General features: G+C 41.4%; 56 protein-coding genes (1 of these 56 running past the window's edge). 24 read left to right on the top strand and 32 right to left on the bottom strand.

Annotated elements, in window-relative coordinates; all coding sequences use genetic code 11:
• The first annotated feature begins 294 nt into the window (after positions 1-294).
• Entirely contained in the window at positions 295-834 is a 540-nt protein-coding gene (locus tag HC725_RS11550; protein WP_190331975.1) for a gamma carbonic anhydrase family protein, read from the top strand.
• Between the two features lie 11 nt (positions 835-845).
• Here HC725_RS11550 and HC725_RS11555 read toward each other — a convergent pair whose 3' ends face one another.
• The 4 genes from HC725_RS11555 to HC725_RS11570 are packed head-to-tail and all read right to left on the bottom strand — an operon-like array spanning position 846 to position 3447.
• Positions 846-1106: a DUF1488 domain-containing protein gene (locus HC725_RS11555; RefSeq protein WP_190331976.1), complete on the bottom strand. Its 261-nt coding sequence runs from the start codon at positions 1104-1106 to the stop codon at positions 846-848.
• Between the two features lie 27 nt (positions 1107-1133).
• Complete coding sequence (gene aroE / locus HC725_RS11560) at positions 1134-1961, bottom strand: shikimate dehydrogenase (RefSeq protein ID WP_190331977.1); 828 nt, start codon at positions 1959-1961, stop codon at positions 1134-1136.
• A 27-nt stretch (positions 1962-1988) separates the two neighbouring features.
• Positions 1989-2888 (bottom strand): oxygen-dependent coproporphyrinogen oxidase, encoded by a 900-nt coding sequence (gene hemF, locus HC725_RS11565; protein ID WP_190331978.1) that lies wholly within the window; start codon positions 2886-2888, stop codon positions 1989-1991.
• A gap of 1 nt (position 2889) precedes the next feature.
• Positions 2890-3447, bottom strand: a complete 558-nt coding sequence (locus HC725_RS11570) for a Sua5/YciO/YrdC/YwlC family protein (protein ID WP_190331979.1) — start codon at positions 3445-3447, stop codon at positions 2890-2892.
• 199 nt (positions 3448-3646) lie between these two features.
• On the opposite strand from HC725_RS11570, the gene purE reads away from it, so the two are divergent.
• Positions 3647-4132 (top strand): 5-(carboxyamino)imidazole ribonucleotide mutase, encoded by a 486-nt coding sequence (purE, locus tag HC725_RS11575; protein WP_190331980.1) that lies wholly within the window; start codon positions 3647-3649, stop codon positions 4130-4132.
• A gap of 4 nt (positions 4133-4136) precedes the next feature.
• A complete protein-coding gene (locus tag HC725_RS11580; protein WP_190331981.1) occupies positions 4137-5273 on the top strand; it encodes a 5-(carboxyamino)imidazole ribonucleotide synthase in 1137 nt (378 codons plus the stop codon).
• Positions 5274-5357: 84 nt separating this feature from the next.
• Here the strand turns inward: HC725_RS11580 and HC725_RS11585 are convergent, their stop codons facing one another.
• The 4 genes from HC725_RS11585 to HC725_RS11600 are packed head-to-tail and all read right to left on the bottom strand — an operon-like array spanning position 5358 to position 8763.
• Entirely contained in the window at positions 5358-5963 is a 606-nt protein-coding gene (locus HC725_RS11585; RefSeq protein ID WP_190331982.1) for a DNA topoisomerase family protein, read from the bottom strand.
• Positions 5963-6433: a DUF494 family protein gene (locus HC725_RS11590; protein ID WP_190331983.1), complete on the bottom strand. Its 471-nt coding sequence runs from the start codon at positions 6431-6433 to the stop codon at positions 5963-5965. Before HC725_RS11590 ends, HC725_RS11585 begins: the two co-directional genes overlap by 1 nt.
• Positions 6434-6457: 24 nt before the next feature.
• Complete coding sequence (gene dprA, locus HC725_RS11595; protein WP_190331984.1) at positions 6458-7621, bottom strand: DNA-processing protein DprA; 1164 nt, start codon at positions 7619-7621, stop codon at positions 6458-6460.
• Positions 7621-8763 carry a LysM peptidoglycan-binding domain-containing protein gene (locus HC725_RS11600; protein WP_190331985.1) on the bottom strand — a complete coding sequence of 381 codons (1143 nt, stop codon included), beginning with the start codon at positions 8761-8763 and terminating at the stop codon, positions 7621-7623. The genes dprA and HC725_RS11600 overlap by 1 nt, the downstream gene beginning before the upstream one ends.
• Before the next feature lie 131 nt (positions 8764-8894).
• Here HC725_RS11600 and def point away from each other — a divergent pair, with 131 nt between their 5' ends.
• From def to HC725_RS11625, 5 genes are all read left to right on the top strand, one after another.
• Entirely contained in the window at positions 8895-9410 is a 516-nt protein-coding gene (def, locus tag HC725_RS11605) for a peptide deformylase (RefSeq protein ID WP_238928494.1), read from the top strand.
• A 79-nt stretch (positions 9411-9489) separates the two neighbouring features.
• Complete coding sequence (gene fmt, locus HC725_RS11610) at positions 9490-10452, top strand: methionyl-tRNA formyltransferase (protein WP_190331986.1); 963 nt, start codon at positions 9490-9492, stop codon at positions 10450-10452.
• Positions 10453-10548: 96 nt separating this feature from the next.
• Entirely contained in the window at positions 10549-11826 is a 1278-nt protein-coding gene (gene rsmB, locus HC725_RS11615) for a 16S rRNA (cytosine(967)-C(5))-methyltransferase RsmB (protein ID WP_190332072.1), read from the top strand.
• 137 nt (positions 11827-11963) lie between these two features.
• The gene (trkA, locus tag HC725_RS11620) at positions 11964-13340 is read left to right on the top strand and encodes a Trk system potassium transporter TrkA (protein ID WP_190331987.1); all 1377 of its coding nucleotides are present in this window, start codon (positions 11964-11966) and stop codon (positions 13338-13340) included.
• 18 nt (positions 13341-13358) lie between these two features.
• Positions 13359-14804 (top strand): TrkH family potassium uptake protein, encoded by a 1446-nt coding sequence (locus tag HC725_RS11625; RefSeq protein ID WP_190331988.1) that lies wholly within the window; start codon positions 13359-13361, stop codon positions 14802-14804.
• Positions 14805-14921: 117 nt separating this feature from the next.
• Here the strand turns inward: HC725_RS11625 and trhA are convergent, their stop codons facing one another.
• Both trhA and HC725_RS11635 read right to left on the bottom strand, forming a co-directional pair.
• Positions 14922-15578 carry a PAQR family membrane homeostasis protein TrhA gene (gene trhA, locus HC725_RS11630; protein WP_190331989.1) on the bottom strand — a complete coding sequence of 219 codons (657 nt, stop codon included), beginning with the start codon at positions 15576-15578 and terminating at the stop codon, positions 14922-14924.
• Between the two features lie 136 nt (positions 15579-15714).
• Positions 15715-16500 (bottom strand): sporulation protein, encoded by a 786-nt coding sequence (locus tag HC725_RS11635; protein ID WP_190331990.1) that lies wholly within the window; start codon positions 16498-16500, stop codon positions 15715-15717.
• Positions 16501-16984: 484 nt separating this feature from the next.
• On the opposite strand from HC725_RS11635, the gene HC725_RS11640 reads away from it, so the two are divergent.
• The 4 genes from HC725_RS11640 (at position 16985) to HC725_RS11655 (ending at position 20614) form a co-directional block, all read left to right on the top strand.
• Entirely contained in the window at positions 16985-17251 is a 267-nt protein-coding gene (locus HC725_RS11640) for a YihD family protein (protein ID WP_190331991.1), read from the top strand.
• A gap of 260 nt (positions 17252-17511) precedes the next feature.
• Positions 17512-18897: a cytochrome c oxidase accessory protein CcoG gene (ccoG, locus tag HC725_RS11645; protein WP_190332073.1), complete on the top strand. Its 1386-nt coding sequence runs from the start codon at positions 17512-17514 to the stop codon at positions 18895-18897.
• 63 nt (positions 18898-18960) lie between these two features.
• Positions 18961-19968 (top strand): serine/threonine protein kinase, encoded by a 1008-nt coding sequence (locus tag HC725_RS11650; RefSeq protein ID WP_190331992.1) that lies wholly within the window; start codon positions 18961-18963, stop codon positions 19966-19968.
• A gap of 46 nt (positions 19969-20014) precedes the next feature.
• A complete protein-coding gene (locus HC725_RS11655; protein ID WP_190331993.1) occupies positions 20015-20614 on the top strand; it encodes a thiol:disulfide interchange protein DsbA/DsbL in 600 nt (199 codons plus the stop codon).
• A 97-nt stretch (positions 20615-20711) separates the two neighbouring features.
• Here HC725_RS11655 and HC725_RS11660 read toward each other — a convergent pair whose 3' ends face one another.
• On the bottom strand, positions 20712-22238 hold the full coding sequence (locus tag HC725_RS11660) for a YifB family Mg chelatase-like AAA ATPase (protein WP_190331994.1): 1527 nt from the start codon (positions 22236-22238) through the stop codon (positions 20712-20714).
• Between the two features lie 449 nt (positions 22239-22687).
• Here HC725_RS11660 and ilvG point away from each other — a divergent pair, with 449 nt between their 5' ends.
• The 5 genes from ilvG to ilvA all read left to right on the top strand — a co-directional run bounded on the left by ilvG (position 22688) and on the right by ilvA (position 29058).
• Positions 22688-24334: an acetolactate synthase 2 catalytic subunit gene (gene ilvG / locus HC725_RS11665; RefSeq protein ID WP_190331995.1), complete on the top strand. Its 1647-nt coding sequence runs from the start codon at positions 22688-22690 to the stop codon at positions 24332-24334.
• Complete coding sequence (gene ilvM / locus HC725_RS11670) at positions 24334-24588, top strand: acetolactate synthase 2 small subunit (protein ID WP_190331996.1); 255 nt, start codon at positions 24334-24336, stop codon at positions 24586-24588. Before ilvG ends, ilvM begins: the two co-directional genes overlap by 1 nt.
• Before the next feature lie 32 nt (positions 24589-24620).
• A complete protein-coding gene (locus HC725_RS11675) occupies positions 24621-25559 on the top strand; it encodes a branched-chain amino acid transaminase (protein WP_190331997.1) in 939 nt (312 codons plus the stop codon).
• A gap of 99 nt (positions 25560-25658) precedes the next feature.
• Positions 25659-27500 carry a dihydroxy-acid dehydratase gene (gene ilvD / locus HC725_RS11680; RefSeq protein WP_190331998.1) on the top strand — a complete coding sequence of 614 codons (1842 nt, stop codon included), beginning with the start codon at positions 25659-25661 and terminating at the stop codon, positions 27498-27500.
• Between the two features lie 4 nt (positions 27501-27504).
• A complete protein-coding gene (gene ilvA, locus HC725_RS11685) occupies positions 27505-29058 on the top strand; it encodes a threonine ammonia-lyase, biosynthetic (RefSeq protein ID WP_190331999.1) in 1554 nt (517 codons plus the stop codon).
• An 89-nt stretch (positions 29059-29147) separates the two neighbouring features.
• On the opposite strand, the gene punR is transcribed toward ilvA, so the two are convergent.
• Positions 29148-30047, bottom strand: coding sequence for a DNA-binding transcriptional activator PunR (punR, locus tag HC725_RS11690; RefSeq protein WP_190332000.1), 900 nt, complete (start codon positions 30045-30047; stop codon positions 29148-29150).
• Between the two features lie 119 nt (positions 30048-30166).
• On the opposite strand from punR, the gene punC reads away from it, so the two are divergent.
• Entirely contained in the window at positions 30167-31357 is a 1191-nt protein-coding gene (gene punC / locus HC725_RS11695) for a purine nucleoside transporter PunC (protein WP_190332001.1), read from the top strand.
• A gap of 111 nt (positions 31358-31468) precedes the next feature.
• Here punC and glmU read toward each other — a convergent pair whose 3' ends face one another.
• The 20 genes from glmU to rpmH form a co-directional block, all read right to left on the bottom strand.
• Positions 31469-32827 carry a bifunctional UDP-N-acetylglucosamine diphosphorylase/glucosamine-1-phosphate N-acetyltransferase GlmU gene (gene glmU / locus HC725_RS11700; RefSeq protein WP_190332002.1) on the bottom strand — a complete coding sequence of 453 codons (1359 nt, stop codon included), beginning with the start codon at positions 32825-32827 and terminating at the stop codon, positions 31469-31471.
• Between the two features lie 226 nt (positions 32828-33053).
• Entirely contained in the window at positions 33054-33473 is a 420-nt protein-coding gene (locus tag HC725_RS11705) for a F0F1 ATP synthase subunit epsilon (protein WP_190332003.1), read from the bottom strand.
• Between the two features lie 60 nt (positions 33474-33533).
• Positions 33534-34937: a F0F1 ATP synthase subunit beta gene (gene atpD / locus HC725_RS11710; protein ID WP_190332004.1), complete on the bottom strand. Its 1404-nt coding sequence runs from the start codon at positions 34935-34937 to the stop codon at positions 33534-33536.
• A 52-nt stretch (positions 34938-34989) separates the two neighbouring features.
• Positions 34990-35856, bottom strand: coding sequence for a F0F1 ATP synthase subunit gamma (gene atpG, locus HC725_RS11715; protein ID WP_190332005.1), 867 nt, complete (start codon positions 35854-35856; stop codon positions 34990-34992).
• Between the two features lie 127 nt (positions 35857-35983).
• Positions 35984-37525, bottom strand: a complete 1542-nt coding sequence (atpA, locus tag HC725_RS11720) for a F0F1 ATP synthase subunit alpha (RefSeq protein WP_190332006.1) — start codon at positions 37523-37525, stop codon at positions 35984-35986.
• 13 nt (positions 37526-37538) lie between these two features.
• Positions 37539-38069 carry a F0F1 ATP synthase subunit delta gene (gene atpH, locus HC725_RS11725; RefSeq protein WP_190332007.1) on the bottom strand — a complete coding sequence of 177 codons (531 nt, stop codon included), beginning with the start codon at positions 38067-38069 and terminating at the stop codon, positions 37539-37541.
• Positions 38070-38084: 15 nt separating this feature from the next.
• Entirely contained in the window at positions 38085-38555 is a 471-nt protein-coding gene (gene atpF, locus HC725_RS11730; RefSeq protein ID WP_190332008.1) for a F0F1 ATP synthase subunit B, read from the bottom strand.
• A gap of 55 nt (positions 38556-38610) precedes the next feature.
• Entirely contained in the window at positions 38611-38853 is a 243-nt protein-coding gene (gene atpE, locus HC725_RS11735; protein ID WP_017024253.1) for a F0F1 ATP synthase subunit C, read from the bottom strand.
• A 45-nt stretch (positions 38854-38898) separates the two neighbouring features.
• The gene (gene atpB / locus HC725_RS11740) at positions 38899-39705 is read right to left on the bottom strand and encodes a F0F1 ATP synthase subunit A (protein WP_190332009.1); all 807 of its coding nucleotides are present in this window, start codon (positions 39703-39705) and stop codon (positions 38899-38901) included.
• Positions 39706-39717: 12 nt separating this feature from the next.
• Entirely contained in the window at positions 39718-40065 is a 348-nt protein-coding gene (locus HC725_RS11745) for an ATP synthase subunit I (RefSeq protein WP_190332010.1), read from the bottom strand.
• Positions 40066-40215: 150 nt separating this feature from the next.
• Complete coding sequence (locus HC725_RS11750) at positions 40216-41100, bottom strand: ParB/RepB/Spo0J family partition protein (protein ID WP_190332011.1); 885 nt, start codon at positions 41098-41100, stop codon at positions 40216-40218.
• Between the two features lie 43 nt (positions 41101-41143).
• Positions 41144-41926 (bottom strand): AAA family ATPase, encoded by a 783-nt coding sequence (locus HC725_RS11755; protein ID WP_190332012.1) that lies wholly within the window; start codon positions 41924-41926, stop codon positions 41144-41146.
• A gap of 10 nt (positions 41927-41936) precedes the next feature.
• Positions 41937-42590 carry a 16S rRNA (guanine(527)-N(7))-methyltransferase RsmG gene (gene rsmG / locus HC725_RS11760; RefSeq protein ID WP_190332013.1) on the bottom strand — a complete coding sequence of 218 codons (654 nt, stop codon included), beginning with the start codon at positions 42588-42590 and terminating at the stop codon, positions 41937-41939.
• On the bottom strand, positions 42587-44482 hold the full coding sequence (gene mnmG, locus HC725_RS11765) for a tRNA uridine-5-carboxymethylaminomethyl(34) synthesis enzyme MnmG (protein ID WP_190332014.1): 1896 nt from the start codon (positions 44480-44482) through the stop codon (positions 42587-42589). The genes rsmG and mnmG overlap by 4 nt, the downstream gene beginning before the upstream one ends.
• A 498-nt stretch (positions 44483-44980) precedes the next feature.
• A complete protein-coding gene (mioC, locus tag HC725_RS11770; RefSeq protein WP_190332015.1) occupies positions 44981-45418 on the bottom strand; it encodes an FMN-binding protein MioC in 438 nt (145 codons plus the stop codon).
• A gap of 172 nt (positions 45419-45590) precedes the next feature.
• Positions 45591-46952, bottom strand: a complete 1362-nt coding sequence (gene mnmE / locus HC725_RS11775) for a tRNA uridine-5-carboxymethylaminomethyl(34) synthesis GTPase MnmE (protein ID WP_190332016.1) — start codon at positions 46950-46952, stop codon at positions 45591-45593.
• A gap of 108 nt (positions 46953-47060) precedes the next feature.
• On the bottom strand, positions 47061-48707 hold the full coding sequence (yidC, locus tag HC725_RS11780; protein ID WP_190332017.1) for a membrane protein insertase YidC: 1647 nt from the start codon (positions 48705-48707) through the stop codon (positions 47061-47063).
• 2 nt (positions 48708-48709) lie between these two features.
• Positions 48710-48967 (bottom strand): membrane protein insertion efficiency factor YidD, encoded by a 258-nt coding sequence (gene yidD / locus HC725_RS11785; RefSeq protein ID WP_190332018.1) that lies wholly within the window; start codon positions 48965-48967, stop codon positions 48710-48712.
• Positions 48934-49257 carry a ribonuclease P protein component gene (rnpA, locus tag HC725_RS11790; RefSeq protein ID WP_238928496.1) on the bottom strand — a complete coding sequence of 108 codons (324 nt, stop codon included), beginning with the start codon at positions 49255-49257 and terminating at the stop codon, positions 48934-48936. The genes yidD and rnpA overlap by 34 nt, the downstream gene beginning before the upstream one ends.
• Positions 49258-49303: 46 nt before the next feature.
• Positions 49304-49438, bottom strand: coding sequence for a 50S ribosomal protein L34 (gene rpmH, locus HC725_RS11795; protein ID WP_190332020.1), 135 nt, complete (start codon positions 49436-49438; stop codon positions 49304-49306).
• Between the two features lie 613 nt (positions 49439-50051).
• Between rpmH and dnaA the strand changes: the two genes are divergently transcribed.
• The 6 genes from dnaA to HC725_RS11825 all read left to right on the top strand — a co-directional run.
• The gene (gene dnaA, locus HC725_RS11800; protein WP_190332021.1) at positions 50052-51461 is read left to right on the top strand and encodes a chromosomal replication initiator protein DnaA; all 1410 of its coding nucleotides are present in this window, start codon (positions 50052-50054) and stop codon (positions 51459-51461) included.
• 40 nt (positions 51462-51501) lie between these two features.
• Positions 51502-52602, top strand: a complete 1101-nt coding sequence (gene dnaN / locus HC725_RS11805; protein WP_190332022.1) for a DNA polymerase III subunit beta — start codon at positions 51502-51504, stop codon at positions 52600-52602.
• A gap of 38 nt (positions 52603-52640) precedes the next feature.
• Positions 52641-53720 carry a DNA replication/repair protein RecF gene (gene recF, locus HC725_RS11810; RefSeq protein ID WP_190332023.1) on the top strand — a complete coding sequence of 360 codons (1080 nt, stop codon included), beginning with the start codon at positions 52641-52643 and terminating at the stop codon, positions 53718-53720.
• 18 nt (positions 53721-53738) lie between these two features.
• Complete coding sequence (gene gyrB, locus HC725_RS11815) at positions 53739-56159, top strand: DNA topoisomerase (ATP-hydrolyzing) subunit B (protein ID WP_190332024.1); 2421 nt, start codon at positions 53739-53741, stop codon at positions 56157-56159.
• Positions 56160-56396: 237 nt separating this feature from the next.
• Positions 56397-57128, top strand: a complete 732-nt coding sequence (pepE, locus tag HC725_RS11820) for a dipeptidase PepE (RefSeq protein WP_190332025.1) — start codon at positions 56397-56399, stop codon at positions 57126-57128.
• Between the two features lie 236 nt (positions 57129-57364).
• Positions 57365-57671 carry the 5' portion of an Hsp20 family protein gene (locus HC725_RS11825; RefSeq protein WP_190332026.1) on the top strand. It continues 131 nt past the right edge of the window, so 307 of the gene's 438 nt are visible here — the first part of the coding sequence; the start codon lies at positions 57365-57367; the stop codon falls past the right edge of the window.

The following is a 57671-nucleotide window of genomic DNA, read 5'->3' on the forward strand; positions in this document are numbered from 1 at the left end:
TTCCGGTTAAGAGGGCGGCCATTTTAACGATTTGATTGAGAGTGTCAAACACTTTCTACAATCTTTTTTCGTTACCCTTTTTGAGAAGGTTGTGACCTCTGACTCGTTGCGGCCGTTAAGCTGTGTGCTCCGTGTCAGTGAGGGCGCATTATAGATAACCTCATCATATTGGCAAGTGCTTTTTTATAATTTCTTTCACTTTTTTGACTGTTTGATTGGTTTTCAATCAAAACTACCTATTTTGACTAGTTTTCATGCTATTTTACCCAGAATGTAAAGCGCTAAGGAGTCGGAATGAATAATATTCGTAGTTATAAAGGCATTCACCCTCAGATTGGATCTGGAGTGTATATTGATGATTCTTCAATTTTGGTCGGAGATATTATCATTGGTGAGGATTCTAGTGTTTGGCCTTTAGTTGCTGCCCGTGGTGATGTTAACCATATTCATATTGGAAAGCGCACTAATATTCAAGACGGCAGCGTTTTGCATGTTACGCATAAGAATGAAGGTAACCCTACTGGCTTCCCATTGATTATTGGTGATGATGTGACGATAGGACATAAAGTCATGTTGCATGGTTGTAGCATTCACGATCGTGTTTTAGTCGGAATGGGCACTATTATTTTAGATGGTGCGACAATTGAATCTGACGTGGTAATTGGCGCTGGAAGTTTAGTCCCGCCAAACAAGCGACTAGAAAGTGGGTACCTCTACATTGGAAGTCCAGTGAAGCAAGCTCGTGAATTAACGGATGAAGAACGTGGGTTTTTATTAAGATCTGCCGACAATTACGTCGTTAATAAAAATGACTATCTCACTCAAGTAAAATAGTCAGTATTCATTTAACCTAGCTCGACCTCTCCAGCTAGGTTAAACAACTCTTGCTCAATGGCTTCTTCTGCCAAATCTTCCAGATCAAAACGCAGTGCATCAAATACTTTTAATATCTGATCAGAGTTCACGTCATAACCTATCATTTTTGATAACTTATCAATTGAAATAACACATTCAATCAATTGACCTGCTTGTTGGGCAGGAAAGCTCACAATTTGACGTTCGGGTTGCCAGGTTTGAATGTCAGGAAATAGAATATTTTGATTCATAATGGTTAACTTATGTTGTGATTAAATTTAAACAGTCAGATTTTTACGCAGTTCTCGTAACACCTGTTGGACATCTGGACGTAAACCGCGCCACAGCATGAAACTTTCTGCCGCTTGTCCAACCAACATTCCTAAACCGTCATAAGCATTAATAACTCCATTGTCTTTGGCCCAATTATTAAAGTGCGTGTTACCAGCGCCGTAACTCATATCGTAACTAACACTTTTCGAATTAAAAATGCCGGTACTGATATCAGGAAGCCCCCCAGTTAAACCAGCCGATGTCGAATTAATAATAATATCGAATGGCGCATTAATTTCATTCATCGGCATCGCACGGATCTGACCATAATCACAAAAAGCTTCCGCTAACTGTTGTCCTTTTTCAAACGTCCTATTGGTGATAATAACTTCTGATGGGGCTTGATCAAGTAGAGGCTGAATAACCCCTCTTGCAGCACCACCAGCACCAATTAGCAATATTTTGGCATCTTTAAGTTGTGCTTTATATTGCAGCAGGTCTTGAACTAACCCTTCGCCATCGGTGTTGTCACCAATAATTTGACCATCATCTAACTTCTTAAGAGTATTCACCGCTTGAGCTAGTTGAGCACGTTGCGTTAATCGATCTGCAAATTTAAATGCATCGAGCTTAAAAGGTGCAGTGACATTACAACCTTTCCCCCCTTGTGCAAAAAACTCACTCACAGCCGACTGAAAACCACCCACAGGCGCTTCAACTATCCCATATTCCATCGACTGATTAGTCTGACGTGCAAATAATGTATGAATAAATGGCGACTTACTGTGTGAAATAGGGTTGCCAAATACTGCATATTGATCAATCAGGGCCATATCCTTGCCTTATACTAAAAGTATTGATTACCAATCTCTTGGTGTTAAATAAGAATATAATGCCGACTCCGCCGAACCATCTTCTGTCGTGTAATCATATTCCCAACGCGCTAAAGGCGGCATCGACATTAAAATAGATTCGGTACGGCCACCACTTTGCAAGCCAAATAAGGTGCCACGGTCATAGACCAAGTTAAACTCGACATAACGTCCACGACGGTATAATTGAAATTGACGCTCACGTTCACCATATTGAGCCGCCTTTCTTTTATCTACAATAGGAAGGTAAGCTTGAGTGAACCCTTCTCCTACCGCTTGCATATAAGCAAAGCTACGTTCAAATCCAAGTTGGTTAAAATCATCGAAGAATAATCCACCTACGCCACGAGTTTCATTTCGATGAGGCAAGAAGAAATACTTATCGCACCATGCTTTATGTTGGCTATAGATATCATCACCAAAAGGAGTACAAATTGCCTTTGCAGTGTCGTGCCAATGCTGGCAATCGTCTTCATAAGGATAAAAAGGCGTGAGATCAAACCCACCACCAAACCACCAAATTGGAGCTTCACCTTCTTTTTCAGCAATAAAGAATCGAACATTAGCATGCGAGGTAGGAATGTACGGGTTATGAGGATGCAAAACCAATGACACTCCCATCGCTTCAAACTGTCGTCCCGCAAGCTCTGGCCTGTGCGCAGTAGCTGATGCTGGCATTTTATCACCAAATACGTGGGAGAAATTAACGCCACCTTGTTCAAACACATCGCCATTGCGAATCACACGGCTACGCCCACCACCGCCTAACTCTCGTTCCCACGCATCTTCAACAAAACGCTGACCATCAATCGATTCTAATTGTTTGCAAATAGAGTCTTGCAATGTCATTAGAAAGTCTTTTACCGCTTGTTTATTCACTTGATCCATCTTATCCCACTCTTAATACATTGCCGGTGATGACATCTCTAATTTCAGTTGGCTGAGTTCGACCACCTGTTTCCCCTGCTAAAATAGCAACCAAATGCTGACCAAGTTGTTGCTCTACTTCTTGTGTCGTTCGACACGGCTCTAAGCCTGTTAAATTAGCACTAGTTGAGGTCAGCGGTTTACCAAAAGTTAAACACAACTTTTGAACTAAAGGATGATCAGTCACTCGAACCGCTATTGAATTAAATTTACCAGTAAGATGAGGCGAAATTGAGGAATTCACAGGCACAACCCAGGTTACTGCGCCAGGCCAAGTTGCTAACATCGTCGCTCGCTGCTTATCCGTTAGCTGAGTTTCATCAATATAAGGCAAAAGCTGTTGGTAGTTAGCCGCAATTAAAATTAATCCTTTTTCTATTGGCCGCTGCTTCAGCGCTAATAATTTATCGATTGCTGCCGTATTGTCTGGATCGCATCCAACGCCAAAAACACCTTCTGTTGGGTAAGCAATTACCTCACCTTGCTTTAACGACTCGACCACATGCTCAAAATTATCCAACTGACTGCCCTTTATTCTTAATGACCAACGAAGTGATAGTGTATTAAACCTTTCAATATAGACTAAATGATTTTTACTTCTAAATCCTACTCTAAAACAAAATACCGGACGCAAACGTTTTCCTCATGGCCATTTCTCCGTATAATGCAGCTAGATTTATTTATTTTCTCGTAATCAAGATGTACTAAAGGAGTGTTCGATGAAAGTTGGAATTATCATGGGTTCTAAGTCTGATTGGCCAACAATGAAGCTTGCGGCTGAAATGTTAGACCGTTTTAATGTCCCTTACGAAACCAAAGTCGTTTCAGCTCACCGAACGCCTCACTTACTCGCTGAATATGCTGAAAGCGCTAAAGAACGCGGGCTAAAAGTCATTATTGCAGGTGCCGGTGGTGCCGCTCATCTTCCGGGTATGACTGCCGCTTATACTAGTTTGCCAGTACTGGGAGTTCCTGTTCAATCACGTGTACTGTCAGGCGTAGATTCTTTATATTCTATCGTACAAATGCCCAAAGGAATTGCGGTAGGTACATTGGCGATTGGCGAAGCAGGTGCGGCCAATGCCGGAATTTTAGCGGCACAAATCATTGGAACTCATGATGAAGCCGTAATGGCGAAAGTCGAAGCTTTCCGTAAAGAACAAACCGATACGGTACTCGCCAATCCAAATCCAGCTGAGGATTAATAACATGGCAAATAAGCACGTTTTAGTTTTAGGTGCCGGTCAATTGGCTCGCATGATGTCTTTAGCCGGTGCGCCACTGAATATTAATATTTCAGCTTTCGATGTTAGTAGCGAAAAAATTGTTCATCCATTAACGCAAAACATCATTGGTCATGGGCTTAATAATGCCATTGCCAAGGCCGATGTCATTACCGCTGAATTTGAGCATATCCCTCATTCCATTTTAGATATCTGCCAACAAAGCGGGAAATTCCGCCCTACCACTCAAGCTATTAAAGCGGGTGGTGATCGTCGTATTGAAAAACAATTATTAGATGATGCCAAGGTCGCCAATGCAAAATATGCAGTGATAACTAATCGAGCTGAATTTGATGATGCTATAACGTCTGTCGGTTTACCTATGGTACTTAAAACGGCATTAGGTGGTTACGATGGAAAAGGGCAATGGCGCTTAAAAAATACGACCGACATCGATGCTACCTGGGATGAATTACAGCAAAGCTTATCTGATACACCACATCAAGCTATTGTGGCTGAAGAGTTTGTGCCGTTTAAACGAGAAGTATCACTAATAGGTGCACGCCGAGTTAATAGTGAGGTGGCTGTGTACCCATTAACCGAAAATGTTCACGTGGATGGCGTCTTAAGTTTATCTATCGCCATTGATGAATCTGAATTGCAGCAACAAGCGGCGAAAATGTTCCAAGCTATTTCAGATAAGCTGAATTATGTGGGCGTATTGGCAATTGAGTTTTTTGATGTAAACGGAAAATTATTGGTCAACGAAATCGCACCTAGAGTGCACAACTCCGGTCATTGGACTCAACAAGGCGCTGAAGTTTGTCAATTTGAAAACCATTTACGCGCCGTATGCGATATGCCTCTTGGTAGCACAAAGGCGATACGACATGCCGCGATGATCAATATTTTAGGCCAAGACACATTACCTAAAGAAATACTGGCGATGCCAAACTGTCATATCCACTGGTATGGTAAAGAAAAGCGTGTCGGACGCAAAATGGGACATATTAATGTTTGTGGTAACACTCAAGGCGAGTTAGATAAAGCACTAAAAGAGTTGGCTGCGATATTAGATGAATCCGAATTTCCTGAGCTAAAACAACATATCAATCAACGATAAAGTTACCGTTATAAATTTCAAGTTATCGAAACCTAAAAGACCAACGCCATACAGTTGGTCTTTTTGTTTAACTGTATGGCTCATTTAATCTATCTGTTGCTGCTGGCATTTACGGTTGCCACATAAAGTCTTATTGCCTGATGTCAATTTTTTTTCCACCAATAAAGGAAAACCACATATCTGACAGCATCCAATCAATGGCGGTAAATTAATGGAAAACTTACATTTAGGGTACGCATTACAAGCATAGAAACTTTTACCAAAACGAGATTGGCGCTCAACCAGTTGACCACTAGAACATTCAGGGCAAGCAATTTCTGGCTGCGTCTCTTTACTTGGTTCTGGTTGGTCCATTGACGCAATATGCTGACATTCAGGGAAACAGCTGCAACCAATGAACATACCATAACGACCTTGGCGTAAAACCAGTTCACCTTGGCGTTTATTATCCGAACTTTTAGTGCATTCAGGGCAAGCTACACCTAATTCTTTTACTATGTGCCCATCATGTTGGTGCAAAGGGCGAATGTAATCGCATTGTGGATATTGATTACAACCAAGGAAAGGGCCGTGCTTACCATGACGAAGATGAAGCTCACCTTGCAATGTCTCATGGCATTGAGGACAAGCCTCATGCTCCAAGGCATGTTCATGAACAGTAAACAGTTTTTCGTCTATTTTACTCTTCATTAATGAAGAATACCTTGCTCAGATGCATACAATAACTCTTCCATCTGAGTATAAGCATTCTCATTACCCGGAACATTAAATAGCACCATCAAAATAACCCACTTCAAATCATCTAAAGTAAATTCTTGAGTTTCCAGCCCCATGACTCGGTCAATCACCATTTCACGAGTTTCAGTCGTTAATACTTTGACCTGCTCCAAGAACAAGATAAAACCTCGACAAGCAACATCGATACGGATCATTTCATCTTGGGTATAGATTCGAGTCGAAGTGGCTGAACCTTTCGCAATTTTAGCCCCATCCGATTGCTGAAGAGCCGCTAAACCTTCCAGCCAATGGAGAGCTTTATAGATTTCTTGTTGATGAAACCCAGCGCGTAATAACTCATCTTCAAGTTCATCTTGATCGATCGTTAATTCTGCATCGCTATGAATATAAGTTTCAAACAAATACATCAGAATGTCCATCATAGCTTTACCCTCCGCTTACAGGATTTATTTGGGCTTATTCTTAATAATATAGCCTCCGGGGACAGAAGCAACATAACCACTTAATTCAAGATCTAATATTTGCATCATGACTTCGTGTACAGGTATATGGGTCCTTTGCGCCAAAATATCAACCGGAGTAGGCTCATTTCCTACGTTAGCCAACAGTTCAGCAAATGGAAATGCTTCGAGCTCAGTATTTTTATCGGTTACCACTTTATTTTTATCGGTTAATGTTTTTTCTTCGTCAAAATGAAAACTCGACTGAAGAAGCCCTGTTAATCTATTAGACCGTTCTAATTGTGGTTGTATTTCATCCACGATATCTTGCGCCGATTGCACTAAAATTGCACCTTGTCGGATCAAGCCATTTGTCCCTGAGTGACCGGCTTGATAAATCGAACCAGGAAGCGCAAACACTTCTCTATTTTGTTCTAGAGCATAACGCGCGGTGATGAGAGAACCACTTCGTTCAGCAGCCTCAACCACCAGCACACCTAAAGATAAACCACTGATAATTCTATTTCGACGCGGGAAATATTCTGCTCTAGGTTTCGTATCCGGCCTAAACTCTGACACCAAAGCACCATCGGATTCTAAAATACGTTGCGCTAAACCTTTATGACGAGCGGGGTACACCTGATCAACGCCCGAGCCCAAAACCGCCACTGTTTCTCCTTTGGCTTGCAGAGCACCATCGTGAGCATGCCCATCCACACCTAATGCCAATCCACTGGTCACCGTCAAGCCTTGATTCGCAAGTTCATAACTAAATTCACGAGCCGCACGCAGTCCATCCATACTGGCATTGCGGCTGCCCACCATCGCAATTTGTGAATGATTCAACGCTTCGACATTACCTTTAACAAATAATACTGGAGGATGAGACGACATTTGTTGCATTAGCGGTGGATATTTATCATCCAGTGGCGTCACAATATGATTACCTTCCGCTTGCAACCACAATAAGCAGTCATCGACCTCTTGATGAGATCGCTGTCTTATATATTGAATTTGAGCAGGCTTTAATTTTAAATTTTGTAATTCGAGTTCGCTATACGAAACAATATTTTCAGGGGAATCAATCCTCAATAAACGAGATAAACTCACCCCGCCTAATTGAGGTGTAAAGCTTAATGTAAGCCATGCGGTCAGTTGAGACTCATTCATTATGATGGGTTATTCACTGTCATCTCGTTTTGAGTTTCATTAACGATGGGTAAACTTGATAGCTCATTCACCGCAGGAGAAATCGCAATACTGTCTTTTTTAATTGGCTCTTCGCTTTTTGTGATTAACGCCAAGCTAAACTTCTCATACGGACGTATGACTATCATTTCACCAATGGCAATTGGCGGTAGATCTATTCGCTTCCCAGCATGGAAAAAATCACCCTCTTTATAAGAATATTGACCTTTTTTCCCATAAACGGCCGAACCTACTTTCGACAAGTTAAACATGCTGCCTTGCACCAAACCATCATCACTACCGCGATCAATAATAACCACTTGATTGACCGACATAAAAGCGTGGTTATCCATCGAACCTTTGACGCTAGCGATTAAACCAACCGGAGCCGGAATTGGTGTAAATACCGTTGATAGCGCTAAATCCTCGCCAAACATAGGTAAAGCAATATCGTTAGGTTGAATTTCTTGGTATTGATTGATCACTTGCAGACCGCTGTATTTTTCAGATTGTTCCTTTAATTCAGCTTGAGCCACAATACGTAATGAATAACTACTGGCTTTCACCTCACCACTGCGCTGGTATTCTTCTACGATGCGGTAAATAGCCCACTTCTCATTAGTCACATTGCCATCAATATAAATACGCTCATTACCACTTAAAAATTTACGCCCTTCGCTAGTGCCAAGTACTCGTAATGCTGCGCGTTTTCCGTCTTCTGTTAATAGTTGATCGGATTTCAGGTAAGGGAGAATTAAGCCATTATCTACTGTGGAGATCGCCTCTTTATCTTGCATGCGAACTTGAGGCCCAATTTTCTTCATCGGTTTTAGGCTCAACAATGGCTGGCCATTACGCCACGTCAACGTCAGTTTATCGCCGGGATAAATTAAATGAGGGTTGTTAATATCAGGATTGACTTGCCACAATCTTGGCCAAAGCCATGGACTATCTAAAAATAATGCGGAAATATCCCACAAGGTATCGCCTTTTTTGACTGTATAGGTTTGTGGTGCGTTACCTTTTATCTCTACTGTATTTTGTGCTCTTGTGGCAGCCACCACAGACAAGCTAACCGCAATAAAAGCACATAAATTTAAAATAAAACGAGTTGTTTTTGGCATGACCTACATTTCCTTGGTCGACATTTTGTCGCTTAATGTCATTAGATGCTGTCATTTGCCTTATAAAATGTCTAGAATTGCAGCTATAAGGCCTAAGCTGTTTTCGGCACAGTTCAATATTTAGAGTGTATATGTCTGTATTACAAGTATTAACATTCCCGGATGATCGCCTTCGTACCGTTGCGAAACCGGTAGAAAAAGTGACTCCAGAGCTTCAAAAATTTATCGATGACATGATTGAAACCATGTACGACGAAGAAGGGATCGGTCTTGCGGCCACCCAAGTTGATGTTCATCAAAGAATCGTAGTGATTGATGTCTCAGATGAGCGCGATCAACCGATAGTTCTCATCAACCCTGAAATCCTCGAAAAACGTGGCGACGATGGCATTGAAGAAGGCTGTCTTTCGGTTCCAGGTGCTCGCGCTTTAGTGCCTAGAGCCGCGGAAGTTACCGTTCGAGCATTAGATAGAGACGGCAACGAATTCACGTTTGAAGCCGATGATTTACTCGCGATTTGTGTTCAACATGAGCTTGACCATTTGATGGGTAAATTGTTTGTCGATTATTTATCACCGTTAAAGCGTAAACGCATTCAAGATAAGCTTACCAAGATCAAGCGTTTCAACGAGAAACAAGATAAGTAACAGCCAACATAATACCCAAAATTATTGAAGAGACTCTTTCAGCGGTCTTGGGTATATAAAATTGAGAAGGAAACCTACCTTGAGTCAGTCTTTAAGAATTGTCTTTGCAGGTACTCCGGATTTCGCCGCCCGTCACTTGGCGGCGTTGTTGTCTTCGGAGCATGACGTTATTGCTGTTTATACCCAACCGGATCGCCCCGCTGGTCGCGGCAAAAAACTCACCGCTAGCCCAGTAAAATCACTCGCACTAGAAAGTAATATTCCGGTATACCAACCTGAAAATTTCAAATCAGATGAAGCCAAGCAACAACTGAAAAATCTCGGTGCCGACTTGATGGTAGTGGTTGCCTACGGTTTACTGCTGCCTCAAGCCGTTCTCGATACGCCACGTTTAGGTTGTATTAATGTACATGGCTCTATTCTGCCTCGCTGGCGTGGCGCAGCCCCAATCCAACGTTCCATTTGGGCTGGCGATAAAGAAACTGGCGTCACTATCATGCAAATGGATATCGGATTAGATACGGGGGACATGCTATCAATTGCCACTCAACCTATTGAATCCAGCGATACCAGCGCGTCAATGTATGAAAAATTAGCCGAATTAGGCCCAACAGCGTTGACGGAATGCTTAACCGATATTGCCAATGGTCAAATCACACCAATAAAACAAGATGATGAACAAGCCAACTACGCCAAAAAACTCAGTAAAGAAGAAGCCAAAATCAATTGGCATGATGAGGCAGAACATATTGAGCGCTGCGTCCGCGCCTTTAATCCTTGGCCGATGAGCTTTTTCAGTGTTGAAGAAGGCGATGGCAAAGAAAGCAATGTTAAGGTGTGGCAATCTCGAGTTGAAACGACGAGTAAAAATCACCTCCCAGGACAGATTGTGCAAGCAGATAAAACCGGTATTTATGTCGCGACGGGCAAAAATATTTTAGTCCTTGAGCAATTACAGATCCCAGGCAAAAAAGCACTATCAGTACAAGATATACTGAACGCTCGCAGCCACTGGTTTGAAGTCGGCCGTCAATTAGGCTAGAAAATAGCGTCATCGAAAGGTACAGAAATGTGCCTTTCTTTATTTTACCCATTATTTTGTGGCTTGCGTTGCGAGTTACTGACAAGAGAAAACACTATGAATGTTCGCGCAGCCGCTGCCAATGTCCTTTTTCAAGTGGTCGACAAAGGTCAATCACTATCACACGCTTTACCTGCCGCCCAAAAAACTATTAAGCCGCGAGATCACGCTCTTCTTCAAGAGATTTGCTATGGCGCGCTACGTTACTTACCACGCTTGGAATCTATCACTAACGAGCTAATGGATAAGCCACTTACCGGCAAAAAGCGCGTTTTTCACCACCTTATTTTGGTCGGAATTTATCAACTGAGCTTTATGCGCATTCCTTCTCACGCAGCAGTAGCCGAAACGGTTGAAGCGACGAAAACTCTACGCGGTCCAAGTCTAAGTGGTTTGATTAATGCGGTATTACGTAGCTATACCCGAGATCAAGAAGCGTTAGATAAAAAAGCCGTCAGCCACAATGCGGGTAAATATGGTCATCCTGGTTGGTTATTAAAATTACTGCAAGAAAGCTACCCGCAACAATGGGAACAATTAGTCGAAGCCAACAACAATAAAGCGCCAATGTGGTTACGAGTAAACCGTAAACACCATACGCGAGATAAATATCAAGCATTATTGGATCAAGAAAATATCGAGTACACCCTTCATCCTGAAGCGGAAGATGCCATCAAGCTTTCTTCTCCTTGTGATGTCGCTTTGCTACCGGGTTTCAGTCAAGGCTGGGTTTCAGTACAAGATGCGGCTGCTCAATTATCGGTCAATTACTTACAGCCTCAAAATGGTGAGTTAATTTTAGATTGTTGCGCTGCGCCAGGTGGTAAAACTGCTCATATTCTCGAGCACACCGATAATACAGAAGTGGTGGCAATTGATTGTGACATAAACCGTCTTGATCGCGTTTACGATAATCTTGAACGCCTACAATTACGAGCTGATGTGATCTGCGGTGATGCCCGCTATCCTGAAGAATGGTGGAGCGGAGAAAAATTTGACCGTATTCTACTCGATGCACCTTGTTCTGCGACCGGAGTAATTCGTCGCCACCCTGATATTAAATGGTTACGTAGAGCTAATGACATTGAAGCGCTCGCGGTATTACAAAGTGAAATTTTTGATGCTATGTGGCGTCAATTGAAAGTCGGCGGCACCTTGGTATACGCTACTTGCTCTATCACGCCACAAGAAAACAGCCAGCAAGTAAGTGCGTTTTTACAGCGAACAAGCGATGCACAGCTCATCAATTCAGACATTGAAAATCCAGGTCGTCAAATCTTACCTGGTGAAGAAGACATGGATGGCTTCTATTACGCGGTGCTGCGCAAAGCTTAATGATTGTACATACACTGGCGGTATATAACCGTCAGTGTATTGCTCTCTGTAAAAATGATTATAAGTAAACTGGCTCTCGCGATAACAATCAACATTGATACGCTCAAGGTTGGGCAGAAAATAGGTAAACGTAAGTTATGAAAATCATTATTCTTGGAGCTGGACAAGTTGGCGGCACATTAGCGGAAAACTTGGTTGGCGAAAATAACGATATCACAGTAGTCGATCGCAACACCGATCGCCTGCGCGAGCTGCAAGATAAATATGACTTACGAGTCGTTAATGGCCATGCAAGCCATCCGAACACTTTGCGAGAAGCGGGCGCGCAAGATGCCGATATGTTGGTCGCTGTCACCAATTCTGATGAAACCAACATGGCCGCTTGCCAAGTCGCGTTTACTTTATTTAATACCCCTAGCCGTATTGCTCGAATTCGTTCACCAGAATATTTAGCCGAAAAAGATACACTCTTTCAATCTGGCGCGGTTCCTGTTGACCACCTGATTGCCCCAGAAGAGTTAGTCACCAGCTATATCGAGCGTTTAATTCAATATCCAGGTGCATTACAGGTGGTCAGTTTTGCCGAACGCAAAGTCAGCTTAGTGGCCGTTAAAGCCTATTACGGTGGACCATTGGTTGGGAATGCATTATCTGCTTTGCGTGATCATATGCCACATATTGATACTCGTGTCGCCGCCATTTTTCGCCAAGGTCGCCCTATTCGGCCACAAGGCACGACCATTATTGAAGCTGATGACGAGGTGTTTTTCGTCGCAGCCAGTAATCATATACGCGCGGTCATGAGCGAGCTACAAAGGCTTGAGAAAAACTATCGCCGTATCATGATTGTCGGCGGTGGCAATATAGGTTCAAGTCTTGCTAAGCGTTTAGAAAAAGATTACAGCGTTAAATTGATTGAACGCAGCTACCAACGCGCCGAACAACTCTCTGAAGAGCTAGAAAATACCATCGTATTTTGCGGTGACGCTGCCGATCAAGAACTGCTTAACGAAGAGAATATCGATCAAGTCGATGTGTTTATTGCGCTTACCAATGAAGATGAAACCAATATCATGTCGGCTATGCTCGCTAAACGTCTTGGCGCAAAAAAAGTAATGGTGCTTATCCAACGCAGTGCTTATGTCGATTTAGTTCAAGGTGGCGCGATCGATGTCGCTATTTCTCCGCAACAAGCTACGATTTCAGCGCTGCTAACCCATGTTCGCCGAGCTGATATTGTTAACGTATCATCTTTACGTCGTGGCGCAGCCGAGGCAATTGAAGCTATCGCTCATGGAGATGAAACCACCTCAAAAGTTGTCGGTAAAGCCATTAGCGAAATCAAGCTTCCACCAGGTACAACTATTGGGGCGATTGTTCGAGGCGAAGAAGTACTGATTGCCCATGACCGTACCGTGATCGAACAAGATGATCACGTTGTCATGTTCTTGGTCGATAAGAAATATGTGCCAGACGTTGAACGCCTGTTCCAACCAAGCCCATTCTTTTTATAACAAAGGCTGATTAATTCCGTGCTTAATTATCGTCCTATTTTATTTGTTCTTGGATTGGTGTTATCAAAAATAGCGCTCTTCATGTACATACCAACACTAATGGCCTTTTTTACTGGAACCGGTGGTTTCATTGAATTTGGCGAAGCCGTCATCATTACTCATATTGTGTCGTTTATATTGCTATCTCTTGGTCGAACGCCTAATTTTAGGCTTGGAGTCCGGGATATGTTTTTATTAACCACCTTGGTATGGACGATCTCTAGCGCCTTTGCAGCCCTACCTTTTGTCTTCATTAACCATATTAGCTTTACTGATGCGTATTTTGAAACCATGTCTGGGATCACTACGACAGGATCAACGGTATTAAGCGGTTTAGATGACATGGCACCAAGCATTTTATTATGGCGTTCAACTTTGCAATGGTTGGGAGGTGTTGGCTTTATCGTGATGGCGGTAGCGATTCTTCCTATGCTTAACGTCGGTGGGATGAAACTCTTCCAAACGGAATCTTCCGACTGGTCCGATAAAAGTAGCCCAAGAGCAAAAAATGTCGCCAAAAATATCGTACAGGTTTATTTAATCTTAACTTTATTATGTGTTTTAGGTTTTTGGTACACCGGAATGGGTTGGTTTGATGCCATTAACCATGCCTTTACCACACTTTCAACCGGTGGTTACTCAACCACTGACAGCTCAATGAACCACTTTTCTCACGGTGCACATTGGGTTGGATCACTGTTTATGTTTTTAGGTGGACTACCCTTTTTATTGTTTGTTACCGCACTACGTAAACGAAATCCTAAAGCTCTATTGATGGACGCCCAAGTCCGTGGTTTTGCTTATTTAGTGATCACGACCAGTCTTATTGTCGCGATTTGGCTTACTTTGCAAGACCATTACAACTTTATTGATGCCATTCGCGTCGCCACTTTCAATATTATATCCGTAGTCACCACCACTGGATTTGGCTTAGATGATTTCACTCAATGGGGCGGCTTACCATCCGTTATATTTGCTTTCGTCATGTTAGTTGGTGCCTGTTCAGGGTCAACTGCTGGTGGGATTAAAATCTTCCGCTTTCAAATTGCAGCTACACTTTTAAACAAACAAATCATGCGTTTGGTTCATCCGTCTGGAGTATTTGTCCAACGTTACAACCAACGCCCTGTCAATGATGATATTGTGCGATCCGTCGTCGCTTTTGTTTTAACTTTTATACTAACTATTATCTTTATCGCGGGTTGCTTAAGTGCATTAGGGCTTGATCCAATCACCAGTATCAGCGGAGCAATGACGGCTGTGGCGAACGTAGGTCCTGGAATGGGCCCTGTCATTGGACCAAGTGGCAACTTCTCAAGCTTACCTGATACCGCAAAATGGTTACTAAGCTTTGGAATGCTAATGGGACGCTTAGAAATATTGACTATCTTAGTTCTCTTTTTCCCTGCATTTTGGCGAACGTAGACTTAGCTATCCCATTAACCTCCACTTTCTCATCAACAAAAAAGCGCGTTAACCAACAAGAAGTGGTTAACGCGCTTTTTTACATAATTTATCATTCAGATTATCGACAAAAAATGCCTAATTTAAAGGCGAAATAGGCCATACATAAAAATAAATACTGATGAAGTGACACATGCTACCAGCCAAAACAAATAGATGCCAAATCGCATGATTATAAGGAATTCGTTCATTAGTATAAAAAACAACCCCTAAAGAATACATAATCCCGCCAGCCACCAACCAGATAACCGCTGAAATATCCAAATGCGTCGCCAACTGATAGATAACCACCAACGATAGCCAACCCATCACCAAATAACTCATCAAAGAAAACGATTTAAACCGATGCATAAAGAACATTTTCATGATCACGCCAAGTAGCGCTATTGCCCAAATAACCACCATCAAACCATAAGCGAGATCGGTCCTTAACCCCACCAGTAAAAATGGGGTATAAGTGCCGGCAATCAATAAATAAATAGCGCTATGATCCAGCATTTTTAACCAACGCTTAGCGGGTAAATAACGAATGGAATGATACAAAGTAGAGGCCAAAAACAGCACAATTACACTTGAGCCATAAATACTCATACTGATAAATGTTAAGGTGTCGGATTTATATTCAGACGCTTTCATCAGTAGAATAACCAAGGTCCACACGCCAAATAATACCCCTAGGCCATGGCTAACACTGTTGGCGATTTCTTCTCTATCTGAATATTCCGATACTTGCATGTTTGCACCTCAAAAGATAAATCTATACCCATCTTGCTTTGAGTATATACACGCAACTATTCTTACACATTCAACTTACAAGTGTAAGCTAAAATGACTAATCGACACTTTCTTATATGATCAGACTCAATTTTAATTACGTGGTTTTATCTAAAAACGCCAAGACCTGAATTCCCGCCTCTTCGGGTGGAGTATCTGAAGATAATGTCATTTCACGCTTGAGTTTATTACTCCCAATTAAACTTGATAGCATCCCTCCCATGCCTTGCTTGTGACGATCAACTTCAAACCAAATATTCAGTTCGCTCTCATTTCGGTATATCACTATCTCTAACTCTCTCCAACGACCATGAAAATCACCATGTACAGGAACAAATTCAAACTCTTGCACAAAAGGTAAATCAAAACCTTTGACATATTCACATTCAACTTGGCGAATACGTAAGCCCGCATTCTCTAACGCGGTGAAGATAGAATCTTCAAGTGGATCCGGGCGAATAGTAACTTCATCTTTATCAGAAGGATCACTGGCCATTGCGATGTCCAAACCAGTTTCAAGCCATACTTTTGCATCACCTAAAGTGACGGGTGTGTTCCATGGGATATCAAGCTCCACCGGAAAAATACGCTCTTGATGGGGTTCGATAGAAAAAGCGTACGGCAGCGACCATGAAGATAAAACATGCGTTGCTACCTCCGTGGAATGCGTTATTTCACGGCCATCAGGGTTTTGTCTCGGCTTTTTGTAACGGCAGCATAGCTTAAGATCTATATTATCAATATCTTGTTTGGTTGCCCCACCATAGACATGCACATCCATTACCAACTTTTGCCCGGGAAAAGCCGCATCTTGCTTTAAAATAGTGTCAACCTTTGCCGAGCCAATCCCAAATGTAGCTAATGTTTTCTTAAAAAAAGACATATAGCCTCCTTGTCATTTTTCAATTTTAGGTAAAATTTTGATTTATTGGTTAAAATGTCATCGCCAAGGGAATAAGACAAGTCTATAATTATTAACAGTCGAAATATTGTTCGATTATCTTTAAAGTCATCAAGATCGGATCTGGTGATTATGGCCATGGATGTGCATTTTTATAGGTTATTATTATGCGCCCAATTCCTGCACGTGCCTCTTTTTCTCGTGGTTCAGCTTCCCGTCGTCGCCAGTGTTTTGCAACCTCACCGGTAACGAAAAAGCCTGAAACGCCAGCAAAAACCGAGCAATAGTATTCTAGTTCAATAGACTCTAGAATGAAGGCAATCTTTACTCAAAAAGCGTAGCATTCAAATGAATACTACGCTTTTTTATTACATCAAAAATTTCACCCTCATAAAAATAAAACACTCAAAATATCCATAGAATTGTTACCATAGAGAACAACCTTAATTTTAGTATGGAGAAGGCTATGAAATGCCATCGCGTTAATGAATTGATTGAGTTATTACACCCTGAATGGCAAAAAGATCCCGATCTTAATTTAATCGAATTCATCGCTAAGCTTTGCCTAGAAGCGGGTTATAAGGGCCCTTTAAAAGATCTCACCGATGATGTGCTAATTTACCACCTAAAAATGCGTAACAGTGATAAAGATGCCATGATCCCGGGGCTTGCAAAAGACCAAGAAGATGACTTTAAAACAGCATTACTCAAAGCTCGCGGCATCATCAAGTAATACATACAATCAATCATCCACGACGCTAGGCACACCAAAGCCTAGCTTTTCTTTTCTTTTCTTTTCTTTTCTTTTCTTAAACTAAGCCGCCATATTCAACTTTGTGTGTAAAGCTTGAAACCAATAGCAAACTCATATTCATCCATCTTGTATACTGTGGCACATCAATATTGAACATAAAGTTTCTATGCCTCAATTAAAATAGGTATAGAGATTAAAAAGTATAAGCAATGTACTTATGCGGAGGTAGCGAAAGCGCAATGAAACAAGACAAAATAGACGTTAAAGTCATCATTCCTAAAACCAACCGAGATGCTAATGGCAAGATTTATGTACGTAAAAGCCAAGGCACCTTTCAAGTATTACGCCGTTATGGTGGTTGGTTTTTATTGGTCCTATTTGCGGCAATCCCTTGGATTTCTTATCACGGTCAACAAGCGATTTTATTTGATTTAAATAAACAACAATTTCAATTTTTTGGGGCTACTTTTTTCCCACAAGATCTCACGCTTCTTGCCCTCATTTTTATGATTTCAGCTTTCGGCCTCTTCTTTTTAACGACTTTCTTAGGCCGAGTCTGGTGTGGTTATTTATGTCCACAAACCGTTTGGACATTTATGTATATTTGGTTTGAAGAAAAGCTTGAAGGGTCGGCCAATAAACGTCGTAAACAAGACCATAATCAATACACTAAAAACATCCTTATGCGTAAAACCATTAAGCACATCGCTTGGTGGGTTATTGCCATACTAACGGGGCTTACTTTTGTCGCATACTTTGTGCCAGTGAGAAGTTTAACGTGGGAGTTCATCACGTTTGAATTGAATTTTTGGCCGGCATTTTGGGTATGGTTTTTTGCTGCTTGCACTTATGGTAATGCCGGTTGGATGCGTTCAATTATGTGCTTACATATGTGCCCTTATGCTCGCTTTCAATCTGCCATGTTTGATAAAGATACCTTCATTGTGGGCTACGATAGCAAAAGAGGCGAAAAACGTGGTCCTCGTTCGCTCAAAGCAACGACAAGACCCGAAGGTTTGGGCGATTGTATCGACTGTAATTTATGTGTGCAGGTATGCCCAACAGGGATTGATATCCGTAATGGTTTACAGTACGAATGCATCAATTGCGGTGCTTGTATTGATGCCTGCGATAATACTATGGATCGAATGGGATATGAGAAAGGCTTAATCAGCTACACCACCGAACATAAACTAGCAGGCAATAAAACCAAGGTTATGCGGCCAAAACTTATTGGGTATGGCATCGCTTTGACTTTAATGCTGGCACTCTTTGTGACTCAAGTAATTGGCGTTGATCCAGTTAATATGAGCGTATTGAGAGATCGCAACCAAATGTATCGCGTCGATAATAACGGTTGGATTGAAAATACTTACACCCTTAAAATTCTCAATAAAACCCAACAGACCCAAAAGTATACAGTTGATGTCAAAGGGTTAAGTAATGTGAAATGGCATGGCTCACAAACAATTACCGTACCCGCTGGGGAATTAATTAGCCATCCTCTTAGCTTGGCGGTTAGCCCAGATGAATTGAATTCACCGATTATCAAGTTTGAGTTTATACTGACAGACAGTGAACAATTTAGCTTACCAGTCGAAAGCCGTTTTATTAAAAAACTGTAGATAAGGTCTTAGACTGGAAGTACCAATAAACAAGGAAGGGCTTAGTAATAGGCCCTTTATTTTATGCCCGATATAAATGCGTCACCCAATACACCGTTATTTAACTTTGAATCCTTAACGCCGGATTTAATGTGGTATGCATTAGAAAGCATTGGTATCCGTGCTGAATCTGGCTTACTTGCGCTAAACAGTTACGAAAACCGAGTTTACCAATTTGTGGATGAAGACAAAAAACGCTTTGTGGTGAAGTTTTATCGCCCACAACGTTGGTCCGATGATCAAATTTTAGAAGAACATGATTTTGCTCAAGATTTGATGGATCATGAAATCCCAGTTGTGGCTCCATGCAATATTAACGGCCACACATTGCATCATTATCAGGGTTATAGTTTCGTATTATTTCCAAGTGTCGGGGGTCGTCAATTTGAGGTGGATAATCTCAACCAAACCGAATGGGTCGGCCGATTTTTAGGTCGAATTCATCAAGTCGGAAAAGCAAAAACCTTTATACATAGACCCACAATGAGCCTGGACGAATACTTATATCAACCCCGCAAGCTGCTCAGTAATGCCAGCTTTATTCCTTCTTATTTGGAAAATAGCTTTTTTCATGATCTCGATGTGTTAATTGCCCAATTAGAACAGCATTGGGACACACCAAGTAACATTATTCGTCTGCATGGTGATTGCCACCCTGGTAATATTTTATGGCGAGATGGGCCGATGTTTGTCGATCTCGATGACGCCAGAAATGGCCCAGCAATCCAAGATATCTGGATGCTGCTCAATGGCGATAGAGCTGACAAATTAATGCAGCTTGATATTGTTTTAGAAGCTTATTCAGAATATTGTGACTTTGATAACCAACAACTGAAACTAATTGAGCCTTTGCGTGGTCTTAGGATGGTGCATTACATGGCTTGGTTGGCAAAACGCTGGCAAGATCCTGCTTTCCCGATTGCTTTTCCTTGGTTTAACGATGCAAAATACTGGGAAAATCAAGTGCTCGGGTTTAAGGAACAAATAGCAGCACTGCAAGAACCGACACTTTCGCTCACCCCACAATGGTGATCATTCAATTTATCGACTTTTCTATCTAAATGGAGCTCATGAGATCATGAAGAAAATATTTACCCTAGTGGCTGCTTTAATGCTGAGTTTTACCGTTAATGCGGCGAACTTTAAAGAAGGTGAAAATTACAAAGTTTTAAATACCCCCCATTCATCTTCACCTACTGTGACTGAATTTTTCTCTTTTTACTGCCCACACTGTAATGCTTTCGAACCAATTATTGGTCAATTAAAACAACACCTAGAAGGCAAAGCTGAATTCCAAAAAATGTCAGTCTCTTTCATGGGTGGCAATATGGGCCCAGCAATGAGTAAAGGCTATGCGACCATGGTGTCTTTAGGTGTTGATGACAAACTGGTTCCACTGATGTTCAACCGTATTCACGTACAAAATAAAGCACCACGAGATGAAGCCGAATTGCGTCAGTTCTTCTTAGACAACGGCGTGTCAGCAAAAGACTTTGATGGGACTTACAGCAGCTTTGCGATTGATTCCATGATGCGTCGCTACGATAAAGCGTTTAAAGATGCAGGCTTAAATGGTGTCCCTGCTATTATTGTGAATAATAAATACTTAGTTGAACTGAAAAACTTCCAAAATGTTGATCAAGCATTTGATTTAATAGATTACCTATTGAAGAAATAATCTCGTCGATTAAGAGAATAAGTAATACATTAAATAAAACGGGAAGCTTAATATGGCTTCCCGTTTTTTGTTTAAGTCACCTCACACATAAAACCATTCATACTGCTTGCGCGGTTAATTGTTTGAGTAATCGATCCATATTTCGATAACCCAATGCTTCAGCAAGATGTGATTTATGAATTGCCTCACAACCAGATAAATCTGCAATGGTACGCGCGACTTTTAAGATTCGGTGATATGCACGCACCGACAAACCTAGTTGATGCAGTGCATGTTCTAGAAATTCGGCATCTGATTTTTCTAATGCACAAAAATGCTCAATCTCTCGACTGCCCAATAACGCATTCACTTTACCATTACGCTTAAGCATAACTTGCCTAGCTTGCCACACTCGCTGCTTTACGACTTCGGTTGGCTCACCCCGATCGCCACCTTCAGATAACGTTCCTTTAGGCAGCGAAGGGATCTCTATCGACATATCAAATCGGTCCAGTAACGGCCCAGATAGACGGCTAAGGTAGCGTAATATCATTTGCGGGTTCGTTGCACGAGATTTCGATCCTTCGTAATAACCGGTTGGACTTGGGTTGAGCGCACCGACCAACTGAAAACGTGCTGGAAAGCGAGTCTTTCCTGCTGCGCGAGAAATAATGATCTCACCCGATTCAAGTGGCTCTCGCAGAGAATCTAATACTTTTCGATCAAACTCCGGCATCTCATCTAAAAAAAGCAAACCATTATGCGCGAGGGATATCTCCCCAGGCCGTGGAATTGAGCCACCACCCACCAGCGCCGCCATCGAGCTAGAATGATGAGGCGATCGAAATGGCCTATTTTTCCAATTGTGGTGATTGATATCAATATCAGTCAGTGAAGCCACCGAAGCACTTTCTAGCGCTTCATCATCTTCCATTTCCGGTAATAAATCACATAAACGCGATGCGAGCATGGTTTTCCCTGTTCCCGGTGGACCTAAAAATAATAGGTTATGCGAGCCTGCCGCAGCAATTTCTAACGCTCGTTTACCTTGTTGTTGGCCAATAATATCTTGCAGATCGCGATCATTGGTTTTTACTTCCAGTTTTTCAGGTGAAATAAATAACTGTAAATTTTGTTGCCCACATAAATCCGCGCACACTTCCAATAAACTCGATGCAGATTTATGCAAACCTTTGCCGACTAGCGCAGCTTGATCACCATTATCATTCGGCACCACTAAACAACGAGCAATATTTTTGCAAGCTAATGCAGCCGGAAGCACGCCTTTAACTCGACGTAAGTCACCAGATAAAGCCAGCTCCCCAACAAATTCATAATGCTCAAGTTTATTGATCGCAATTTGTTGTGAGGCTGCCAAAATCCCCAACGCGATCGGTAAGTCAAAGCGTCCTCCTTCTTTGGGTAAATCTGCTGGCGCTAAATTGACTGTAATGCGCTTAGCAGGAAACTCAAAATTTGAATTCAAGATAGCACTACGAACTCTGTCTTTAGCTTCCTTCACCGTTGTCTCAGGTAATCCCACTAAAGAAAATCCAGGCATACCATTACTGATATGTACTTCAACCGTAACCTCCGGCGCTTCAACACCAACACAGGCTCGGCTATGTATAATTGCTAATTCCATTGATTTCTCACCATTTATTAAAGCAACCATCGCTACTTTTATTGTTTGTATATAGGTGTATACAAGGTTTCACGCGGGCAGTATGGTGAAAAAAGTGTGAGTTTTTGCTTGTAATATAACCAGAGTCTGTGATACCACTAACAATACAAGTTTACTAACGTCTTATTTACAAGTTCAATTCTCTATTTATTGATATGGAAAACTAATGAATATTATCGCTCGACTTAACCTTCTCATTATTATCATTCTCGTGGTCATTATTCGATCCGCGCGGGGATTAGTGAGCGATAAGTAAACACCAACACTAATAAGCCCCCGCACTCAAGTCCGGGGGTTTTTTTTATCTTATACAGAATGAAAAATACATAAAAATACAATTAGGAATGAGGCAAGGGAATGTCAATCGAAAAATCGTTAAGGAAACAAACTAGCTCAAAGGGGAGACAAGAATGAATGGATCGGAGCTGGTAGTCAGCGCATTGCAACAAGAAGGCATCAAAACTATATTTGGTTACCCTGGTGGAGCCATTATGCCAATCTACGATGCATTGTATGATGGTGGTGTTGAACACATTTTGTGCCGACACGAGCAAGGAGCAGTCATGGCTGCAATAGGTATGGCTCGCTCCACTCAAGAAGTCGCCGTTTGTATGGCAACCTCAGGGCCTGGAGCAACCAATTTAGTCACCGGCCTTGCTGATGCACTAATGGACTCCATTCCTATTGTTGCGATTACTGGACAAGTTGCTAGCACTCATATTGGTACTGATGCATTTCAAGAAATGGATGTTATTGGCATGTCACTCTCTTGTTGCAAGCACAGCTATCTTGTCACCGATATCAACGACCTTGCACCAACTCTTGCCGAAGCATTTGAAGTGGCTAAATCAGGCCGACCTGGTCCAGTATTGGTTGATATTGCTAAAGATGTACAGCTTGCTCAAGCCCCAGTAAAAACATTACCAGAGTTCACTCCGCCCGCTATTCCTGTTGCCAGCCCAGAAGCAATAGAACAAGCTCAACAAGTGTTAGCCAAAAGCCGTAAACCCGTATTATATGTCGGTGGTGGTGTGCAACTTGCTAAAGCGACGCACTCGGTTCGTCAATTTTTAACCAACAATCCAATGCCTGCTGTTAGTACGTTAAAAGGTTTGGGTAGTATTGAGCGCCATTACCCGCATTACTTAGGCATGCTAGGTATGCACGGCACTAAAGCGGCCAACTTAGTGGTGCAAGAAGCGGATTTATTAATCGTGGTTGGTGCTCGTTTTGATGATCGAGTGACTGGAAAGCTTGATACCTTCGCACCGCACGCGAAAGTGATTCATTTAGATATCGATGCAGCTGAATTCAACAAACTTCGTCTATCTCATGCCTCCTTGCGTGGTGACCTCAATTTATTATTGCCACAGCTAGAGTTAACGACCGACATATCGGAATGGATGGAACACTGTGACCGACTGCGCACTAAATTCAAATGGCGCTATAACCATCCAGGCGATCTTATCTACGCGCCTAAATTACTAAAACAGTTGAGCGATATGATGCCAGATAGCGCGGTGGTTTCTACCGATGTTGGTCAGCATCAAATGTGGGCAGCGCAACATATTCAACCTCGCTTGCCACAAAATTACCTAACATCGGCAGGTCTTGGCACTATGGGGTTTGGTTTGCCTGCCGCTATGGGGGCTAAAGTAGCGCGCCCTAATGATGAGTCTATTCTTATCACTGGTGATGGCTCGATAATGATGAATATTCAAGAGCTTGGAACCTTAAAGCGTCGTCAAATCCCCGTCAAAATAGTCTTACTGAATAACCAACGTTTAGGTATGGTGCGCCAATGGCAATCCCTGTTTTTTGATGGTCGACATAGTGAAACTATTTTAGACGATAATCCTGATTTCATCATGCTCGCTAAAGCTTTTGATATTCCAGGTAAAACTATTACACGCAAAGAAGAAGTAGAACCGGCACTTAAAGAAATGTTAGCCAGTAAAACCTCTTATTTACTGCACGTTTTAATTTCTGAAGAAGAAAACGTTTGGCCATTAGTGCCACCAGGCGCAGCAAACCAAGATATGTTGGAGAATAACTAATGGACAGATATCAATTAAATATAAAAGCCGATGATAAGCCTGTTTTATTAGAACGGGTATTGCGCGTCATTCGACATCGTGGTTTTATTATCAGACAAGTGATCGCGACAGTTAACCACGAAAGCAATATTGCCAGTGTTGAAATCATTGTCGACAGCAACCGTCCAATTAGCATTTTGATCAACCAAATCGAAAAACTATGGGATATTATCACCGTTGAAACGGAACTATTACAAACTCATTTATCTGAATAAATGAGTACGTGTCTATCTAAAGGAAGAAGAAAATGTCTACAAGCACAGCAGATTTTATTTGGTTTAATGGTGAAATGGTTCCTTGGGCAGAAGCCAATGTCCACGTATTAACGCACTCAATGCACTATGGTACCTCTGTTTTTGAAGGCGTTCGTTGCTACGACACCCCTAACGGACCGATTGTTTTTCGCCATCGTGAACACATGCAGCGCTTAAAAGATTCTGCCAAAATTTATCGATTCCCTATTCCATATTCAGTCGATGAAATTATGGAAGCATGTCGTGAAACTCTGCGTGCCAATAAGCTTGATTCCGCTTATATCCGTCCACTTGGTTTCATTGGTAATGTCGGTCTAGGTGTTTGCCCTCCTGTCGATTCCAAAATGGAACTGATTATTGCCGCTTTTCCGTGGGGCGCATATTTAGGCGAAGAAGCCCTTGCTAACGGTGTCGATGCCATGATTTCTAGTTGGAATCGTGCTGCACCAAATACCATTCCAACCGCTGCAAAAGCTGGTGGTAACTACCTTTCTTCACTACTTGTCGGTGGTGAGGCTCGTCGCCATGGTTATGATGAAGGTATTGCACTCAGTGTCAGCGGGTATATATCTGAAGGCGCGGGTGAAAACATTTTTGTAGTAAAAGATGGCAAGATAGTCACGCCACCATCTACTAGCTCGATTTTGCCGGGCATCACACGTGATTCAATTGTTATACTAGCCAAAGATTTAGGTTACGACATTATTGAAGCAAACATCGCGCGCGAAGCATTATATCTAGCAGACGAAGTCTTCATGACGGGCACCGCAGCAGAAATAGTACCAGTACGCAGTGTAGACCAAATCACCGTGGGTGAAGGCAAACGTGGCCCAATTACTGAACACATTCAATCGACTTTCTTTGGCCTATTTAATGGTTCAACAGAAGACAAGTGGGGATGGCTCGATCCAGTCTATCCACAAGGTAAATAAACCTAAAGATAAGCAAGCTGTAAGGTAAAAACTCATCTATATAGGAGGTACACGCCTCCTATTTCGCATTAAAAGCTATTGTATTAAAAGGATTTAAATATGCCCATCTATCGTTCCGCTACCACCACTCATGGTCGAAATATGGCAGGTGCTCGTGCTTTATGGCGCGCCACTGGCGTTAAAGAAGAAGATTTCGGTAAACCTATCATTGCGGTTGTAAACTCCTTTACTCAATTCGTACCCGGCCATGTTCACCTAAAAGATATGGGTCAATTAGTGGCGGCCGAAATTGAAAAAGCGGGCGGTATTGCAAAGGAATTTAATACAATTGCGGTAGATGATGGTATTGCGATGGGCCATGGAGGGATGTTGTACTCACTACCTTCACGCGAACTCATTGCCGATTCAGTCGAATACATGGTTAATGCGCATTGCGCCGATGCCATGGTGTGCATTTCCAACTGTGACAAAATCACGCCGGGAATGTTAATGGCATCATTACGCTTAAATATTCCAGTCATTTTTGTGTCTGGCGGCCCAATGGAAGCAGGTAAAACTAAGTTATCTGATCAAATCATCAAGCTTGATCTGGTTGATGCCATGATCCAAGGCGCAGATCCAAAAGTTTCCGACGCTCAAAGTGAGCAAGTAGAACGCTCAGCTTGCCCAACTTGTGGTTCATGCTCTGGTATGTTTACCGCTAACTCAATGAACTGTTTAACCGAAGCGCTAGGTTTAAGCCAGCCGGGTAACGGTTCTATGCTCGCCACTCACGCCGATCGTGAACAACTGTTCTTAAATGCTGGTCATCGTATTGTTGAACTGACTAAACGTTATTATTTAGAGGATGATGAATCTGCTCTGCCACGCAATATTGCATCACGCGCGGCATTTGAAAATGCCATGGCTCTTGATGTAGCAATGGGTGGATCAACCAATACCGTGCTGCATTTAGTTGCGGCGGCTCAAGAAGGTGACATTGACTTCACCATGGAAGACATTGATCGCATCTCTCGTCTCATTCCAAACATCTGTAAAGTAGCACCTTCTACTCCAAAATATCATATGGAAGATGTGCACCGAGCGGGTGGAGTCATGGCAATTTTAGGTGAGTTAAACCGAGCTGGCCTTATCAATAACCAAACCAATACCGTGCTAGGCATGACGATGGATGAGCAATTAGCCCATTACGACATCATGCAAACTCAATCAGAAGACGTGAAAAAATTCTTCCGCGCCGGTCCTGCTGGTATTCGTACCACTAAAGCTTTCTCGCAAGATTGTCGTTGGGACACTCTCGATGATGACCGTGAGAATGGTTGTATTCGTACCAAAGCCAATGCCTTTAGCCAAGATGGCGGTTTAGCCGTACTCAGCGGTAATATCGCCTTAAATGGCTGCATTGTAAAAACGGCTGGTGTGGATGAAAACAGCCTAACATTCCAAGGCCCAGCCGTAGTATTTGAAAGCCAAGAAAGTGCTGTTGAAGGTATTTTAGGTGGAAAAGTAAAAGCAGGCGATGTCGTGGTTATTCGCTATGAAGGTCCAAAAGGTGGCCCAGGCATGCAAGAAATGCTGTATCCAACCACTTATCTTAAATCGATGGGTTTAGGCAAAGAATGTGCGCTATTAACCGATGGCCGCTTCTCTGGCGGTACATCAGGCTTATCGATTGGCCATGCCTCACCAGAAGCCGCCGATGGTGGAACGATTGGTTTAGTCAACCAAGGCGATATCATTACCATCGATATTCCAAACCGTACCATTGAGCTTGAAGTCAGCGAGCAAGAGCTGGCTGAACGTCGTGCTAAGCAAGATAAATTAGGCTGGAAACCCGTTGCGCGTGAACGCGTAGTGTCTTATGCACTTAAAGCTTACGCTATGCTTGCCACCAGCGCAGATAAAGGTGCGGTACGTGATAAATCTAAGCTAGAAGGGTAATCCCATGGCCGAAGATAGTGAGCAAACCAAGCTAAACCTTCCGCATACTGGCGCAGAATACCTGCGCCATATCTTGCGCGCGCCAATTTATGACGTCGCGCAAGTCACGCCATTGCAAACGCTCACCCGCTTATCTGAGCGTTTAAGTAATCATATCCAGCTTAAACGTGAAGATAGACAACCCGTTCATTCATTTAAACTGCGCGGCGCTTACAATATGGTTGCCAGCTTAAATGATGCACAAAAACAAGCGGGCGTGATCACAGCATCAGCAGGGAATCATGCACAAGGTATCGCGTTATCGGGTAAGCATTTATCCATTCGCGCTATTATCGTGATGCCAAAAACCACCCCCGATATTAAAGTGAATGCGGTGCGTGGTTACGGCGGTGAAGTTGTATTACATGGTAATAATTTTGATGAAGCCAAAAGTGAAGCCGAGCGTTTAGCGGCTAAGCATGGTTACACTTATGTGCCACCCTTTGATCATCCTTTGGTGATCGCAGGGCAAGGGACTATTGGCATGGAAATGCTGCAACAAAATGGTCACCTTGATTATATTTTTGTGCCCGTTGGTGGTGGTGGTTTAGCTGCTGGCGTTGCGGTTCTAATTAAGCAATTAATGCCTGAAATCAAAGTGATTGCCGTCGAGCCTGAAGATTCAGCTTGTTTGAAAGCAGCGCTTGATGCAGGGAAACCGGTGGCTTTAGAACGAGTCAGCATGTTTGCCGATGGCGTAGCAGTCAAAATTATTGGTAATGAAACTTTCCGTTTGTGCCAACAACATTTAGATGGACACATTACGGTTTCTAGCGATGAAATCTGCGCGGCCGTCAAAGATATTTTTGAAGATACGCGAGCAATTGCCGAGCCATCAGGCGCACTTGCATTAGCGGGTTTGAAAAAGTATGCCGAACAACATCAACTAAAAGATAAGCAGCTAGGCGCAGTGCTTTCAGGTGCCAACACCAACTTCCACGGATTGCGTTATGTGTCTGAACGCTGTGAGTTGGGTGAGAAACGTGAAGGCTTATTGGCCGTGACCATTCCTGAACGCAAAGGCGCTTTCTTTGAGTTCTGTAATCTTATTGGTGGACGAGCGGTAACCGAGTTTAACTATCGCTATAACGACGATAAACAGGCCAATATTTTTGTCGGGGTACGCCTACAAGAAGGCCAGCAAGAGCTTGATCATATTGTAGAGGATTTACGTGCGGGTGGTTATCCAGTAGCAGATTTATCGGATGATGAAATGGCAAAACTGCATGTACGCTATATGATTGGCGGCAAACCACTTAAGCCGCTACAAGAACGTTTATACAGCTTTGAATTTCCAGAGTCACCGGGGGCACTACTGAACTTTTTAAGTACCTTAGGCACCCACTGGAATATTAGCTTATTCAACTATCGTAACCACGGCGCCGATTATGGCCGTGTACTATGTGGTTTTGAACTGGCTGATTCCGATCTAGAACGATTCTCCGCTCATCTAAAAGAGTTGGGCTATCAATATAAAGACGAAAACGATAGTCCATCGTATAAGTTCTTTTTATCCTAGAAGAGCACTAAATTTCTGAGATCTAAAAGGTGGCGCGGTTATCTTACTGCCCACCTTTTTATTAATAATCTAAATATTGGAAACATACTTTATTCCAACCACTGTTTATGCAACTGTTCACTATCTCCAAGATAATCGATCAACCATTCCACCAGCTTATTGCCTTCATCTTTACGCCACACCAAACAACAAGCACTTAATAGTTTATCACCACTGATCTGTGCTTCAATTAACTCTCTTTGAGCAATAAAATGCTTAGCCATATGACGAGGCATATACCCCATTCCAACCTTGTTTTTAAGGCATTCAATCGCACTAAACCAGTTAGGTAGTAATAAACGGCGTTGTTGCATTGAATGCCAAGTATGCCTTTTAGGTAGTAACGTAGAAGTATCATCCAAACAGATCGCAGGAATATTCATTAAATCGTCAGCGGTTAATTCACTTTTATTCGCTAAAGGATGGTCAACCGCCATCACATAAGCCCAATCAATTTCACCCATCGACTTCACCCCATAATCACCACTAACAGGAATAGCGGAAGTGGCTCCAATCACAATGTCAGCACGACCTTCTGAAATGGCTTCCCATGATCCATTAAATACCTCCATATTAATTTGCAGTTCAGCAAAATCAAAAGTACGGTAAAAGTCTTCAATTAAAGGCTTTAGTTGCTCAAGTTTAACGATATTATCTAAAGTAAGCTTAACGGTTTTGTGGTAACCATTTTCCACTCGTTTAGTTTGTGCTTTCACCTCTTCCATATGACGTAATAATTGGCGAGCTTCATTGATAAAGTGCTGCCCAGCTTCAGTGAGCTCTACCTTGCGCGCTAAACGATTAAATATTTTCACACCTAATTCATCTTCAACCTGACGAACTGCATAACTTATCGCTGAAGGTACTTTATGTAATTGCTCGGCGGCAGCAGTAAAACTCCCAAGTCGTGCAATGGTATCGAGCATTTGCAGAGATTGTTTTGAATACATTTGACACCACCAATTATCCATCAAAAAATTTGAACGCTAACTCAAAATTATAACGTTTAATTTTGTCATAAGGAAAATTTATACTAGTGCTAATAGATTAACTTTTTAGTGGCACTGATATGAATATTGCAAAAACACAACTCTTTTACCTTGCTGCATTGTCGATGCTGGGCTTTGTTGCGACTGACATGTACCTTCCAGCTTTTAAAATACTCGAAGATCACTTTTCAACTGGACCAGAATCGATTGCGCTTTCTTTATCGATTTTCTTAGCCGGTATGGCATCAGGACAGTTATTGTGGGGATTGGCATCGGATAAATTTGGCCATCGAAATACGCTAGCTGTCGGGTTAGTACTTTTTGCTTTAGCGTCATTAGGATTAAGTTTTAGCCAAGAAGTTTGGCAATTATTGACACTACGATTTGTACAAGCAATAGGTGTATGTGCTCCAGCTGTAATTTGGCAAGCCATGGTGATCAAGCGTTATTCTAGCTCAGTAAGCCAACAAGTTTTTGCTTCAATTATGCCTCTGGTGGCGCTATCTCCGGCAATCGCACCGCAACTTGGTGTGTTTTTAATGACTCACTTTGGTTGGTCAAGTATCTTTATTTTCTTAACCGTGGTTGGTGCAGTGTTAACCTGTATCACTTTAACCCAAGCAAAAGATGAAGCTGAAGAACCAAAGCAAACCTCAGTAAAACAAGATATTAAAGCATTATTCAGCTCTCACGTGTACTTAGGTAATGTGCTGATGTTTGCAATGGCTTCTGCCTGTTTTTTTGCCTACTTGACTGGCATGCCTGAAATCATGACCTCGATGGGATATGACGCTAAAGATATTGGTTTGAGTTTTATTCCACAAACCATTGCCTTTATGACGGGAGGTTATTTTGGTAAGCGCTATGTTGCGAAGCTAGGTGATGCCAAAGTTCTTAAAGTATTACTGGCTTTATTCGGCGCTTCTGCCATCGTCATGTTTATTGCTTCCAATATGGCGATTACAACAATTTGGCCAATATTAATACCATTTTGCTTTATTGCTGTTGCCAACGGTGCGTTGTATCCAATAGTGGTTAACCGTGCTTTATCAAGCTGTAAAAATAGCCCAGCAACAGCGGCTGGTTTACAAAATAGCTTACAGATTTGTATTAGCGGTTTAGCCAGTGCATTAGTCGCTACTTATGCCAGCCAAGCACTACCAACAACTGGTATCACTGCCATTTTATGTACCATCGGTTTATTAGCTGGCTACTTCATGGCAACATCGAAAAAGGCATTGAAGGCCGTTGTTCTTACTGAAAAAAATTAGCGTTTAATCAATTATATACCTTTAATTAAGGTCATTAAAAATGCCGCGCCTCTCAGGTTCCAGTAACAGAGAGTCGCGGCATTTTTGTATTCATATCACATGAGAAAAATATTACTTTTTCGTTGGACGCTTCCAACCAGCAATCACTCGCTCTTTAGCTCGAGTAATAATAAGCTCACCTTCATTCACGCTCTTGGTTACTGTAGTACCTGCACCAATTGTTGCACCATTTGCGATACTAACAGGGGCGATCAATTGTGCATCAGAGCCCACAAAAACATCATCACCAATAATGGTTTTAAACTTGTTCGCACCATCGTAATTACAAGTGATAACACCCGCACCAACATTCACTCGGTCACCAATTTCAGCGTCACCTAAGTAAGTTAAATGACCGGCTTTTGAATCCACACCCAAACGCGCATTTTTAATTTCAACAAAATTACCCACGTGAGCTTTGATTTTAAGCTCTGTTCCAGGACGAAGACGCGCAAAAGGCCCTACAGTACACTCTTCACCAACGGTCGCACCATCAATAATGGTATATGGACTAATCACGCTGTTATCATCGATTTCACAGTCTTTTAATATACAACCAGCACCGATCACCACGTTATCACCAATAGATACATTACCTTCAATGATGACGTTCACATCAATTTCAACATCCATTCCACACTGCAGTTCACCACGCAAATCAAAACGATTTGGATCGCGTAGCATTACGCCTTGCTCTAATAATATTTGCGCTTGCATCGATTGATAAGCACGCTCTAAACGAGCTAATTGAGCACGATCATTAACCCCTTCGACTTCGATTGGGTTAACAGGATGAACCGCCTCAACCGCGCGACCTTCATCATGCGCTGCGGCAATAATATCGGTTAGGTAATATTCTGCTTGAGCATTCTCATTTTTAAGTGCTGCCAACCAACGTTTAAGATCACCACCGGTTGCCACCATCACACCAGTGTTGATTTCTTTGATCAGTTTTTGCTCTTCAGTGGCATCTTTTTGCTCAACGATCGCCACAACAGGACCATTTTTACGAATAATACGACCGTAACCAGAAGGCTTATCTAAAATAACCGTTAATAGCGCAATACCGCCCGTTGGTTGTGCATCTAATAAGTTCTCAACCGTTTCTGTTGAAATTAATGGTACATCACCATACAGAATCAATACTTTTTCATCATCGGTAAAATCTGGTGCCGCTTGATTGACTGCATGTCCCGTACCCAACTGATCGGCCTGTAAAACCCAGTTAACCGATTCTTGTTCCAATTCTTTCTTCATTTGATCGCCACCATGGCCATACACCAAATGAATATTTTGAGCACCAACACTGGCGCAAGTATCAATGACATGTTTTGCCATCGGACGGCCAGCTAATGTATGAAGAACTTTAGGCTTATTGGAATACATGCGAGTGCCTTTACCCGCAGCAAGAATCACGGCACTGAATTTCATAAATGGGATTTCCTATTAATAGAATTGCGACTGATTTTACCTTAAACAAATTATTTTTTGTAAAAAACGTGAAAGTAATAAGCTATATATTGATCTACCACTTAATGACTTATCTTATTTTTAATATATTTCAGGGCAGAGCTACACGATAAAAAAACAAAAAAAGGCGACCACACGGGTCGCCTTATCTTTTGACTGCTAAAGTATTTTTTAACTGATACTGTATTTAGCGGAGTTTTCTAGTCAATTCAATCACTCGTAATTGAGCCATTGCTTTGGCTAACTCACTAGCTGCTTGGGCGAAGTCAATATCGTTATGCTGATTTTGAATATGTTCTTCAGCTTTACGCTTGGCTTCTTCTGCCTTCGCTGCATCTAAGTCTTCACCACGGATTGCGGTATCAGCTAGTACCGTCGCAGTACCAGGCTGAACTTCCAGCATACCACCAGAAACATAAATAATTTCTTCGTGGCCGTGTTGCTTAACTAAACGCACCATACCAGGCTTAATAGCAGATAACAGTGGAGTATGCCCAGGATAAATACCCAGCTCACCTTCACTACCGGTCACCATGAACGATTCGACAGTACCTGAAAATAAATTCTTTTCTGCACTCACGATATCGAGATGAAAGGTCATAGCCATGTTGCCTCCTAATTCACTTTATCGCTTATACCCAGCGTTAACTGGGTATAGTTTTTAAGCTTACAGCTTCTTAGCATTCTCAATAGCATCGTCAATAGTACCGCAGTACATGAACGCTTGCTCAGGAATGTCATCGTAATCACCAGCAATTAGACCTTTAAAGCCGCGTAGTGTCTCTTGAAGAGCAACATACACACCAGGGTCACCAGTAAATACTTCCGCTACGTGATAAGGCTGAGTTAAGAAACGTTCAATCTTACGAGCACGAGATACAAGTTGCTTATCTTCTTCAGATAATTCATCCATACCTAGAATCGCGATGATGTCTTTTAGCTCTTTATAACGTTGTAGCGTTGTTTGAACACCTTGAGCAATACCGTAATGCTCTTGACCAACAACCAATGGATCCAACATACGAGATGACGAATCTAATGGGTCAATCGCAGGGTATAAACCCATTGCGGCGATATTACGGTTAAGTACAACCGTTGCATCCAAGTGAGCAAACGTCGTAGCCGGAGATGGATCGGTTAAATCATCCGCAGGTACATATACCGCCTGAACAGAGGTAATTGAACCTTGTTTAGTCGAGGTAATACGTTCCTGAAGAACACCCATCTCTTCAGCTAGTGTTGGCTGATAACCTACCGCAGATGGCATACGACCCAATAGAGCCGATACTTCTGTTCCCGCAAGGGTATAACGATAGATGTTATCGATGAACAATAGTACATCACGACCTTCATCACGGAATCTTTCCGCCATAGTTAGGCCAGTCAGTGCTACGCGTAGACGGTTTCCAGGTGGCTCATTCATTTGGCCATAAACCATTGCTACTTTTGATTTTTCAGGCTCTTCGATGTTTACAACACCCGCTTCCTGCATTTCAAAGTAGAAATCGTTACCTTCACGAGTACGCTCACCAACACCGGCAAACACAGATAAACCTGAGTGTTGCAATGCGATATTGTTGATAAGTTCCATCATGTTAACGGTCTTACCTACACCAGCACCACCGAATAGACCAATTTTACCACCCTTAGCGAATGGACAAATTAAGTCGATTACTTTAACACCGGTTTCTAGCAATTCCGTTACGTTAGATTGCTCTTCATAACTTGGTGCTGCGCGGTGAATAGCATAATGCTCTTCTGCGCCAATTTCACCACACTCATCGATAGCATCACCTAACACGTTCATGATGCGACCAAGTGTCTTTGTTCCTACTGGTACTGAGATTGGAGCACCGGTATTCGATACTTCCAACCCACGACGTAAACCATCAGAGCTACCCATTACGATTGCGCGAACCACGCCACCGCCAAGTTGTTGCTGAACTTCAAGAACAAGACGCTCTTTTGATTCAGTAACGTTCAGGGCATCGTATACGCGAGGTACACTGTCCTGTGGGAACTCTACGTCGACTACTGCACCGATGATCTGTACGATCTTACCTGTAGCCATCGTTAAATCCTCTAAACTATTTAATTACCTAAGCACTAATTTAATAGCAACATTAAACCGCTGCTGCACCTGATACGATTTCTGACAATTCTTGTGTGATCGCTGTTTGACGAGCTTTGTTATACACAAGTTGTAAGTCATCAATTAAGTTGCTTGCATTATCTGTTGCAGCTTGCATCGCCACCATTCGAGCCGCTTGCTCACAAGCAAGATTTTCAACCACACCTTGATACACTTGAGATTCAACATAACGCTTCAACAAGGCATCTAGCAGTGGTTTTGGCTCGGGTTCATAAATATAATCCCAAGAATGTGTGCGTTTCATGTCATCGCTATCCGATTTAGGCAAAGGTAGCAATTGATCGATCTTTGGTTCTTGTACCATGGTATTCACAAATTTATTGAATACCACGTAAAGGCGATCTAACTCACCTTCATCATATTTCTGTAGCATCACGCCAACGCTACCAATCAAAGATTCAAGACTTGGGTTATCCCCTAATCCAGAAATTTGGGCAGACAATTTTGCGCCTGTGCCTTTGAAAAAAGTGGTTGCTTTAGAGCCAATAACAGCCACTTCCACACCAGCACCTTTCTCTGTCCAATCTTTAATGTCATTTAGAGCACGCTTAAACAAGTTAATGTTCAAACCGCCACATAAACCACGATCGGTTGAAATAATGATGTAACCAACTTTTTTAGCTTCACGCTCTGCGAGATAAGGATGCTTATACTCTAAGTTTGCGTTTGCTACATGACCGATCACTTTACGCATTGTTTGTGCATATGGGCGCGAAGATTCCATAGCGTCTTGACTACGACGCATCTTAGAAGCTGCTACCATTTGCATTGCTTTCGTAATTTTTTGTGTGCTTTGAACACTACCAATTTTGGTACGAATTTCTTTTGCGCCGGCCATCGTTACTCTCCGTTAATAAGGACCCACTAAAGGGAATCCCGTTAATGGATATTCGTTATTGGTGATGAGACTTCGTTGCTTACGTTTTTTACAAAAGCGAATATGCATCGAAAACATCACCTCCGAATTACCAGGTCTGGGTTGCGATAAAATCATCAACAAGCTTTTTCAGCGTTGCTTCGATTTCATCATTATAAGCACCCGTCTTGTTGATTTCAGAAACGAAATCAGCATATTGACCATGAGCATACGACAGTAATGCTGATTCAAAATCCGCCAGCTTATTAATTGCGATATCGCCAAGATAACCGCGTTCAGCTGCAAAAATCACCAAAGCTTGATCAAAGACTGAAAATGGAGCGTATTGCTTTTGCTTCATCAACTCAGTTACTTTTTGACCATGGTTTAACTGTTTCTTAGTTGTTGCATCAAGATCAGATGAGAACTGAGCAAATGCTGCTAGCTCACGGTACTGTGCAAGAGCGGTACGGATACCACCAGACAGTTTCTTAATGATCTTAGTTTGTGCAGCACCACCTACACGAGATACTGAAATACCAGGGTCAACCGCAGGGCGAACACCAGCATTAAATAGCTCCGTTTGTAGGAAGATCTGACCATCGGTAATCGAGATTACGTTAGTCGGTACGAATGCAGATACGTCACCAGCTTGTGTTTCAATGATAGGAAGCGCTGTTAAAGAACCAGTCTTACCTTTCACTTCACCATTCGTAAACTTCTCAACGTAATGCTCGCTTACACGAGACGCACGTTCAAGTAGACGTGAGTGAAGATAGAAAACATCGCCTGGAAAGGCTTCACGGCCTGGTGGACGTTTTAGAAGTAAAGAGATTTGACGGTAAGCTACCGCTTGCTTAGATAAATCATCATAAACAATCAAAGCATCTTCACCGCGATCACGGAAGTATTCACCCATTGCACAACCTGCATATGGCGCAAGGTATTGCAATGCCGCAGACTCAGAAGCTGACGCAACAACCACAATAGTGTTTGATAGTGCGCCGTGCTCTTCAAGTTTGCGTACTACGTTAGCAATTGTTGAGGCTTTTTGCCCAATAGCTACGTAGATAGAAAAAATTCCAGAATCACGTTGGTTGATAATGGCATCAATTGCCATTGCCGTTTTACCAGTCTGACGGTCACCGATGATAAGTTCACGTTGACCACGACCGATTGGAATCATTGAGTCAACAGACTTATAACCCGTTTGTACAGGTTGGTCTACAGACTTACGGTCGATAACCCCTGGTGCAATCATTTCTACTGGAGAAGTTAATTTTGCATCAATCGGACCTTTACCATCAATAGGTTCACCTAGTGTGTTTACAACACGACCAAGCAGTTCAGGACCAACAGGTACTTCAAGGATACGACCAGTACCCGTAACTTTCATGCCTTCCTGAAGGTTAGCATACGGGCCCATTACTACTGCACCAACCGAGTCTCGCTCAAGGTTAAGTGCGAGCGCGTAAAGACCGCCCGGTAATTCAATCATTTCACCTTGCATCACGTCCGCTAGGCCGTGAATGCGGATAATACCATCACTTACAGATACAATTGTACCTTCATTGCGAGCTTCACTTACAACATTGAATGACTCAATACGTTGCTTGATCAGTTCACTAATTTCTGTGGAATTAAGTTGCATGCTCCAATCCCCATTAAGACGTTAATGCATCGTTCATACGGTTCAAACGACCGCGAGTTGAATCATCGATGATTAAGTCTCCGGCTCGAATAATAACTCCACTAAGTAGAGTCGCATCTACACTGCAATTCAGCTTAACTTTGCGTTCAAGACGCTGCTCAAGTTTGCTGCCAATTTCTGCTAGCTGACTTTCTGTTAATTCAATTGCGGCAATTACCTCAACATCAACAATATGGTCATGCTCTTTTCTTAAAATTAAGAACTCTTCACAGATTTTAGGCAAGGCCTTTAAACGGCCATTATGAGCAAGAACTTTAATAAAGTTTTTACCATGCTCATCAAACTGGTCACAAATAGAAACAAAGATATCCGCTATTTTTTCAGCTGCAATCGATCTATTTAATAAATCAATCATACCTTTATCATTTGCAACTTCAGCAGCAAAAGCCAACATTTCAGACCATTGGTCTAATGCGTCTTTCTCAACCGAAAATTCAAAAGCTGCTTTAGCATAGGGGCGTGCGATTGTAGTCAAATCAGACATGTGCTGCCCCTCTAGTTACAGTTTTGCAGTAATATCATCAAGAATATCTTGGTGTACACTCTGATCAATAGAGCGTTCCAAAATTTTCTCAGCGCCAGCCATAGCGAGTACGGCTACTTGCTTACGAAGTTCATCGCGTGCACGATTACGCTCAGTTTCAATTTCAGCTCGGCCTTGATCTAAGATCTTTTGACGCTCAACTTTCGCATCATTTTGGCTTTCTTCTAAAATTTGATTCTTACGCTTATTCGCTTGATCGATAATTTCAGCAGCGGCTTTTTTAGCTTCTTTCAGTTTGTCCGAAGCATTAGCTTGTGCTAGACCCAAGTCTTTAGCTGCGCGGTCAGCGGCGGCTAAGCCATCAGCAATATTTTTCTGACGGTTTTCGATTGCTGCCATAAGTGGCGGCCATACATATTTCATGCAGAACCACACAAATAGAACAAACGCTATCGCTTGACCTAACAGAGTTGCGTTTATATTCACCGCATACTCTCCTTTGTTTGCAATTTAAAAACAAATACCGAATGAAATAGAAAAACTATCCGGCGACCGCAAACATCACATACAGACCTAGACCAACAGCGATCATAGGAATAGCATCCACAAGACCCATAACAATGAAGAACTGTGTACGAAGTAGAGGGATAAGATCTGGTTGACGAGCAGCACCTTCTAGGAATTTACCACCTAGCATACCGATACCGATTGCCGCACCAATTGCCGCAAGGCCCATCATGATAGCCGCAGCAATGTACAGCAGATCCATGTTTAAGTTTTCCATTGTATAACTCCAAGTTTTATCTGAATGTTATGTAAAAAATTTTTATTAATGTTCTTCTGATGCTTGAGATAAATACACTATCGTCAAAATCATAAAGATAAATGCCTGTAGGGTAATGATCAAAATATGGAAGATCGCCCATGGCACGGAGAGAACCCATTGTGACCACCAAGGCAGAAGCCCTGCAATCAAAATGAAAATCAATTCACCTGCATACATATTACCGAACAAACGCAGTCCCAATGAAACTGGTTTAGACAATAATGTTACACCTTCAAGAATTAGGTTAATTGGAATAAAAGCCCAATGATTGAATGGTTGTAAGCCAAGCTCTTTTGCAAACCCAGTGATACCTTTAATCTTAATGCTGTAAAACAAAATTAAGATAAACACACCTAACGCCATAGACATCGTAATGTTAACGTCAGCTGTTGGTACAACACGTAGATAAGGAATGCCAAGAACAGTAGCGGCATGAGGTAGAAAATCGACCGGAATAAGATCCATTAGGTTCATTAGAAATACCCATCCGAAGACGGTTAACGCTAATGGTGCAACTAATGCGTTCTTTCCATGGAAAATATCTTTTACTGAGGCATCAACAAACTCAACGACCATCTCAACGAAGCACTGTAGTTTGCCCGGAACGCCGCTTGTGGCATTTTTGCCCACGCGATAAAAGACCCACATCATCAAGCTGCCCAATAGCACAGAGACAATTAGTGAATCAATATTAAACGTCCAGAAGCCGGAAGCTTCGCCCATATGAACGATGCTGCCATTACTAGCACTTAAGTTAGTAAGGTGGTGTGAGATGTACTCCGTTGGAGTTAATTCACCTGAACCAGCCATTAGATATCCTGTCTAATTACGTTTGATAAAACCAAATGACATAATGCATTGCACAACAAAGGCCAATATATAACCCATAAAGAAAGTAATAAGATGCACTTGACAGTATTTAAAGAAAAATACAAATAGTGCGCCTGTAATTACAAATTTATAAGCGATACTTATATAGGCTTTCACCATAACCTTTGCAGCCGTATCAGCACCGGGTTTATTTAAATATAAACTCGTTACAATATATGGCACACAGTACACCAGCCCCCCAAAAATGGCAGATTGACTCGCCATATCTCCCTGTACATACAAACTGATTAAGCTTAATGCACCAACAACAATAAACTGAGTTAAAACTAAAAAAAACATTCTATTTACACCCAATTACACTTATTTTTGGCTCAGCTGTATGCGCAGGACATACTACACCTTACTCAACTTTGATTACAGTCAATAGCAAGGCGTAAAATGATTATTTTTACATTCTGTTAAATGATTGGCGATATTCTTATAACAGAGTTAATTAATTTCCAATTCTGTGTTAAGGATCTTGAGAACCTGCTCCATATCATCAAAACTGATAGTAATTTTACCTTTACCTTTCGCGTTGCGGTTAATAACCACTTTATTACCTAATTTTTCAGATAATAATTCAGCAAACTGCTGAGCAGGAAGATCATCACTTGGCCGCTTTTCAATTTTAGGCTCCAAATGCTTTTTGACTAGAGCTTCAGTTTGTCTAACGGTTAATTTCTTATCAACCACAATTTTTGCAACATTACTTTGATCACATAACTCTAGTGATAACAGGGCTCTAGCATGCCCCATCTCTATTTTTTTTGATATAACGCAATGTTTTACTTCTTCATCAAGAGTATTAAGGCGGATTAAATTCGTGACTGCTGTGCGTGATTTACCGATAGCATCAGCAACTTGTTGGTGCGTTAGTTCAAACTCTTGCTGTAAACGTTCAAGTGCTTGAGCTTCTTCAATTGCATTTAAATTCTCACGTTGAATATTTTCAATCAATGCCATTGCGATAGCTGCGCGGTCCTCAACATTTTTAATCACACAAGGTACTTGAGTAAGACCAGCTAATCTTGCAGCACGCCATCGACGTTCACCCGCGATAATTTCAAACTTATCTTCAGAGATCTGACGAACCACAATAGGTTGAATAATACCTTGCGAACGAATAGAAGAAGATAATTCTTCTAATGCTTCTGGTTGAATGTCTTTTCGAGGTTGATATTTACCGGAAGATAACTGAGATATTGCGATTTTAGCCAATTGCCCTTCTGAAGATAAGGCTTGGCTATGGGCGACTTTTTGTTGTTTTTCACGCGCTAAAGAACTGGTAGAAAGTAGCGCATCTAAACCTTTACCTAACCCACGTTTAGACATCGGAATGGTTTCCCTATCGGTATATAAATATGAAAAATAATTATTATGGCGTTGTAATAAGAAGCTCTTCTTTACGCAGCATTTCCCCAGCTAAAGCCAAATATGCTTTAGAGCCGGCGGAATATTTATCGTAATACATAGCTGGTTTTCCATGACTAGGTGCTTCGGCTAAACGAACATTACGAGGGATCACTGTACGATACATCTTATCGCCAAAGTGTTTTTTAAGTTGATCCGAAACATCATTAGCGAGACGATTTCGAGGATCAAACATGGTGCGTAAAATCCCTTCAATTTTCAGATCATGATTAACTACAGCTGCCAATTTACTAATGGTATCCATTAAAGCTGTTAATCCTTCTAAAGCAAAGTATTCACATTGCATAGGCACTAACACCGACTGTGAAGCTGCCATGGCATTAATCGTCAATAGGTTAAGCGAAGGAGGGCAATCAATAAAAATATAATCATAGTTATCTGCTACGTTGGCTAATGTGTGCTTTAAACGTAACTCACGAGAAAAAACTTCCATAAGCTTAATTTCAGCAGCGGTAACATCACCATTAGCAGCAATTAAGTCATAACCAGCAGGTGTATTTTTACACACCACATCATCAAATGGGATCTCATCAACTAATAAATCATAAGCTGTATAATCAAGATCATATTTATCAATACCACTGGCCATGGTTGCATTACCTTGAGGATCAAGATCAATGACAAGCACTTTTCTTTTAGTTGCAGCCATTGATGCAGCAAGGTTAACGCAAGTTGTAGTTTTACCAACGCCACCTTTTTGATTCGCAATTGAAATGATTTTACCCACGACTACCTCGTTATAATTCCTTATTTTCCAACAAGACCAAGTGACGGTCACCCTCTAACTCTGGAACTTGAAGAACTTTGATATCAATGACAGCAAAAGCTTTTGGTAATTGAGCAATTTCATCTTCAGGTAATTGCCCTTTTAACGCAAGAAAAACACCACCATCCAATTTTGGTAAATGGTGGCACCATTCAACCATATCAGTTATAGAGGCAAATGCGCGACTGATAACGCCATCAAAACCGTGCTCGGGATCGAATTCTTCAACTCTACTTTGTACTGGCGTGACATTATCTATTTCTAGTTCATGCACCACTTGTTTAATAAAACGAATACGTTTACCTAAACTATCAAGTAAAGTAAACGTCATTTCTGGGTTTAAAATAGCCAGAGGGATCCCCGGTAAACCAGGTCCTGTCCCTACATCAATAAAGCGTGATCCAGTGAGGTATGGGCTAACCACTAAACTATCAAGAATATGCCTAACTAACATATCCATAGGGTTACGAACGGATGTTAAGTTATAAGCTTTATTCCATTTATCTAACATCAAAACATAGCCAACTAATTGATTACGTTGTAAATCACTAACAACTAAATCAGTTTGAGACAATAATGAATCTAGCTTATCTCTTAAATTATTATTAATTAGACTGGAATTCATGCTGCATTGCCTTTTTTTAGAAGGCCTTGTTTTTTCAAGTGTACTAATAAAATTGAAATCGCTGCTGGTGTAATACCAGAAATACGTGAAGCTATACCAATCGTTTCTGGCTTGGAATTATTAAGCTTCAACACCACTTCATTAGAAAGTCCTTTTACATCAGCATATTCTAAATCAACAGGCAGTTTCGTATTTTCATGGCGCAATGATTTTTCAATTTCATCTTGTTGACGTTGAATATACCCTTCGTATTTAACTTGAACCTCGACTTGTTCAGTCGCTTGTTGATCGTCAACTTGTGAAGCAAACACATCTAAACTGATCAGTTTTTCATATGTCATTTCAGGGCGACGAAGAAGATCTTCACCGTTGGCTTCACGAGTGATAGGGGTTTTTAATAGCTGATTAAGTTGTTCAATATTGTCTGAATTAGGATTAACCCAAATATCTTTTAGACGTTGACGCTCTTGCTCAACATGTTCAACTTTTTGATTAAATCGCGCCCAACGAGCATCATCAACCAAACCAAGTTCACGGCCTTTTTCAGTCAAACGTAAATCGGCATTATCTTCACGCAGCAATAATCGATATTCAGCTCGAGAAGTAAACATACGGTACGGTTCTTTCGTGCCCATAGTAGATAAATCATCAATCAATACGCCCATGTAAGCTTGATCACGACGAGGGCTCCAAGATTCTTTTCCTTGGGTGTACAACGAAGCGTTTAAGCCAGCCATCAGCCCTTGAGCTGCAGCTTCTTCATAGCCGGTAGTACCATTAATTTGTCCAGCAAAGAATAAACCATTAATAAATTTAGTTTCATAGCTTTGTTTTAAATCACGAGGATCAAAGAAATCATATTCAATGGCATAACCAGGACGCATGATCTGAGCATTTTCAAAACCATGCATTGATTGAACGATCTTCACTTGAACATCAAATGGCAAACTGGTTGAAATCCCATTTGGATACAATTCTGTTGTTGTTAATCCTTCTGGCTCAATAAAAATCTGGTGACTATTTTTATCGGCAAAACGCATTACTTTATCTTCAATCGATGGGCAATAACGTGGACCAATACCTTCAATCACGCCAGAATACATTGGACTACGATCTAAATTATTACGGATCACATCATGCGTTTTTTCATTGGTATGTGTAATGAAACATGGGATCTGAGCTGGATGATCTTCTTTTTTTCCCATAAATGAGAATACAGGGATCGGTGTATCACCGTGCTGTTGTTCAAGACATGAAAGATCAACGGTGCGCGCATCAATGCGAGGAGGTGTTCCTGTTTTTAAACGATCAACTCTAAATGGAAGATCACGTAAACGATTTGCTAAGGCGATAGATGGTGGATCACCCGCACGACCGCCAGAGAAGTTTTCGAGTCCAATGTGGATCTTTCCACCCAAGAATGTGCCTACCGTTAACACGACAGCTTGAGCTTTAAATTTAAGGCCCATTTGAGTTATTACGCCAATAACTTGAGAACCTTCAACAATTAAATCATCAACGGCTTGTTGAAATAAAGTTAAATTAGGCTGATTTTCTAAGGTTTGTCTCACTGCGGATTTATATAATAAACGATCAGCTTGAGCTCGAGTAGCACGTACTGCAGGCCCTTTAGATGCATTAAGTGTTCTGAATTGAATTCCAGACTTATCAATAGCTTGAGCCATTAAACCACCAAGAGCATCCACTTCTTTAACTAAGTGACCTTTGCCAATTCCCCCAATAGCAGGGTTGCAGGACATTTGGCCTAACGTATCGATATTGTGAGTTAGCAATAACGTTTTTTGGCCTGTTCGTGCAGATGCCAATGCAGCTTCCGTTCCTGCATGGCCACCACCAACGACAATAACGTCAAAGTTTTCGTGATAAAACATGAGCAGACCTCGAGTTCAATAGTTGATCATTTATTTTAGATGATCGGGAAATAAAAGGAGCGCTATTCTACCTTTTTTCATGGGAAGAGAGAATCGATTTGTCTAATTAAATAAAGGGCTCAAAGCTCTTAATATAAATAAGATCTTTATATAGATCTTTTATTAGATCTATTATTAAGGAAGCTCGATCTTGTGGATAATCAAAAAATGATCTTAAAGATCATAGAGTTTAAGAAGATCCTTTCCTGTGATCTAGCTTGGATCATCACGGGTATTAGCTGGGATCAAAATGGCTAGTTATACACAGGTGGATCTTTCTAATTAGTTATTAAGTGAATAACTACGTGAAGATCACAGGGTAAACGGCTAGTTATCCACATACTGATTGATTGTTTTTTGACCGAATAGATTTTATGTTTGCGCTTAAATGCAAAAAAATAGCCAAAGATTTTATAAATATTCTTTGGCGTTAAGTGAAAAATGCCCTGCCTTTACCTATCAAATGAAAGAATTTATATTTTTATTCAGCCATTCCTCTGCTGCATCTTCTGGAACAGGAGTGTTAATTACATCTATTTCTAAAGGAGGGCATAATTCTTGTGTTCCAATATCAATAAATGTGGCTCTTGCATCCTTACCGGCAGCACAAAAAGTGTCATAACTTGAATCTCCAATCGCAATAACGGCAAAAGACACATTGGACATTCGGGGTGGTGTATTTTTTATATTATCGATAAAAGGCTGAATATTATCAGGATAATCACCAGCACCATGAGTTGACGTAATGATGAGCCAAATTCCCTTTGCTTCTATTTCTGCAAGATTAGGCTGATTATGGATGGTGGTCTGTGCACCTTTATCGATAAGAAGATCACTTAAATGATCGCCGACATATTCAGCCCCACCGAGTGTGCTTCCTGTAATAATATGGATCATACCTATTCCTTTATTGTTTTTAGGATTACATAGAAGGAAATAGTAGAGTTTTGCGAAGAAAATTGCGAACAGTTATTAAGGCAAAATAAAACCCTTCACGTTTAGCTGAAGGGGTTTATTTTTATCGATATATCGTTGTTTTTCTGCATGGTTTTTGGTGTTTATTGGCTTACTATTTTCCTATGCAAAAAGAAGAGAAAATACGACCTAATAGGTCATCTGAGCTGAATTCTCCAGTGATTTCATTTAAGTATTGCTGAGTAATCCTCAGTTCCTCTGCTAAGATTTCTCCTGCCATGTAGCCTTCAAGTTGCTGTTGCCCTACCTGTAAATGTTCAGCTGCTTTATCTAGTGCCTCTAGATGGCGACGGCGGGCCATAAAGCTGCCTTCTGTGCCACCAGCAAATCCCATACAGTCTTTTAAGTGCTCACGAAGAGCGTCAATACCTTCTCCTGTCTTCGCGGAGAGGCGAATTAAGGTTGGATTGTTAACATGACAAATACCTAACTCTTCATTGGTTTGATCTGCTTTATTACGGATCACCGTCATGCCTATATTTTCAGGCAAACGTTCAGCTAAATCAGGCCAGATTTCTTTTGGATCAGTAGCATTCGTAGTAGTGCCATCAACCATAAATAAAACTCTATCTGCTTGGGCTATCTCATCCCAAGCTCGTTCTATTCCTATTCGTTCTACTTCATCTGAGGCTTCACGTAGTCCAGCGGTATCTATTATATGTAATGGCATACCGTCAATGTGTATATGCTCGCGTAATACGTCTCGAGTGGTTCCTGCTATATCTGTCACGATAGCCGACTCTTTACCTGATAACGCGTTTAACAGGCTAGATTTCCCTGCATTAGGCCGGCCAGCTATTACTACTTTCATGCCTTCACGAATAATAGCCCCTTGATTGGCTTCTTTTCGAACCGCGGCAAGATTATCAATAATACTTTGTAGATCGCTGCTGACTTTGCCATCAGCTAAAAAGTCAATTTCTTCTTCTGGAAAATCAATGGCAGCTTCGACATAAATACGCAGATAGATGAGTGAATCAACAAGCTTATTGATTCGACCAGAGAATTCGCCTTGCAAAGAATTTAACGCTGATTTTGCTGCTTCTTCAGAACTAGCATCGATAAGATCGGCGATCGCTTCTGCTTGAGTTAAATCTATTTTGTCATTGAGAAAAGCGCGTTCTGAGAATTCACCAGGGCGTGCTGCGCGAATACCATTAATTTTAAGAATGCGTTTGATCAGCATATCCATAACCACTGGGCCACCATGGCCTTGTAGTTCAAGCACATCTTCTCCGGTAAAAGAGTGGGGGTTAGGGAAAAATAAGGCAATGCCTTGGTCTAGTTGCTTCCCTTGTTCATCTTTAAAAGGTAAGTATTCTGCATAGCGAGGCTTTACTGCTCGCCCGAGAACTTCTTGAGCCACCTGAGTTGCTTTAGAGCCTGATACTCGAATGATACCAACACCACCTCGACCGAGAGCGGTTGCTTGAGCGACGATTGTTTCTGTTGTCATAATGTAACCAATGAAAGGTGGAAATAAATAATAGATTATCGACTAAATATCAATAAAGCAAAAGGCGACCATAAAGGCCGCCTTAATATTGATACTCATTGCTCAGAGTTAGCTTTTACTTTTTTTAGAGTGTAAGCCTTTTTTCTCTAACGCTCGGTAAATCAGCGTTTGCTGTACTAAGGTAACAATGTTTGACATTAGGTAGTAAAGAACCAAACCTGATGGGAACCATAAGAAGAAGAAGATGAAGATCAGTGGCATAAACATCATCATTTTCTGCTGCATTGGATCAGTAACCGTTGTTGGGCTCATTTTTTGAATGATCAACATCGATATACCCATCAATACTGGCAAGATGTAATACGGGTCTTGCGCAGATAAATCGTGGATCCAACCAAAGAATGGTGAATGACGTAATTCAACCGATTCCATTAATGCCCAATAAAGCGCAATGAAGATAGGCATTTGAAGAAGAATAGGGAAGCAACCACCTAGTGGGTTTACTTTTTCTTCTTTATACATAGCCATCATTTCTTGACTAACACGTTGGCGGTCATCGCCTAAGCGTTCTTTCATAGCGGCAATTTTTGGTTGCAGCATACGCATTTTAGCCATTGAGGTGTACTGAGCTTTTGTTAGTGGGTACATAGCACCACGAACAATGAAAGTTAGTAGAATAATTGCTACACCCCAGTTACTTACAAAGCTCTGAATAAATGAAAGCAATGAGTGAAGAGGTTTAGCAAGAAACCATAACCAGCCATAGTCGACCACAAGATCTAAGTGAGGAGCAACCGCTGCCATTTGATCTTGTAATTTAGGCCCAGTCCAAAGCGTTGCTTTAATTTCTGCGCTTTGATTATTAGCAATGACTTGATTTGGTGTGCGTACACCAATATCCGCTACATCGCCAATAACACGAGAATAAAGAATGGTGCCTAGTTGCTCACGCGGGATCCAAGCTGAAGCGAAATAGTGTTGCAGCATAGCAACCCAACCTTGGCCGTCACTTAAAGTCACGTTAAGGTTTTTGTCTTTCATTTCATCAAATTTATATTTTTTATATTTATTATCTGATGTTGAGAATGCACCACCAGTATAGACAGGCATACCAATGTGACCACCACCTTCTACCATTGTTTGGCGTAAGTGCGCATACATTCCAACGGTAGCATCTTGACCTGATTGGTTATTAATACTGTACACAACATCAATCGCGTAGCTATCACGCTTAATGATAAATGTTTTGGTGTATTGAATGCCGTTTGCTGAGTAAGTCAGAGGAATACGTAATTCATTTTGTCCATCAGCAAGTGTGAAAGATTGTGCTGTGGTTTGATAATGAGGTCGTTTTGAGCTACTGACATCAATACCTTGAGGACCGACTAAACCGCTTTGTGCGATATATTCATGCTCAGGAGTGTCTTGTAGTAGTACAAATGCATCCTTTGACTTTAATTCTGCAGCGTATTTATTTAATTTAGCAGAGACAACATCACCACCAACAGGGTTGATAGCAAGATCTAACACATCAGTGTGAACTTTGATGGTAGTGGCTGCAGGAACCGTTTTTGTATGCTGAGGAGATAATGGATCGGCTGAAGCTTCAGCAGGATCATTTGACAAACTAGTATTAGCTTGAGTCTGTTGTACAGGTGCTTTTTCTGGTTGAGCGTCTTTATTACTCCATTGTTGGAATAATAAAAAACTTACTAGAGCAAAAGCGATTAACAGAATATTACGTTGAGAATCCATTGTTATTTATCTCTGTCGTGTTTTTGATTTGGTGGGACAGGGTCATATCCCCCAGCATGTAAAGGATGGCATTTTAATAGACGTTTGCCAGATAACCAACACCCTTTTACACAACCATGCTCTTTTATTGCTTCAATAGCATAAGTAGAGCACGTTGGTGTAAATCGACATCGTGGGCCAATTAAGGGACTGATTAATCCTTTATATAGGTTTATTAAACCTATAGCTAACCACGATAAGGGCGAGATAGGCGATGCCATAACTTCTCAAATATTTTAAAAATATCTTCGTTACTCAAATCTTGAGCACTCTTTTTTGCAATTACGACAAAATCTTTACTTGGCAATTGGTTTTGTTGTAAACGGAAGCTTTCACGGGCTAAGCGTTTAAAACGATTACGACCAACGGCGGTTTTGATTTGTTTTTTAGGAACTGCTAATCCAAGTCTTGGATGGGAGAGTGTATTATTGCGAGCGATAATAGTGAAATGAGGGGAGCCTGCTCGATGAGCTTGCTGAAAGACATTTTGATAATGCTCGGGAGTTAACAAACGTAACTCCCGAGTAAAAGTAGACTTAGTCAAAATAATTCAAAAATTATTTTGAAAGGCGCTTACGGCCTTTTGCACGACGTGCATTAATTGTCTTACGACCGTTCTTAGTAGACATACGAGCACGGAAACCGTGAGTGCGTTTACGTTTAAGAACAGTAGGTTGAAAAGTGCGTTTCATGGTAATTACCTTTACTGATCAGTAGTTTATAGGTTCTTGTTAAACCCGGTGTGAGATGTTTTATCCGACACCTCTCAACAAAGAGGCGGAATTGTAATCATTGACAACCAAAGAGTCAATGCCTACGAGGCTTAATAAACAGTATTTAATACGGAGTACAAAACCAATTGGCCTAAAAATCTGTGTGCGGATTATACGGTTTATGTGAGCAAGTGCAAGGATCATCCTAAGATCTATTTATACTCACAATTTATATACAAATTATACCGTTGATCTTGATTGATATGGGTCATTATTAACAGTGATTAAACTTTGATTGGAATCGATTTTGTATAAAGCATTAATAAGGTGTTGTTAAGGTCAGTAAATCCTTATTTTTAATAGATGTGGGATTAGAAACCATTTTGGGGATAACTTTAGTTTTATTAACAGTTATGGCTATATTAATAGACAATGTGAGTTTTATTTTATGATTAAACACGGATTACTAATAAGAATCTGTGAATAACTTGAGATCTTATTCACTATTATAAGGATCTATCTCTGGTGATCTTGCTTGTTGAGATGTAGAATCGCTTTCCTTTAAGATCATTTCATTTCGTGTGAGGTTTCTGTGTCGTCTTCGCTATGGTTGCAGTGCTTGCAACAACTTCAAGAAGAGCTTCCCGCCACTGAGTTCAGTATGTGGGTTCGTCCTCTTCAGGCTGAACTTAATGACAATACTCTCACTCTATTCGCACCTAACCGTTTTGTGCTTGATTGGGTTCGCGATAAATATCTCAATAGCATTAATAGATTGCTTAAAGAGTTTTGTGGTTCAGATACACCCAATTTGCATTTTGAAGTAGGGAGCAAGCCTACTCATGCCCCTATTTCTAAACCAAAACGTACAGCAGCCGATGTGGCGGCAGAATCGTCTGGGCCAGCACAAGTTCAACAAAGCCGCCCATTAAATAAATCTTGGGATACAGGTCAACGTGAAGTAGTGATTGATGTCAATCATCGCTCTAATGTTAACCCTAAACATAAGTTTCATAATTTTGTTGAAGGTAAATCGAATCAGCTTGGCTTAGCGGCAGCAAAACAAGTTTCTGATAACCCTGGCGTTTCTTATAACCCACTCTTTTTATATGGTGGAACAGGTTTAGGTAAGACTCACTTGTTGCACGCTGTGGGTAACGCCATTGTTGAAAGTAAACCTGATGCGCGTGTTGTCTATATGCATTCAGAGCGTTTTGTACAAGATATGGTAAAAGCGCTACAAAACAATGCCATTGAAGAATTTAAACGCTATTACCGAAGTCTTGATGCACTGCTTATCGATGATATTCAATTTTTTGCGAATAAAGAACGTTCTCAAGAAGAGTTTTTTCATACCTTTAATGCGTTATTAGAAGGCAACCAGCAAATTATCTTAACGTCGGATCGCTACCCAAAAGAGATTAATGGGGTAGAAGATCGCTTAAAATCTCGTTTTGGTTGGGGGCTGACCGTTGCTATTGAGCCACCAGAGCTTGAAACTCGCGTCGCTATTTTGATGAAAAAAGCTGAAGATCATCAAATTACTTTAGCGGATGAAGTGGCATTCTTTATAGCTAAGCGTTTGCGTTCTAATGTGCGTGAACTTGAAGGGGCATTAAACCGCGTGATCGCGAATGCGAACTTTACTGGCCGTCCAATTACTATCGATTTTGTACGTGAAGCGTTGCGAGATTTACTGGCGTTGCAAGAAAAGTTAGTCACCATCGACAATATTCAAAAAACAGTGGCTGAATATTACAAAATTAAAATGGCTGACTTATTATCTAAGCGTCGTTCTCGTTCTGTTGCGCGTCCACGTCAAGTGGCAATGGCATTATCAAAAGAGCTCACCAATCATAGCTTGCCAGAGATTGGAGATGCTTTTGGTGGACGAGATCATACTACGGTCTTGCATGCATGTCGTAAAATTAAAGAATTGCGTGAAGAGAGCCACGATATAAAAGAAGATTACTCAAATTTAATCCGTACTTTATCGTCTTAATTTTCACCATTATATATAACATTATTAGTTAGAGTAGATAATGAAATTTACTATTGATCGCACCCAATTGATAAAACCTTTACAACAAGTATCTGGCGCTTTAGGTGGACGTTCGACGTTACCTATTCTTGGTAACTTGTTAATTAAAGTGGAAAACGGTGAATTATCCATTACCGCTACCGATCTTGAAGTCGAGCTGGTTTGCCGTTTAGCGCTGACCGATCACTTTGAACCGGGCTGTACAACGGTGCCATCGCGTAAATTTTTAGATATTTGTCGAGGTTTACCCGATGATGCACATATCGACATTATTTATGAAAACGATCGATTATTAATGAAATCAGGCCGCAGTCGTTTTTCATTGACTACATTGCCAGCCACTGATTTTCCTAATATCGAAGATTGGCAAAGTGACGCACAAGTCACGGTTACTCAAGGTGAATTGCGTCGTTTAGTGGAAAAAACTCAATTTTCAATGGCAAATCAAGATGTTCGTTATTATTTAAACGGCATGTTATTTGAGATTGAAGGCAATACCCTACGTTCGATTGCGACCGATGGTCATCGTATGGCGGTTTCTGAAACTGGTTTGGTTGGTGAGTTTAATCAGCAACAAGTGATTGTTCCGCGTAAAGGGGTTCTTGAATTAGTTAAGCTGCTTGATCGCCCAGACGAAAACGTCACCCTACAGATTGGCAGTTCAAATATTCGTGCTAATGTGAATGAATTTACCTTCACCTCTAAACTGGTGGATGGTCGTTTTCCTGATTATCGTCGCGTAATGCCACAAAGTACCAATAAAACGCTTGAAGCTGATTGTGATGCATTGCGTCAGTCATTTTCACGTGCTGCTATTTTATCGAATGAAAAATTCCGAGGTGTTCGCGTTAATTTATCTGGCTCTGAAATGCGTATTACTGCCAACAATCCAGAGCAAGAAGAAGCAGAAGAAAATCTTGATGTAAATTATCAAGGTGAGCCACTAGAAATAGGCTTCAACGTTAGCTATGTATTAGATATTTTAAATACCTTAAAATGCCAAACGGTTCGTATGTCATTAAGCGATGCCAATGCCAGTGCGTTGGTTGAAAATGTCGATGATTCATCAGCCATGTACGTTGTTATGCCAATACGTCTGTAATATATGATGTCACTCTTAAATAGAGTCGGTGGTTGATCATGCCGTTAGCACGATTAGCCATTCAACAATTTCGCAATATTAAAGCCTGTGATCTCGAATTATCATCAGGCTTTAATTTTCTTATCGGCGCCAATGGTAGCGGTAAGACTAGTGTGCTTGAAGCTATTTATTTGCTGGGACATGGTCGTTCATTTCGTACTAGCTTAACCGGGCGGGTGATCCAGCATGACAATAGTGAATTGTTTGTGCATGGCCGTTTCATTAATAACGACGACTATGAATTGCCGATTGGTATTAATAAGCAGCGTGATGGTAGTAGTGAAGTAAAAATTGGTGGCCAAGGTGGGCAAAAAATAGCTCAGCTTGCTCAAACATTGCCATTGCAACTGATCCACACCGAAGGTTTTGAGCTGTTAACGGAAGGGCCTAAATTTCGCCGTGCATTTATTGATTGGGGGGTTTTTCATACTCAACCGCATTTTTATCAAGCATGGACACGATTTAAGCGGCTAATGAAGCAGCGTAATGCCTTATTAAAGACGGCTCGAAACTATCAAGAGCTCAGTTATTGGGATCAAGAACTGGCGCAATTGGCTGAAACGATTAGTCAATGGCGATCGGAATATGTGGCTCAGTTAAAACCAATTGCAGAACAAATTTGCGCGGTATTTTTACCTGAATTTGAAGTGAAAATTCAGTATTATAGAGGTTGGGATAAAGACACCCCATACGCGGATAGTTTGAAGAACAATTTTGAGCGTGATCAGCAACTCGGCTACACATTCAGTAGCCCTAATAAAGCTGATTTAAAGCTTAAAATTCATGCAACACCGGTAGAAGATATATTGTCACGAGGTCAGTTGAAATTAATGGTGTGTGCGCTGCGACTTGCGCAAGGCCAACATTTAAGCCAAGCGGTAGACAAACAGTGTATTTATTTAATTGATGATTTTGCATCAGAACTAGATAGTCAACGTCGCACACGTCTTGCTCAATATTTGAAGCAGACGCAGGCACAGGTTTTTATAAGCGCTATTACTGCAAGTCACATTGCTGAGATGCAAAGTGAAAATAGCAGGATGTTTCATGTGGAACATGGCAAAATAGAGCAAAGATAATTAAGGCGAGAACAATACATGTCGAACACTTACGATTCATCGAGTATTAAAGTACTTAAAGGGCTAGATGCCGTACGTAAACGTCCAGGAATGTATATCGGTGATACCGATGACGGTACTGGTCTGCACCATATGGTTTTCGAGGTCGTCGATAACTCAATTGATGAAGCGTTAGCGGGTCATTGTTCTGATATTATTATCACCATTCACGAAGATAATTCGGTTTCGGTTAGTGATGACGGTCGTGGCATCCCGACAGAATTGCACGAAGAAGAAGGTGTGTCTGCTGCTGAAGTTATCATGACAGTATTGCATGCGGGGGGTAAATTTGATGATAACTCATATAAAGTTTCTGGTGGTTTACACGGTGTAGGTGTTTCGGTTGTGAATGCCTTGTCTGAAAAGGTCGAATTAACCATTAAACGTAATGGTGAAATTTTCCAACAAACTTATCACCATGGTGTACCTGCAGCGCCACTTGCCGTGACTGGTACTACTGAATGTACCGGAACTCGAATCCGTTTCTGGCCAAGTGATGCAACGTTTAACAACATCGAATTTCATTACGATATTCTAGCTAAGCGTTTACGTGAGCTTTCTTTCTTGAACTCTGGTGTTTCTATTCGTTTAAGCGATGAGCGTGAAGAAGATAAATCTGATCACTTCATGTTTGAAGGTGGCATCCGTGCTTTCGTTGAGCATCTAAACCGCAACAAAACCCCAATTCATCAGAAGATTTTCTATTTTGACCATGCTCGCGAAGAAGATGGCATTACGGTTGAAGTGGCGATGCAATGGAACGATGGTTTCCAAGAAGGGGTTTACTGTTTTACCAATAACATCCCACAACGCGATGGTGGTACTCACTTAGCGGGTTTCCGTGGTGCTCTAACGCGAACCTTAAATAACTTCATGGACAAAGAAGGCTACTCGAAGAAAGCTCAAGCAGCCACATCGGGTGATGATGCTCGTGAAGGTCTAACCGCTGTTGTTTCAGTGAAAGTACCGGATCCAAAATTCTCAAGCCAAACCAAAGACAAGCTAGTATCAAGTGAAGTGAAGTCAGCGGTTGAATCAGCAATGAATGAAAAATTGTCTGAATTCTTAATTGAGAACCCAAGTGAAGCAAAAATTGTATGTGGCAAGATCATTGATGCCGCTCGTGCTCGTGAAGCCGCGCGTAAAGCTCGTGATATGACTCGTCGTAAAGGCGCACTCGATTTAGCCGGTCTGCCGGGTAAACTAGCCGATTGCCAAGAAAAAGATCCTTCTCTTTCTGAATTGTACATTGTGGAAGGGGACTCTGCTGGCGGTAGTGCCAAGCAGGGACGTAACCGTAAAAACCAAGCGATTTTGCCACTGAAAGGTAAAATCCTAAACGTTGAAAAAGCACGTTTCGATAAAATGTTGTCTTCACAAGAAGTCGCTACACTTATTACTGCACTTGGTTGTGGTATCGGGCGTGATGAATACAACCCTGACAAATTGCGCTACCACAACATCATCATCATGACCGATGCCGATGTCGATGGTTCACACATCCGTACTTTGTTATTGACTTTCTTCTATCGTCAAATGCCAGAGCTTATTGAGCGCGGCTACATCTATATTGCTCAACCACCACTTTACAAAGTGAAGAAAGGTAAGCAAGAGCAATATATTAAAGATGAAGATGCGATGGAGCTTTACCAAGCTGGTCTTGCACTTGATAACGCGGGTTTATATGTTAACGCTGATGCGCCTGCGCTAACCGGTGAGCATCTTGAGAAGTTAGTGCTTCAATATAACGAAGGCATGAAACTGGTTAAACGTATGAGCCGTCGTTACCCACTAGCGATGATTAATGAGCTGACTTACATTCCTCGCTTAACCGCTGAAATGTGTAAAGATGCCCTGCAAGTACAAGCTTGGGGACAAAAACTGGTTGAACAATTAAATGCTAAAGAAGTTGGTGCGAGCCAATACTCACTTGAAGTGGAAAAACACGAAGAGTTGGGGGTTAGTATCGTTAAGCTGGTGGTCCGTACTCACGGTGTGATGCATGAATACGTAGTGTCTTTAGATTTATTGAATTCTAAAGAATACGCTCGTTTAGCTGATTTATCTGAAGCGCTAGATGGTCTGATTGAAGATGGTGCTTATGTTAAACGTGGCGAGCGCCTTCAACCTGTTTCTACATTTGTTGAAGCGCTTGATTGGTTGATTAAAGAATCTCGTCGTGGTCTTTCATTGCAACGCTACAAAGGTCTGGGTGAGATGAACCCGGATCAACTTTGGGAAACCACCATGGATCCTGAAACGCGTCGCATGATGCAAGTTACCATTAATGATGCAGTTGCTGCGGATGAATTGTTCACTACCTTAATGGGCGATCAGGTTGAACCGCGTCGTAAGTTTATCGAAGACAATGCATTGAAAGTAGCTAACCTAGACGTATAGATATTACTTCTTAGTAAAAGAGATACTCAAAACCCTCGCCAGTCATGTCGAGGGTTTTTTTATGCTAAAAATGTGGGAAGAAATCCCAAAGGATCAGGAGTTTATGTTTTATATCAATTCCAACATTTAAGTCTGTATTACACTTATTATCAACATGATAATTAACGTATCCATCTATTTGAATATAGATATTTAAGTATTTTTGGTGTCATGTAATTAAATTTTTTAGGAGTCATTATGGATATTATGCTATTTAGCAACGGTAAATTACCGGGCAATACTCAGATACTTGAATTTGGTATGAATTGGATAGAAAGCATGGTGAAGCGCACTGGGGCTAAAAACTTTGTATTTATTCCTTATGCGATGATCCGTGGTGATTACCAAGAGCGTACCGATCAACTCCAAGCAGGCTTTGGTAAGTTTGGTTGTAATATTATTAATATCGATCGCGCTGCCGATCCTGTCAAAGCATTGCAAGCTGCCGATGGCGTTTTGGTGAGTGGTGGTAACACTTGGGTTCTCAACAAAATGCTGCATGATAAAGGTTTAGTTGGCCCACTTCGTCAAGCCGTGTTGCAACAAGATAAGCCGTATATTGGTTGGAGTGCGGGCACTAATATTGCCGCGCCAACCATGTGTACTACCAATGACATGCCCATTGTCAGCGCTGCGATTTTAACCTCGCTTAACTTTGTGCCATTTCAAATTAACCCACATTATATTGAAGCGTCGGTAGAAGGGCATATGGGAGAAACACGAGATGAGCGGATTGAAGAGTATTTGTTAGTCAACCCAAATCAAGTGGTTGCGGGTATTCCAGAAGGCACATTATTGCATATTAAAGATGGGCAATTGACGTATCACGCTGCGAACAACAAGCCTATGAAATTGTTTGCTTATAAGCAAGAACCACAATACTTTGAGTCAGGTTCAGATATTCAGTTTTTGATGGCAATGGGCTGCTAAGTTTTAATCATTTCAAATCAAAAGCACTCAAGTTTTGGGTGCTTTTTTTGTTTCCTTCACTTGAAAGTTAACCCTTGCATCCTTATATAGATAAAAGAAGATGATGCCGTTAGGGTCATTTTCGATTATTGCTTATTTAGTTTCGCCGTTAGGGTTACTGAAAAGCACACAACTTAAACTGCAAGCCTCAATCGTTGAATACTTGCACACTATTGCTTAATAAAAAGGATAGTCTTATGCGTAATGTAGATTTTACTCCCCTATATCGTAATGCCATTGGTTTTGATCGTTTATTCAATCTAATGGAATCCAATAATGCCAAGAACACTTCTGGTGGATACCCGCCGTATAATATCGAGCAAAAAGACGAGCATCACTATCGCATCACGATGGCGGTGGCGGGTTTTTCTGATGAACAGCTAGATATCACCCAACAAGAAAATATGCTGATTGTACGTGGTGAGAGTCAAGCTGAAGAAGGCAAAAGTTACGTTTACCAAGGCATTGCCGAGCGTGATTTTGAACGTAAATTTCAGCTAGCTG

This window comes from Vibrio sp. S17_S38 (assembly GCF_014694375.1).
In the GTDB taxonomy this organism is placed as follows: Bacteria; Pseudomonadota; Gammaproteobacteria; order Enterobacterales; family Vibrionaceae; genus Vibrio.

Excerpts from the sequence above, each read along its gene's own strand:
- HC725_RS11550 (WP_190331975.1), top strand. The coding sequence starts at position 295 with ATGAATAATATTCGTAGTTATAAAGGCATTCACCCTCAGATTGGATCT.
- HC725_RS11555 (WP_190331976.1), bottom strand. The coding sequence starts at position 1,106 with ATGAATCAAAATATTCTATTTCCTGACATTCAAACCTGGCAACCCGAA.
- aroE (WP_190331977.1), bottom strand. The coding sequence starts at position 1,961 with ATGGCCCTGATTGATCAATATGCAGTATTTGGCAACCCTATTTCACAC.
- hemF (WP_190331978.1), bottom strand. The coding sequence starts at position 2,888 with ATGGATCAAGTGAATAAACAAGCGGTAAAAGACTTTCTAATGACATTG.
- purE (WP_190331980.1), top strand. The coding sequence starts at position 3,647 with ATGAAAGTTGGAATTATCATGGGTTCTAAGTCTGATTGGCCAACAATG.
- HC725_RS11580 (WP_190331981.1), top strand. The coding sequence starts at position 4,137 with ATGGCAAATAAGCACGTTTTAGTTTTAGGTGCCGGTCAATTGGCTCGC.
- HC725_RS11585 (WP_190331982.1), bottom strand. The coding sequence starts at position 5,963 with ATGAAGAGTAAAATAGACGAAAAACTGTTTACTGTTCATGAACATGCC.
- HC725_RS11590 (WP_190331983.1), bottom strand. The coding sequence starts at position 6,433 with ATGATGGACATTCTGATGTATTTGTTTGAAACTTATATTCATAGCGAT.
- dprA (WP_190331984.1), bottom strand. The coding sequence starts at position 7,621 with ATGAATGAGTCTCAACTGACCGCATGGCTTACATTAAGCTTTACACCT.
- HC725_RS11600 (WP_190331985.1), bottom strand. The coding sequence starts at position 8,763 with ATGCCAAAAACAACTCGTTTTATTTTAAATTTATGTGCTTTTATTGCG.
- def (WP_238928494.1), top strand. The coding sequence starts at position 8,895 with ATGTCTGTATTACAAGTATTAACATTCCCGGATGATCGCCTTCGTACC.
- rsmB (WP_190332072.1), top strand. The coding sequence starts at position 10,549 with ATGAATGTTCGCGCAGCCGCTGCCAATGTCCTTTTTCAAGTGGTCGAC.
- trkA (WP_190331987.1), top strand. The coding sequence starts at position 11,964 with ATGAAAATCATTATTCTTGGAGCTGGACAAGTTGGCGGCACATTAGCG.
- trhA (WP_190331989.1), bottom strand. The coding sequence starts at position 15,578 with ATGCAAGTATCGGAATATTCAGATAGAGAAGAAATCGCCAACAGTGTT.
- HC725_RS11635 (WP_190331990.1), bottom strand. The coding sequence starts at position 16,500 with ATGTCTTTTTTTAAGAAAACATTAGCTACATTTGGGATTGGCTCGGCA.
- HC725_RS11640 (WP_190331991.1), top strand. The coding sequence starts at position 16,985 with ATGAAATGCCATCGCGTTAATGAATTGATTGAGTTATTACACCCTGAA.
- ccoG (WP_190332073.1), top strand. The coding sequence starts at position 17,512 with ATGAAACAAGACAAAATAGACGTTAAAGTCATCATTCCTAAAACCAAC.
- HC725_RS11650 (WP_190331992.1), top strand. The coding sequence starts at position 18,961 with ATGCCCGATATAAATGCGTCACCCAATACACCGTTATTTAACTTTGAA.
- HC725_RS11655 (WP_190331993.1), top strand. The coding sequence starts at position 20,015 with ATGAAGAAAATATTTACCCTAGTGGCTGCTTTAATGCTGAGTTTTACC.
- HC725_RS11660 (WP_190331994.1), bottom strand. The coding sequence starts at position 22,238 with ATGGAATTAGCAATTATACATAGCCGAGCCTGTGTTGGTGTTGAAGCG.
- ilvG (WP_190331995.1), top strand. The coding sequence starts at position 22,688 with ATGAATGGATCGGAGCTGGTAGTCAGCGCATTGCAACAAGAAGGCATC.
- ilvM (WP_190331996.1), top strand. The coding sequence starts at position 24,334 with ATGGACAGATATCAATTAAATATAAAAGCCGATGATAAGCCTGTTTTA.
- HC725_RS11675 (WP_190331997.1), top strand. The coding sequence starts at position 24,621 with ATGTCTACAAGCACAGCAGATTTTATTTGGTTTAATGGTGAAATGGTT.
- ilvD (WP_190331998.1), top strand. The coding sequence starts at position 25,659 with ATGCCCATCTATCGTTCCGCTACCACCACTCATGGTCGAAATATGGCA.
- ilvA (WP_190331999.1), top strand. The coding sequence starts at position 27,505 with ATGGCCGAAGATAGTGAGCAAACCAAGCTAAACCTTCCGCATACTGGC.
- punR (WP_190332000.1), bottom strand. The coding sequence starts at position 30,047 with ATGTATTCAAAACAATCTCTGCAAATGCTCGATACCATTGCACGACTT.
- punC (WP_190332001.1), top strand. The coding sequence starts at position 30,167 with ATGAATATTGCAAAAACACAACTCTTTTACCTTGCTGCATTGTCGATG.
- glmU (WP_190332002.1), bottom strand. The coding sequence starts at position 32,827 with ATGAAATTCAGTGCCGTGATTCTTGCTGCGGGTAAAGGCACTCGCATG.
- HC725_RS11705 (WP_190332003.1), bottom strand. The coding sequence starts at position 33,473 with ATGGCTATGACCTTTCATCTCGATATCGTGAGTGCAGAAAAGAATTTA.
- atpD (WP_190332004.1), bottom strand. The coding sequence starts at position 34,937 with ATGGCTACAGGTAAGATCGTACAGATCATCGGTGCAGTAGTCGACGTA.
- atpG (WP_190332005.1), bottom strand. The coding sequence starts at position 35,856 with ATGGCCGGCGCAAAAGAAATTCGTACCAAAATTGGTAGTGTTCAAAGC.
- atpA (WP_190332006.1), bottom strand. The coding sequence starts at position 37,525 with ATGCAACTTAATTCCACAGAAATTAGTGAACTGATCAAGCAACGTATT.
- atpH (WP_190332007.1), bottom strand. The coding sequence starts at position 38,069 with ATGTCTGATTTGACTACAATCGCACGCCCCTATGCTAAAGCAGCTTTT.
- atpE (WP_017024253.1), bottom strand. The coding sequence starts at position 38,853 with ATGGAAAACTTAAACATGGATCTGCTGTACATTGCTGCGGCTATCATG.
- atpB (WP_190332009.1), bottom strand. The coding sequence starts at position 39,705 with ATGGCTGGTTCAGGTGAATTAACTCCAACGGAGTACATCTCACACCAC.
- HC725_RS11745 (WP_190332010.1), bottom strand. The coding sequence starts at position 40,065 with ATGTTTTTTTTAGTTTTAACTCAGTTTATTGTTGTTGGTGCATTAAGC.
- HC725_RS11750 (WP_190332011.1), bottom strand. The coding sequence starts at position 41,100 with ATGTCTAAACGTGGGTTAGGTAAAGGTTTAGATGCGCTACTTTCTACC.
- rsmG (WP_190332013.1), bottom strand. The coding sequence starts at position 42,590 with ATGAATTCCAGTCTAATTAATAATAATTTAAGAGATAAGCTAGATTCA.
- mnmG (WP_190332014.1), bottom strand. The coding sequence starts at position 44,482 with ATGTTTTATCACGAAAACTTTGACGTTATTGTCGTTGGTGGTGGCCAT.
- mioC (WP_190332015.1), bottom strand. The coding sequence starts at position 45,418 with ATGATCCATATTATTACAGGAAGCACACTCGGTGGGGCTGAATATGTC.
- mnmE (WP_190332016.1), bottom strand. The coding sequence starts at position 46,952 with ATGACAACAGAAACAATCGTCGCTCAAGCAACCGCTCTCGGTCGAGGT.
- yidC (WP_190332017.1), bottom strand. The coding sequence starts at position 48,707 with ATGGATTCTCAACGTAATATTCTGTTAATCGCTTTTGCTCTAGTAAGT.
- yidD (WP_190332018.1), bottom strand. The coding sequence starts at position 48,967 with ATGGCATCGCCTATCTCGCCCTTATCGTGGTTAGCTATAGGTTTAATA.
- rpmH (WP_190332020.1), bottom strand. The coding sequence starts at position 49,438 with ATGAAACGCACTTTTCAACCTACTGTTCTTAAACGTAAACGCACTCAC.
- dnaN (WP_190332022.1), top strand. The coding sequence starts at position 51,502 with ATGAAATTTACTATTGATCGCACCCAATTGATAAAACCTTTACAACAA.
- recF (WP_190332023.1), top strand. The coding sequence starts at position 52,641 with ATGCCGTTAGCACGATTAGCCATTCAACAATTTCGCAATATTAAAGCC.
- gyrB (WP_190332024.1), top strand. The coding sequence starts at position 53,739 with ATGTCGAACACTTACGATTCATCGAGTATTAAAGTACTTAAAGGGCTA.
- pepE (WP_190332025.1), top strand. The coding sequence starts at position 56,397 with ATGGATATTATGCTATTTAGCAACGGTAAATTACCGGGCAATACTCAG.